The sequence below is a fragment of the Streptomyces sp. NPDC097595 genome, assembly GCF_044761525.1.
In the GTDB taxonomy this organism is placed as follows: Bacteria; Actinomycetota; Actinomycetes; order Streptomycetales; family Streptomycetaceae; genus Streptomyces; species Streptomyces drozdowiczii_A.
In genome coordinates, this window is the sequence record NZ_JBIWCN010000016.1 from 112,972 (window position 1) to 170,642 (window position 57,671).

Here is a 57,671-nt window from a genome sequence, read left to right on the forward strand (position 1 = left end):
CTGACCAGCAGCCGGGGAAGTGGTATCAGGGTTACGTCAAATCCCGACGCTTCCCCACCCCCCGTCCGATATGCCGGAAATTCGCCAGGTACTTTCGAACCATGGCTGCCGCGGCGGCAGCCGCCTGTTCCGGAAGACAATGGGGCCATGGCGCGCGGCAAACTTCGGATCTACCTCGGTGCGGCACCCGGCGTCGGCAAGACGTACGCGATGCTCGCCGAGGCGCACCGGCGCGTCGAACGCGGCACCGACTGCGTCGTCGGCTTCGTGGAGCACCACGACCGCCCGCGCACCGAGACCCTGCTGCACGGCCTCGAAGTCGTCCCGCGCCGCGAGATCGAGCACCGTTCGGCCGTGTTCACGGAGATGGACATCGACGCCGTCCTGGAGCGCGCCCCGGCCGTCGCCCTGGTGGACGAGCTGGCCCACACCAATGTGCCCGGCTCCCGCAACGCCAAGCGCTGGCAGGACGTCGAGGAACTGCTCCAGGCCGGCATCGACGTCGTCTCGACCGTCAACATCCAGCACCTGGAATCCCTCGGCGACGTGGTCGAGTCGATAACCGGCGTCCGCCAGCGCGAGACCGTGCCCGACGAGGTCGTCCGCCGCGCCGACCAGCTCGAACTGGTCGACATGTCGCCCCAGGCCCTGCGCCGCCGCATGGCCCACGGCAACATCTACAAGCCCGACCGGATCGACGCCTCCCTCTCCAACTACTTCCGCCCCGGCAACCTCACCGCCCTGCGCGAGCTGGCCCTCCTCTGGGTCGCCGACCGGGTCGACGAATACCTCCAGCAGTACCGGGGCGAGCACAACATCCGCACCACCTGGCAGGCCCGCGAACGCATCGTCGTCGGCCTCACCGGGGGCCCCGAGGGCCGCACCCTCATCCGCCGCGCCGCCCGGATGGCCGCCAAGGGCTCCGGCAGCGAGATCCTGGCCGTCTACATCGCCCGCAGTGACGGGCTGACCTCGGCCTCGCCCAAGGAGCTGGCCGTCCAGCGCACCCTCGTGGAGGACCTGGGCGGCACCTTCCACCACGTCATCGGCGACGACATACCCTCGGCGCTCCTGGAGTTCGCCCGGGGCGTCAACGCCACCCAGATCGTCCTGGGCTCCAGCCGCCGCAAGACCTGGCAGTACATCTACGGACCCGGCGTCGGCGCCACCGTCGCCCGCGAGTCCGGCACCGACCTCGACGTCCACATCGTCACCCACGACGAGGTCGCCAAGGGCCGCGGCCTGCCCATCGCCCGGGGCGCCCGCCTCGGCCGGGCCCGCATCATCTGGGGCTGGGCGGTCGGCGTCGGCGGCCCGGTCCTCCTCGCGGTGCTCCTCAAGGCCCTGGAATCCGGCCCCGGGCTCGCCAACGACGTCCTGCTCTTCCTCTTCATGACCGTCGCCGCCGCCCTGATCGGCGGACTGCTGCCCGCCCTCGCCGCGGCCGCCGCCGGCTCCCTGCTCCTGAACTACTGGTTCACCCCGCCCACCCACACGCTCACCGTCCAGGACCCGGAGAACTTCGTCGCCATCGTGATCTTCTTCGCGGTGGCCGTCGCGGTGGCCTCCGTGGTGGACCTCGCGGCCCGCCGCACCCACCAGGCCGCCCGGTTGCGCGCGGAGTCCGAGATCCTGTCGTTCCTGGCCGGCAGCGTGCTGCGCGGCGAGACCACGCTCGCCGCGCTCCTGGACCGGGTCCGGGAGACCTTCGGCATGGGGTCCGTCGCCCTGCTGGAACGCCGCAGCGACGTCGACCCCTGGACCTGCGCCGGAAGCGTCGGCCCGGCCCCGGCCGCCCGGCCCGAGGACGCCGACGTGGACATGCCCGTCGGGGACCACATGGCCCTGGCCCTCACCGGCCGGGTGCTGCCCGCCGAGGACCGCCGGGTGCTCGGCGCGTTCGCCGCCCAGGCCGCCGTCGTCCTGGACCGCCAGCGCCTGGTGGACGAGGCCGAGGAGGCCCGCAGACTCGCCGAGGGCAACCGCATCAGGACCGCGCTCCTGGCTGCCGTCAGCCACGACCTGCGCACCCCGCTCGCCGCGATCAAGGCCGCCGTCTCCTCCCTGCGCTCGGACGACGTCGCCTGGTCCGAGGACGACGAGGCGGAGCTCCTGGAGGGCATCGAGGCCGGCGCCGACCGCCTCGACCACCTCGTCGGCAACCTCCTGGACATGTCCCGCCTCCAGACCGGCACCGTCACCCCGCTCATCCGCGAGATCGACCTGGACGAGGTGGTCCCCATGGCGCTGGGCGGCGTCCCCGAGGACAGCGTCGACCTGGACATACCCGAGACGCTGCCCATGGTCGCCGTCGACCCCGGGCTCCTGGAGCGGGCCGTCGCCAACATCGTGGAGAACGCCGTGAAGTACAGCCCCGACGGCGACCGCGTCACCGTGGCGGCCAGCGCGCTCGGGGCCCGCGTCGAACTCCGGGTGACCGACCGCGGCCGGGGCGTCCCGGACGAGGGCAAGGAGCGCATCTTCGAGCCCTTCCAGCGGTACGGGGACGCCCCGCGCGGCGCCGGGGTCGGCCTCGGCCTCGCGGTGGCCCGGGGCTTCGCCGAGTCCATGGGCGGCACGCTGGACGCCGAGGACACCCCCGGCGGCGGCCTCACCATGGTGCTGACCCTCAAGGCGGCCCCCGGCCACGCCCCCGCCGCCCCCGGCCTTCCCGCGCGGATCACCTCGTGAACCGCCCGGACCGCCCGGACCTCCACGCACCGACGTACGCCCAGCAGAAAGGCAGGACCCCGATGACCCGGGTGCTTGTGGTCGACGACGAGCCGCAGATCGTACGCGCCCTCGTGATCAACCTGAAGGCGCGCAAGTACGAGGTGGACGCCGCGCCCGACGGGGCCACCGCCCTCCAGCTCGCCGCCACCCGCCACCCGGACGTCGTCGTGCTCGACCTCGGGCTGCCCGACATGGACGGCGTCGACGTGATCCGGGGCCTGCGCGGCTGGACCCGGGTCCCGATCCTGGTCCTCTCGGCCCGCCACACCTCCGACGAGAAGGTCGAGGCGCTGGACGCGGGGGCCGACGACTACGTGACCAAGCCCTTCGGCATGGACGAGCTGCTGGCCCGGCTGCGGGCCGCGGTGCGCCGGGCCGAGCCGGTCGGCCAGGACGGGGGCGACCAGGTCGTCATCGTGGAGACCGAGGGCTTCACCGTCGACCTCGCCGCGAAGAAGGTCCACCGCGACGGCCGCGACGTACGGCTCACCCCCACCGAGTGGCACCTCCTGGAGGTCCTGGTCCGCAACGGCGGCCGGCTCGTCAGCCAGCGCCAGCTGCTCCAGGAGGTCTGGGGGCCCTCGTACGGCACCGAGACCAACTACCTGCGCGTCTACATGGCCCAGCTCAGGCGGAAGCTGGAGGCGGACCCCTCCCACCCCCGCCACTTCGTCACCGAACCCGGCATGGGTTACCGCTTCGAGCGCGCCTGAAACCGGCGGACGGGCGCGCGCGTGTCCTCCGTACGGGTGAGACGGCGGCCACCCGCCATGACCTCGCGGGACCGGTACCCTTCGGGTATGAGCGCTGTTCCTCGATCCGAGAAGCCCCACAAGGGCGACCGGCCTTCCGGTCGCTTCCGGCGCATGCTCGACCGGCTTTCCAGCTCCCAGGAGGACCTGGAGTGCGAGGAGCTGGAGGAGGACGCGCAGGCATCGGGGTGCACCCGGATCTCCGAATGCACCGACCGCCAGATCGTGAAGGTCACTGGTACCTTGCGGACGGTCACCCTGCGGCCGCGCGCCGGAGTGCCCGCCCTGGAGGCGGAGCTCTTCGACGGCACCGCACCGCTCGACGTGGTCTGGCTCGGCCGCCGCTCCATCCAGGGCATAGAACCGGGCCGCAAGCTCATCGTCTCCGGCCGGATCGCCATGAGCCACGGCCGCCGGGTGCTGTTCAACCCCACATACGAACTCCGACCGCTCGGCAAGGAGTAGCCGGTGACGTCTCTCGACAAGCCGACGTCCGACACGGACCGCACCACCGACCAGCAGGAGGCCGACAGCAGGGCGGTCACCGAGGCCGCGCTCTTCGAAGCCTTCGGCGGCGTGAGGGGCATGGTGGAGACGGTCCTGCCCGGGCTGCTCTTCGTCACGATCTTCACCATCAACAAGAACCTCACCTACTCGGCCATCGCGGCCCTGGCGGTGTCGCTGGCGCTCGTGGTCGTCCGGCTGATCCGCAAGGACACCGTCAAGCACGCCTTCAGCGGCGTCTTCGGTGTGGCCTTCGGCGTGGTCTTCGCCAAGATGACGGGCAACGCCAAGGACTTCTACCTCCCGGGCATGCTCTACACGCTGGGCCTCGCCCTGGCCTACCTGGTCACCGCGGTCGCCGGCCTGCCGCTGATCGGCCTGATCCTGGGCCCGGTCTTCAAGGAGAACCTCTCCTGGCGCACCCGTAACCCCGGCCGCAAGAAGGCGTACACCAAGGCCAGCTACGCCTGGGGGCTGATCCTGCTCGCCAAGTGCGCGATCCTCTTCCCGCTGTACTGGTGGGCCGACACCACCCAGTTCGGCTGGGTGCTGGTCGCGCTGAAGATCCCGCCGTTCCTGCTGGCGGTCTATCTGACCTGGGTCTTCCTCGCCAAGGCGCCCCCGCCGATCGACGTCTTCGCCGAGATGGAGGCGGAGGAGGAGGCCGAGAAGGCCCGCAAGGCGGCCGCCGCCGAAGCGGCCAGGGGCCAGGAGTTCTGAGACGTACGAGAGGGGGCCCCGTCACCAGCCGGTGACGGGGCCCCCTCTCGTACGTCTTACGCCTCCGAGTCGCCCCGGCGGACCGACAGCAGGTCCTCCAGCTGCTCCTCGCGCGCCTGCGCGGCCACGAACAGCAGCTCGTCACCGGCCTCCAGGCTCTCCTCCGGGCTCGGGGTCAGCACCCGCTGACCCCGGATGATCGTCACCAGTGAGGTGTCCTCCGGCCAGGCGACCTCCCCGACCTGCGTCCCCGCCAGCGCCGACTCCGGCGGCAGGGTCAGCTCCACCAGGTTCGCGTCGCCGTGGCTGAAGCGCAGCAGCCGGACCAGATCGCCGACGCTCACCGCCTCCTCGACCAGCGCCGACATCAGACGCGGCGTGGACACCGCCACATCGACGCCCCACGACTCGTTGAACAGCCACTCGTTCTTCGGGTTGTTCACCCGGGCGACGACCCTCGGCACGCCGTACTCCGTCTTGGCCAGCAGCGAGACCACGAGGTTCACCTTGTCGTCGCCCGTCGCCGCGATCACGACGTTGCAGCGCTGGAGCGCCGCCTCGTCCAGCGACGTGATCTCACAGGCGTCCGCGAGAAGCCACTCGGCCATCGGCACCCGCTCCACCGAGATGGCGGTCGGCGCCTTGTCCACGAGCAGCACCTCGTGCCCGTTCTCCAGCAGCTCGCCCGCGATGGAACGCCCCACCGCACCGGCCCCGGCAATCGCGACACGCATCAGTGACCGCCCTCCTCGGGGCCCTCGGCGAAGGCCGCCTCGACCTTCGCGATCTCGTCCGTACGCATCATCACGTGGACGAGGTCGCCCTCCTGGAGCACCGTCTGCGACGACGGCAGAATCGCTTCGCCCAACCGGGTGAGGAACGCGACGCGCACGCCCGTCTCCTCCTGGAGCGTGCTGATCTTGTGGCCGATCCAGGACGGCGTGGTGTGCACCTCCGCGAGCTGCACCCCGCCGCTCGGGTCGCGCCAGAGCGGCTCCGCGCCCGACGGCAGCAGCCGGCGCAGCATCTGGTCCGCCGTCCAGCGCACCGTCGCGACCGTCGGGATGCCCAGCCGCTGGTACACCTCGGCGCGCCGGGGGTCGTAGATCCGGGCCGCGACGTTCTCGATGCCGAACATCTCGCGCGCCACCCGGGCCGCGATGATGTTGGAGTTGTCGCCGGAGCTCACCGCCGCGAACGCGCCGGCCTCCTCGATCCCCGATTCGCGCAGCGTGTCCTGGTCGAACCCGACCCCGGTGACGCGACGGCCGCCGAACCCGGAGCCGAGGCGCCGGAACGCCGTGGGGTCCTGGTCGATGACGGCGACCGTGTGCCCCTGCTGCTCCAGGGTCTGCGCGAGAGCGGCTCCCACTCGCCCGCAGCCCATGATGACGATGTGCACCTTGCGCCTACCTCGCAGTCCTGGTCGTCCGGCTGACCTGCGAAAACACCCTGCTCACACTCTTTCCTCGGCTGGCCGGGCAAACAACGGGGCAACGGTGTGTCCCGTCGCCCGGTGACGAGCTTATGCGGCGCGGGTCGCGTCGCCTCATCCGAGTGTGCGCATCGCGGCGCGCGTGTGGCAAAGACGACGTGCCCGGGGCGCCTTCCGGCGGCGTGGCGCAAGGATTGCGTTAAGGATTCCGTGGCGTTTCCGGCCGAGTGCAGGAGATTGGCGGGCCACGCCGGTGCAGCGGGGGCGGGCCCCATACGGAACCCTTACGATCCTCTGCGTGTCCAAACTGACCGACGTGCCCAAACGGATCCTGATCGGACGGGCCCTGCGCAGCGACAAGCTGGGGGAGACGCTCCTCCCCAAGCGCATCGCGCTTCCCGTCTTCGCATCCGACCCGCTGTCCTCGGTGGCGTACGCACCCGGAGAAGTCCTCCTCGTGCTGTCCATCGCGGGTGTGTCGGCGTACCACTTCAGTCCCTGGATCGCCGTCGCGGTCGTGGTCCTGATGTTCACGGTCGTCGCCTCCTACCGGCAGAACGTCCACGCCTACCCGAGCGGCGGCGGCGACTACGAGGTCGCCACCACCAACCTCGGCCCCAAGGCCGGGCTCACCGTCGCCAGCGCGCTGCTGGTCGACTACGTGCTGACCGTGGCCGTGTCGATCGCCTCCGGCGTGGAGAACCTGGGCTCCGCGATCCCCTTCGTGGTCGAGCACAAGACGGCGTGCGCGGTCGCCGCCATCGTCGTGCTGACCCTGATGAACCTGCGCGGCGTCAAGGAGTCCGGGAAGCTCTTCGCCATCCCCACGTACCTCTTCGTGGCCGGCGTCTTCATCATGATCATCTGGGGCGCCTTCCGCGGGCTCGTCCTCGGCGACACCATGCACGCCCCGACCTCCGCGTACACGATCAAGCCCGAGCACCAGGGGCTCGCCGGTTTCGCGCTCGTCTTCCTGCTGCTGCGCGCCTTCTCCTCCGGTTGTGCGGCGCTCACCGGTGTCGAGGCGATCAGTAACGGCGTGCCCGCGTTCCGCAAGCCGAAGAGCAAGAACGCCGCGACCACCCTCGCGATGATGGGCCTGCTCGCCGTCACCATGTTCTGCGGCATCATCGGCCTCGCCATGGCCACCGACGTCAAGATGGCGGAGAACCCGGCGAAGGACCTGATCAGCAACGGCCGCCCGGTCGGCGCGGGCTTCACCCAGGACCCGGTCATCTCGCAGGTCGCGGCCGCGGTCTTCGGCGACGGCACGTTCTTCTTCGTGATCCTCGCCGCCGCCACCGCCCTCGTCCTCTTCCTGGCCGCGAACACCGCGTACAACGGCTTCCCGCTGCTCGGCTCGATCCTGGCCCAGGACCGCTATCTGCCCCGCCAGCTGCACACCCGCGGCGACCGGCTCGCCTTCTCCAACGGCATCGTGCTGCTGGCCGGAGCCGCGATCCTGCTGGTCGTGATCTACGGGGCCGACTCGACCCGGCTCATCCAGCTGTACATCGTCGGCGTGTTCGTCTCCTTCACGCTCAGCCAGACCGGCATGGTCCGGCACTGGAACCGCCATCTGGCCGTCGAGAAGGACCAGGCCAAGCGCCGCCACATGATCCGCTCCCGGGCGATCAACACCTTCGGCGCCTTCTTCACGGGCCTGGTGCTCGTCGTCGTCCTCGCCACGAAGTTCACCCACGGGGCCTGGGTGGCGCTCCTCGGCATGGTCATCTTCTTCGGCACGATGACCGCGATCCGCAAGCACTACGACCGGGTCGCCGAGGAGATCTCCGCCGACGAGACCGCCCCGGACGAGTCGATCCGCCCCTCCCGGGTCCACTCGATCGTCCTGGTCTCCAAGCTCCACCGCCCCACTCTGCGCGCCCTCGCCTACGCCAAACTGATCCGCACGGACCACCTGGAGGCCCTGTCGATCAGCGTGGACCCGGCCGAGACCAAGGCCCTCAGGGAGGACTGGGAGCGGCGCGGCATCAACGTACCGCTGAAGATCCTCGACTCCCCGTACCGCGAGGTGACGCGCCCGGTCATCGAGTACGTCAAGGGCCTGCGCCGCGAGAGCCCGCGCGACGTCGTGAGCGTCTACATCCCGGAGTACGTCGTCGGGCACTGGTACGAGCACCTGCTGCACAACCAGAGCGCCCTGAGGCTCAAGGGCCGGCTGCTCTTCACACCCGGTGTGATGGTCACCTCGGTCCCGTACCAGCTGGAGTCCTCCGAGGCGGCGAAGAAGCGCGCCCGCAGGCGGGCCGACTGGAGTGCTCCGGGCTCGGTGCGCCGGGGACCGGTGGAGCGCAAGCAGAAGGAGCCGACGCCCAAGGGCTGAGGCGGCGACCGCCGCGCGTGGTCGGCGGCCGGGCGACACCCACGTAGACTCGTAGGTTGTTGTCCGGCCGCCGGCCGTTTCCCTTCCCTCCCTGGAGCCCACCCCTCATGCAGAACGAATCCACGTCGCCGCAGACCGGGGAGACGCAGCCGGAGTCGCTGGTCGGGCGGGAGTACGAGGTCGAGGTCGGCCCGGTCGCGCACGGCGGCCACTGCATCGCACGCACCGACGAGGGCCGGGTGCTGTTCGTACGCCACACCCTGCCGGGCGAGAAGGTCGTCGCGCGGATCACCGACGGCGCCGAGGACTCGCGCTTCCTGCGGGCGGACGCGGTGGAGATCATCGAGGCGTCCAAGGACCGGGTGCCGGCCCCCTGCCCGTTCGCCGGCCCCGGCAAGTGCGGCGGCTGCGACTGGCAGCACGCCAAGCCGGGCGCCCAGCGCCGCCTCAAGGGCGAGGTCATCGCCGAACAGCTCCAGCGCCTCGCGGGCCTCACCCCGGAGGAGGCCGGCTGGGACGGCACGGTCATGCCGGCCGAGGGCGACAAGCTCCCGGCGGGCGAGGTGCCGGCCTGGCGGACCCGGGTCCAGTACGCGATCGACGAGGACGGCCGCGTCGGCCTGCGCAAGCACCGCTCGCACGACATCGAGATCATCGACCACTGCATGATCGCCGCGCCCGGGGTCTCCGAGCTGGGCGTCGAGCAGCAGGACTGGCCCCAGATGGCCACGGTGGAGGCCATCGCCGCCACCGGCTCCCACGACCGCCAGGTCATCCTGACGCCCCGCCCGGGCGGCCGGCTGCCCCTGGTCGAGCTGGACAAGCCGGTCTCCGTCCTCCGCGTGGACGAGCGCGACGGCGGCGTGCACCGGGTCCACGGCCGCGGCTTCGTCCGCGAGCGCGCCGACGACCGCACGTACCGCGTCGGCTCCGGCGGCTTCTGGCAGGTCCACCCGCAGGCCGCGAACACCCTGGTCCGCGCGGTCATGCAGGGCCTGCTGCCCCGGAAGAACGACACGGCCCTCGACCTCTACTGCGGTGTCGGCCTCTTCGCCGGCGCCATCGGCCAGCGCATCGGCGAGAAGGGCGCGGTCCTGGGCATCGAGTCCGGCAAGCGCGCGGTCGAGGACGCCCGCCACAACCTGGCGGACCTGGACCGCGTCCGCATCGAACACGGCAAGGTCGACCAGGTCCTGCCCCGCACGGGCATCACCGAATGCGACCTCATCGTCCTGGACCCGCCCCGCGCGGGCGCCGGCCGCGCCACGGTGAAGCAACTGGTCGCCCTGGGCGCCCGCCGCATCGCGTACGTGGCCTGCGACCCGGCGGCGCTGGCCCGGGACCTGGGGTACTTCCGGGACGGGGGGTACCGGGTGCGGACACTGCGGGCGTTCGATCTGTTCCCGATGACGCATCATGTGGAGTGCGTGGCGATTCTGGAGCCCGCTGAGCGGGCGTCCTGAGCAGAGGATCCCGCCGGGCGCAGCCGAGCCGGGTCAGGAGGAGTCCTGACCCGGCTCGGAGCCCTTGGTTACGGCCCTACAGGTCCTTGACCCGGACGTCCCGGTAGGAGATGACGTCCGTCGTGCTGTGCACCTGCAGTCCGATGTAGCCGGCCGCCCAGCGCCGGCCGTCGGTGCCGGGGTCGTCCCCGCGTGCCGGGTAGAAGTCCTGGCCGCCGATGTTGTCGAACTCGTTGATCAGCACGCCGTTGCGGAAGACCGAGAAGTGCTGGTCCACCACCCGGATCTCGTAGTCGTTCCAGGTACCCTTCTGGGTGACCTGGGCGCCGGCGAGGCCGACCCGGTCGAAGCCGTAGACCGACCCCGACTTGTACATGTCGCCGCTCGGGCTGTCGAACGCCTGGATCTCGTGCCCGTACTTGATCGCCGCCCACTCCGGGCGCGGTTCCTCGGGGTGGTCGTGGATCTGGGGGAAGCGCACGAAGATGCCGCCGTTGGCGTTGGCCGTGCCCGGGGCGTCGTCCCGCCACTGGAGCTTGAGCGAGAAGTCGCCGTACGTGCGCTCGGGGAACCAGAGCATGCCCAGGCCGTCCTTGGTGGTCCCGCTGGTGATCGAGCCGTCGGCGTTACGCGTGAACGAACCGCCGCCCACCTGCTCCCACTTGGCGAAGGTGGCCGGGTCCTCGCCGAGGATCGTGCGGTAGCCGTCCGTCTGGCCCGGCGTGCCGATGCCGGACTCGCGGGCGGCCTGCTTGATCGCCTTCACCTCGCGCTGGTCGACGACGCCCTCGGCCTTCAGTGCGGCCGTGACCTCGCCCACGTGCTTGACGAAGAGCGCCTGGGACGTCCACTCCTTCTCGTCCTCGATCAACTCGTTGATCCGGCAACGGCTGTTGGTCACCCGGTTCGGCACACCGGTGTCGACCGTGCCGACGATCACGGTGAGCCGCTCGTCGTACTCCGGGCAGCCCGGCGCCGGTACCCCGCCGCCGGAGACCACGGAGAAGCTGACGCTCAGCGGCGCCGAGGTGTTGCCCGCCTTGTCCGTCGCCCGGTAGGCGACGGTGTGCCGCCCGGCCCGGTCCACCACCACGGGCGCGGTGTAGGCCAGATACGGCCCCGCGTCCAGGGAGTACTCCACCCCGGCCACGCCGGAACCGCCCTCGTCGGTCGCGCTCACGCCGACCTCCGCGTGGCCGACGTAGGCCCCGGCGGAGTTCTTCGTGCCCTTGACGGTGGCGCCGGTCACCGGCGGCGTGGTGTCCTGCGGCGGGGCGGCCACGACGGTGAACCGCACGTTCTTCTCGGCGGCGGCGTTGCCCGCCTTGTCGGTGGCCCGGTAGCGCACGGTCTGCTCGCCGACCTGATGCACCATCACCGGCCCGTTGTACGGCTGCCAGGCGCCGCCCGAACCGACCGCGTACTCGATGGTGTTGACGCCGGAACCGGTGTCGGAGGCGGTGACGGTCACCGTCGCCATGTCGATGTAGTCGCCGCTCCCGTCCTTCTCCCCGCTGACCGTCGCCGAGGTCTCCGGCGCGGTCGTGTCGTCGGTCGGCGGGGCGGCCACCGTGAAGGTCTCGTTCTTCTCGGCGGCGGCGTTGCCGGCCTTGTCGAACGCCCGGTAGCGCACCGTCTGTTCGCCGACCTGGTCCACCACGACCGGTGCCGTGTACGGCTGCCAGGCGCCGTCGGCGCCCACCGCGTACTCGATCCGGTCCACGCCGGAGCCGTCGTCGGTGGCGGTGACCGTGACGGTCGCCGAACCGACGTACTGGCCCTCGGCGTTCTGGGTGCCGGTCACCTTCGCCGAGGTCTCCGGCGCGGTGGTGTCGTCACCGCCGCCGCCCTCCGTCACCGTCAGCACGCCCGTCATGGAGCTGTGGCCCGGGATCGTGCAGTGGTAGAAGTAGCGGCCGGGGGAGAGGGTGACCTCGGCGGTGTGCTTGCCGCCCTGGTCGTCACCGGGGTTGGCCAGGATGTTCAGCTGGACGTCGGTGTTGTACTCCGGGTCGCTGGTACTGAAGGTCAGCGTGTGCGGCATTCCGGTGGTGTTGCCGGTGGCCTCGCTGTTCTCGAAGACGATCGTCGCCGCTCCGGCGACCGCTGTCTCCGGGAAGCTGGCGTATTTGGTGATGTCGTCGCCGGCCGTCCAGGTGAGCACCTGTGCGGCGGCGGCCTGTGGGGTCCGGTCCTCACGTGTTCCGGCCGCCGACGTGGTCGTCTGCAGTCCGAGTACCAGCAGCAGGCCCGCCAGCAGGGCGGCCCACACTCTTCGTTTGCCTGTCACTGCGTCCCCCTTGCCAGCAGGCCGGCGGCCGGGGTCGGCCCCCCGCCCTTGTAGGTGACCTTCCACAGCGCCGACTTGGCGTCCGAGGTGAAGAAGCCGCGCCCGTAGTCGAGGACGTACAGCGCGCCGTCCGGGCCGAACTTCCAGTCCATCAGGTTCTTGATGCCGTCGTTGCCGACCGGCACGATCTTCTTCAGTGACTCCGAGTGCACCGGGATCCCGCCGTCGCCTTGCGTCTTCGGGTCCATCAGCACCGCGTTGCGCGGCTGGTCGGCGTCGTAGAAGTCGCCGACGAACCACTTGCCGTCCCAGTACTCGGGCCACTTCACCGCGCTGCTGTTCGCGGCGTCGTAGCGGTAGACCGGGCCGTCCATCGCGGCCTGGCCGCCGCCCTTGAGCCACGGCAGCCGGTAGGTCGCCTCCGACTCCTTGTACGACGGAACGCCGTTCGCGTCGCGCGGGTAGTCGGGGCCGCCGCCCTGCGGGGAGTACCAGATGTTGTTGCCGGTGACCGGAGGCAGGTTGACCAGCCCGTCGTTGTTCGGCGACTCGTTCTTCGGGTGGTCGCAGTCGTACCAGCCCAGCGGCTTGGTCGGGTCGGGCAGATTGCGGTCACGGTAGGGCTGCTTGTTGCCCATGCAGTACGGCCAGCCGCGGTTGCTCGCCTTGGTGATCACGGCGAAGGTGTCGTACTTGGCCGGGCCCCAGGTCGTCGACGGGGCACCGGCGTCCGGGCCGACCCAGCCGGCGTAGAGGGTGTCGGTGGCCTTGTCGACCGAGATGCGGGCCGGGTTGCGCACGCCCATCACGTAGATCTCGCCGCGTGTCTTGCCGCCTCCCTCGGCGGTCTCCTTGCCGGTGAACAGGTTGCCCTCGGGGAGGGTGTAGGTGCCGTCCTGTTCCGGGTGGATGCGCAGGATCTTGCCGTTGAGGTTGTTCGTGTTGCCGGCGGTGCGGCGCGCGTCGGCGAAGGAGACGCCCTTGAAGTTGGGCTGCGGGTTGTTGCCCGAGTAACCGTCGCTGAAGCCGCTGGAGTTGTTGTCACCGGTGGCGATGTACAGGTTGCCCTTGGAGTCCCAGGCCAGCCCGCCGCCCGCGTGGCAGCAGCTGTGGATCTGCACCGGCCACTTCAACAGCACCTTCTCACTGGCCATGTCCAGCTTGCCGGTGGTGTTGTTGTAGGTGAACCGCGAGACCCGTCGCTCGGCCATGTGCGTGTCGCGGTTGATCTGCGCGTGCGGTGTGTAGTGCAGGTACACCCAGCCGTTCTCGGTGAAGCGCGGGTCCAGCTCGATGCCGAGCAGGCCCTCCTCGACCTTGGTCAGCTCCTCGCCGCCGCCCTTGTTGCCGAAGACGGTCAGCTCGCCGGCCAGGGTGACCTTCTTGTTCTTCGGGTCGTAGACGTGGATCTGGCCCTTGCCCTTGCCGACGTCCGGGTCGTTCCAGTCGGTGATCACCGGCTGGGAGGCGTCGGCGCCGCCGCGGCCGATGTAGAAGACCCGGCCGTCGGGTGCGGTGACGAGGCCGTGCGGCTCGCCGATCTGGTCGTTCTGCCCCGGCTGGTTGGGCTGGGTGAGCCGCTCCGCCTGGTAGTTGGCGGTGATGGTGGCTGTGCAATCGGCCTGCGCGAGGCGCGTGGTCCACATCAGGGCGCCGCGCAGATGGGTGCGGAAGTCGGTCTCGTCGTAGGAAGAGGCCGTGCCGCCCATGGCGGTGTAGAAGGACCGGCCGCCGTCGTAGTCACGGCACCAGCTGACCGGGTGGTCGGTGCCGTTGGCGCCGGTGCCCGGCTTGTACGTCGACTCGCGGACGCGGGCGACGGTGTGCACCTCGCCGGAGGGGTTCTTCGCCCAGTTGAGCCACTGGTCGGGGCGCTTCCACTCCAGCGGCAGGTCCTTGGTGGCCGGGTTGCGCCGGTCGCCGACCTCCACGGTGGCCCGCTGCACCGCGGGCGCGGCGCCGGCGGCGGGGCGGGCACCGACCAGGCCGGTGAACCAGTCGGAGTACGGCTCGGCGCGAGCCGCGTCATGGAGGCCGACGAAGCCGCCGCCGGCCTCCATGTATGCCTCCAGGCCCGACTCCTGATCGGCGTTCAGAATGTCGCCGCCGCCGGTCAGGAAGACGATGGCGTTGTACTTGCCCAGCTTCCGCGCGTTGGTGAAGACCGAGGCGTTGCCGGTGGCCTCGGTGGTGAACCGCTCCGCGGCCGGGCCGGTCTGCCCGATGTGCTCGATCGCCGCGATGCCGGCGTTCACGACGGGCGACTCTTCGCCGGCCGCGGCGGAGCCGTAGAAAACCAGGACGCGCACGTCGGAGCCGCCGGGTGGCGACTTGATGGACATCGTTGTCAGGGATGGTTCCGGCGCCGGGCGCGCGCTGGCGGACGTACCCGACAGCAGGCCGGCGGTGACGAAGCCCGCGGTCAGGGCCGCGGTCCAGATCCGTCTGTGCCGGGCCTTGGTGCTCGATCCTCTGTGGTGCACGGGCATGTGATGCGATGTCAACCGCATGTGGTGACCCCACCCTCCTCGGTCGGAGCGACAGCGCTGAGGAAGCTAGACCTCTTTTCACGGTTCGCCAAGAGGTATCACCGGGATCGACCGAACTTTGTCCTGAGTGTGGATAAACGAACGGGCAGCCGGTACCGTCCCACAGGCCCTGAGCCCATACCTCTGCGGGGAGTTCGGCATGGACAGACGCGCTTTCAACCGACGTGTGCTGCTGGGCGGCGCCGTGGCCGCGACATCGTTGTCGGTCGGTCCCGAGCTGGCCGGTGCCGCACCGACCGCCGCCGTCGCGGCCGGCACGGCGCCGGCCGGCGGGCAGGTGCGCCACCTCAAGATGTACGCCGAGAAGCTGCCCGACGGGCAGATGGGCTACGGCCTGGAGAAGGGCAAGGCGAGCATCCCCGGCCCGCTGATCGAGCTGATCGAGGGCGACACGCTGCACATCGAGTTCGAGAACACCATGGACGTCACCGCGAGCCTCCATGTCCACGGCCTCGACTACGAGATCTCCAGCGACGGCACCAGGATGAACCACAGCGAGGTCGAGCCCGGCGCCACCCGCACGTACACCTGGCGCACCCACACCCCCGGCCGCCGCGCGGACGGCACGTGGCGGGCGGGCAGCGCCGGCTACTGGCACTACCACGACCACGTCGTCGGCACGGAACACGGCACCGGTGGCATCCGCAAGGGTCTGTACGGGCCGGTGGTCGTGCGCCGAAAGGGCGACGTCCTGCCGGACGCCACGCACACGATCGTCTTCAACGACATGCTCATCAACAACCTGCCGCAAGGCCCGAACTTCGAGGCGACCGTGGGTGACCGCGTCGAGATCGTCATGATCACGCATGGCGAGTACTACCACACCTTCCACATGCACGGACACCGCTGGGCGGACAACCGCACCGGCATGCTCACCGGCCCCGACGACCCCAGCCAGGTCATCGACAACAAGATCTGCGGCCCCGCCGACTCCTTCGGCTTCCAGATCATCGCCGGCGAGGGCGTCGGCGCCGGGGCGTGGATGTACCACTGCCACGTCCAGAGCCACTCCGACATGGGCATGGTCGGCCTGTTCCTGGTGAAGAAGCCGGACGGCACGATCCCGGGCTACGAGGAGCACGACCACGGCACTCATGGCACGATGCCCGCTCCCAAGGCCCATTGACCTCAAGGAGTCGCGCCCTGCGGGCAAAAGGGAACCGCCGGGGAGCCGTCGCTCCCCGGCGGTGATGTCACTTCGGTGGGATCAGTACTTGGTGTACTTCATCCAGTCGTAGCGGGCGGTCAGCGGCGTGCCCGGGTAGCTGAACGGGCCGAGCCAGCTGTCGACCCCGGTGCCGGGCCACAGGTTGGTCATGATGCGCATCGGGTGGGTGGGGAGGGCGCCGCGCGAGCCGTCCTCCTGGTGGACGAGTTTGCCGTCCACGAACCAGTTGATGGTTCCCTGGTTCCACCACTCGATGGCGTAGTCGTGGTACCCAGCGGAGGCGTCGAACCCGAGGTTGATGACGGTCTCGTGGCCGCCGACGCCGTTGGTGAAGTAGTTGGTCTGCATCTGGTTGGTGTTCTTGCCGAGGATCTCGACGTCGATCTCGTCCCAGGGCTGACCGTCGCTCGGGCCGGTGTACGTGAAGAACCCGGTCACCGTGCCTTCGCGCTTGACCGCCTGGAGGCGGGTCTCGAAACGGCCGTACGAGTACACGTCGTTGGTGCGGTACTCACCGGACGCGTAGGGCTTGCCCGAGCAGCCGGAGGGGCAGCTCGCGGTGTCGAGGTTCTGCCCCATGACACCGCCGCTGAACCAGGTGTGATCGGCGCGCCAGCCGGCGTTGAACATCCCGCCGTTGGACCAGCCGTCGGACTTGCTCCAGAGGCCGGTGTTGTAGGAGTCGAAGTTGTCGGTGAAGCTGCCGCCGGCGGCGTACGCCGGGGTGGAGACCGGGTTGAGGATCAGTGCGAGGGCGGCGGCCGGCGCGAGTAGCCAGCGGTACTTGCGGAACCGTCGTGAAGCCGTGCGGGATTGCATGACTGCCTCCTTGGGGGGACGCGAATGCGGCAGGCGGGAGAGGTTCGGCGTCCGCCGGTGACACAACCGTGCGGGGACAGGACGCCTTTGGTGCGGGGACGTGCACCGCTCGACCACGATCTTCCGTGCACCACCGGTGGGGGGAACCGAGAGTCGCGGTGTGGTACAGGCCCGAGGGCGCATGGGTGGTGCGCCGTGAACGGGAGAAACCGGGAACGCATCCCAGGGACTGGGAACGCTTCCAAAAAGTAGCAGCGCCGTAGCGGACCGACAAGGGGTCGGAGCGCCTCGGTGAATCACGAAGGAAACCTTCCGTTCACGCCGTAGGGCCGTCGACGATGCGCCGCCGGGGCCGCCAAGTGCCCGCGCTCGTATGCGCGGTCTCTCATCTTGGCTGGTCGGATGGGGTGGGGCGACGAGCCGCTGAACGGCTATTGACATGCCTGTAACGCTGGCCTCAGCATGTGCCCACGAAAGCGCTGGGCTTCACCCAAATCTGGAAGCGCTCCCAAAAATCGTGTCCGAGCCGGCGAATCAGCTTGCACAAAGGAGACTTCACCTCATGAGCAGAGTGCGACGGTTGCTCGTCTCGGTTGCCTGCGCGGCGCTCGCCGCCGGCACGCTGGGCGGCGGTGGCGAGGCAGCTGCCTCGCCCGGCCCCGCGGCGGCCGACCATACGCTGCCCCGCAACACCCGCTTCTACGTCGACCCCGATGCCGGGGCCGCTCAGCAGGCGGTCGCCGACCTCAAGGCCGGCAAGGTCGACGACGCCGTGCGGATGGCCAAGTTGGCCTCCTGGCCGCAGGCGATCTGGCTCGACTACGGCTCACCGACCGAGATCAAGAAGGTCGTTGAGAAGAAGATGCGGGCGGCCAGGTTCACCGGCACCGTTCCGGTGTTCGTCCTGTACAACGTCACCGGCCGCGACTGCAGTTTCTACTCGGCCGGCGGCGCGGACAGCCCCGAGGAGTACCGCGCCTGGGTCCAGGGTGTGGCCGACGGCATCGGCACCGGCCGCGCCGCGGTCATCGTCGAGCCGGACGGGCTGGCCCTGCTGCCCAAGGAGTGCCCCGAGGGCGACGCGGACGGCACCCGGACCGAGGCGCGGTACGCCAACATCCGTACCGCGGTCGGCCTCATGAAGTCCAAGCCCAAGACGTCCGTGTACCTCGACGGCGGCAGCAGCAACTGGCAGCCGGTCGGCGAACTCGCCGGCCGGCTGATCAAGGCCGGCCTGTCCGATACCCAGGGCTTCGCCCTGAACGTCTCCAACTACCAGCCCACCGACCAGCTCAACCGATACGCCACCTGGGTCTCCAAGTGCGTCTGGTACACCACCGAGGGCCCGCAGGAGGCACGCGGGAAGACGGACACCTGCGCCAGTCAGTACTACTCGCCGTCCGCCCCCAACGACGGGCAGCCCGGCAACGCGGTGGACTTCTACGACCCGTCCACCTGGAAGTGGACCGACGCGTGGTTCGACCGGACGGTGGGCCGGCCCCCGCTCAAGGACCTCTCGCACTACGTCCTGGACAACAGCCGCAACGGCCTCGGCGCCTGGATCCCCCCGGCGGGCAAGTACACCGACGCCGAGCCCTGGTGCAACGCCCCCGGGCGCGGCATCGGCGTACGGCCCACCGCCGACACCGGACAGCCCCTGGCCGACGCGTACTTGTACGTGAAGACCATCGGCGAATCGGACGGCACCTGCCACCGCGGCACCGCCGGCCCCGCTGACCCGGAGTACGGAAGCGAGGACCCGGCGGCCGGTGCCTGGTGGCCGGACTTCGCGCACACCCTGGCCAGGAACGCGAAGCCCGCCCTCACCTTCAACACCGGCCGATAACAGGAGGCGCTCGCCCGTCCGATGCCGGACGGGCGAGCGCGTGTGTGGTCGTTCAGAAGTCCTCACCGATGAGTGCGCGGGACATGTAGAGGGCGTCCGGCCCGTAGCCGGCCGGCAGGGCGACATCCGGGTGCGGACGGTATCCGTGCCCGGACCAGAATCCGGCCGTACCACTCACGGCGATCAGCGATATCCGCTCGAACCGCAGCGCTCCGGCCGCGTCCGTCAGGTGGCGCAGCATACGTGTGGCCCAGCCACGGTTGCGGAACTCGGCCCCGATGACGAGGTCATGCAGGTGCAGGTTCGACGAGCTGAAGACCTCGGTCTCCTGGACGTCCGGACCGGGGAACCGGAACCGTGGATACGGAAGCGCCAGGAGGTATCCGCCGACCCGTTCCCCGGTGTCCAGGACGAACGAGGTCGCCGGAGACGCGGCGGCACGGGACCGGAGAACGCCGCGGTCCTCGGACAGGCCGCGTTCCGCGTACGCATGTGTCTCCAGTTCCGCGATGGCGTCCCAGTCACCGGCCTCGATCGGCCGCAGTCGCTCCGCACGCACGGCCACGTGGGGCAGTGGTTCGTAGCCGTTGAAACCGCGTGTGGTGTAGCTGACCGCGTAGGCGCCGGCGGACCGGATCCACACGGGATCCCCCGAGGAGAGGTCTCGCGGCACCGGCACCGAAGTGTCGCCGAGTGTGTCGTCGCTGTCGCAGGTCGGTCCGGCGACGATCGCAGGGACCTGCGGGCTGCCACTACGCGTGGGAAAGGCGAGCGGGTACCGGAGTTGGTCGCCCTCGTACAGCCCGTTGAACCGGCCGCAGCTCAGGAAGAGCCACCTTTGGTGACGCATGGTCAGTCGCGCGACGTGGGCGCGGATCGTGCCGTGGTCCGCGACGAGGTACCGCCCGGGCTCGATGAGGAAGTCGAGTTCGTTTCGTGCCGCTTCCCGCAGCCGGTCGATGCCGGACCGGATGGCTCGGAATATCTCCGCGGTGGGTGGTTTCAGTGCCGTGCCGTCGGCGCTGAGGTAGCCGTGAGCGGGCAGCCCGCCACCGAGGTTGATGTGGTCGAGGTGAATGCCTCGGGTGGCGAGCTTCGACAGGGTGGTCGCGAGTTCGCCGAGTGCCGCCTCCCACCCGTGCACGGTCATCTGCTGGGATCCGACATGCACGGACAGCCCCGCCGGGACGAGCCCGAGCCCGCGTGCTTCCGCCAGTACGTCGACCGCGTCGTGGGTACCGCATTTGCTGGTGAGTCCCCACAGCGCACCGTGGCCGCTGGTGGCCACGCGGCAGAACACTCGCGCACCGGGGGCGTGCTGGGCGATCGCACGCACGTCCTCGACGCAGTCGGTGGCGAACGTGGTGACACCCAGCCGGAAGGCCGTCGCGATCTCCGTGTCGGACTTGACCGTGTTGCCGTAGTGCACGTCGCGCGGCGCCACTCCCGTACGCAGCGCCTGACGGATCTCGCCGGGGCTGGCCGCATCGAAGCCGGCGCCCCGGTCGGCCAGGCAGGTGAGAACGTCGGGCAGCGGGCATGCCTTCAACGCGAACCGGACCGAGACTCCCGGGAGTTCGGAGCGTAAAGCGTCGTACTGGGACTCTATGCCGGTCAGGTCGTAGACGATCCGATCCCGGTCGCTGTCCTGTAGAGCGGCCAGTAGGTGCGCGGGCTCAGCCATGACGGACATCCGTCACGCGGCTTGCGTCTATCAGCGGTCCCCATGCCTCGATGAGCTGGACGTAGTCGTCGATGTCCCGGCGGGCTTCGGTGAGCAGACTCTCCCTGCGCTCCACGATCCGGTCCGCCACCGCCGCGAACTTGCCCCCGATCCTGCGGTATGCGCGTTCCATCCGGTCCAGTGCGGCTTCGTTCGGCTCTCTGTCCTGCCATGCGCTCTCACGGACGAGGGCGGCGATCGAAGCCGGAGCGGAGTTCGTCATGCGCCGGTAGATGAAATGGAAGTAGTGCATGGACAGAATGAATTTCACGAAGCGCATCTGATAGGAGAGGAAGCCGACGGCGGTTTTCCTATCCTTCGTATGGAAGTTGACGATGTGTCGATTGTGGAGCACGCCTGGCAGCCCGGCCTTGTGGGCGACGTGGATCAGGAAGTAGTCGCTGCCGATGGTGTCCATGGCCGGAGGCAGCGGAATCCTCTCGTGGAGGCCGTGGAAGCTGATGTTGTGCATGTCCACCCGCATCGGGTCGACCACCGTGAGGACGGACCCGTCGCCGGCGTACGGCTCCGAGCCCATGAAGGACTCCCTGACCAGGGCCTCCCTCTCCTGCTCCGAACTGTCGTCGGCGGCCCAGAGGCCGACGAGGTCGCCGTAGGCTTCGTGGTCGCGGATTTCGCCGAGGTCCACCGACATCTCACCCACGAAGGACGCGCCGACCATGGCCACCGTGGCGTCCCGCAGCGAGGGGTCCAGCCGGTCTTCGGTGGTCACCGCCATGTGGGCCGGTTTGCCGAGCGCCAGGAGTTCCGCGTGGATCGGGAACACCTTGTCGCCGTCGTGGGTCTGGAAACAGCTGTCCGAGTCACGGCGGTGCACCGACTCGCATCCCAGCGCGACGGCGACCAGGAACGCGCGGTTGGTGCAGGCGCCGTACGAGAGGCCCCGGGGGAGCATGAGATCGGCGATGAGGCCGGGCCTGGCGACACCGGAACACCGGATGACCCGCTGCAAGAAGTCCCACTGGGCCGCCTCGTCCAGGTGCCGGACGCGTTCCGCCCCACGCAGCACCCGCGCATGTGCGGCGAAGTCGGCGGATGAATCCAGCACCACGAGGTGCACCTCGACATCGAAGTGCTCCTCGGCGTAAGCGGCCTCCGCGAGCACCTCGGTGAGCGTGGCGGCGCACTCCCGGTTCGTCGGGACAGTCAGGCAGATGCGCCGCGCACCCGCACCTCCCCGGTGATTCCACTTCACGACTTCTCCAAAAGGGTTGGGACGACTGATGGGGCTCACGGCGCGCTACCGGACCGGGGGCGCGTCGGCCGGCTCACCAGTCGTGGATGGTGCCGTCCTGGAGCCGGTTGACCGGCAGGTACGCCGCCTCGTACGGGTGCGCCGCTGCCAGTTCCTCGTCCAGCTCCACGCCGAGACCGGACTCCTGGCCGGGGTGCAGATGGCCGTCGATGAAGGTGTAGGCGTGCGGGAAGACCTCCGCGGTGAGCGGGGTATGGCCCGAGTACTCCTGGATTCCGAAGTTGTGCACTGCCAGGCCCAGGTGGATGGCAGCTGCCATGCCCACCGGTGAGATGTCCTCGGGGCCGTGGATCGCGCTCTTGATCTGGTGCTGGGCGGCGAAGTCGAACAGCTTGCGCAGCGGGGTGACCCCGCCGAAGTGGGTGACCGCGCTGCGCACGTAGTCGATCAGCTGCTCGGTGATCAGCGTCTGGTAGTCGTACACCGTGTTGAAGACCTCGCCGATCGCCAGCGGGGTCGTCGAGTGCCGGCGTACGAGCCTCAGACCCTCCTGGTTCTCCGCGGGCGTGCAGTCCTCCAGCCAGAAGGGCCGGTAGGGCTCCAGGTCCTTGGCGAGGCGGGCGGCCTGGATCGGAGTGAGCCGGTGGTGGGCGTCGTGCAGGAGCGGCAGCTCGGGCCCGAACTCCGCCCTGACCGCCTCGAACACGGTCGGTACGTGCCGCAGGTAGGCGTCGGTGTCCCAGTCCTCCACCATCGGGCGCGCCTGCTGGTGGAGGACCTGGACGCCGTCGCTGCTCGTGTTCCGCACGCCGTAGACGGCTTCGAGGCCCGGAACACCGGACTGGATGCGCACGGCCGGATAGCCCTGGGCCAGGCGGGCGCGGACCGAATCGAGGAGCTCCGGCAGGTCGCGGCCATGGGCGTGGCCGTAAGTGCGCACCCGGTCCCGGGCCGCGCCGCCGAGGAGTTGGTACAACGGGAGGCCCGCCACCTTGGCCTTGATGTCCCACAGGGCGGTGTCCACAGCGGCGATCGCGGCCATCGTCACCGGCCCCCGTCGCCAGTAGGCGCCGCGGTAGAGGTACTGCCACGTGTCCTCGACGCGATGCGGATCGCGGCCGGTCAGCAGCGGGGTCACGTGGTCGTTGAGGTAGCTGACGACGGCGAGCTCCCGCCCGTTGAGGGTGGCGTCCCCCAGGCCGGTGACTCCCTCGTCGGTCGTCAGCTTGAGGGTGACGAAGTTGCGACCGGGGCTGGTGACGACGACCTTCGCGTCGACGATCTTCATGTGATGTTCCCTTCGGGACCGGATCGGGCTGCTCACCGGGCCCTGCTCATGCCTGCTCAGGCCGACCCGCGGCGCGTCAGGGTGGTGGCGGTGATGACGGCGCCCTGGGTCCGTGTGCCGGAGCCCTGCTCGCGGAGCTTGCGCAGCAGCAGTCGGGCCATGGTGCGGCCCATGCCCTCGATGTCCTGCCGGACCGTGGTGAGCGGCGGATCGGTGACCGTGGACACGGAGGTGAGGTCGTCGAAACCGACCACGGCCACGTCGTGCGGCACGGCGCGGCCCCGTGTGTGCAGGGTGCGCAGCGCACCCTTGGCCATGAGGTCGCTGGCGACGAAGACCGCGTCCAGGCCGGGGTGGCGGTCGAGGAGTCGGGCCATCGCCCGCTCGCCGCTCTCGTCGGTGAAGTCGCCCTGCGCGACGAGCGAGGGATCGGCGTCGAACAGCACGTCCCGGTAGCCGTCCAGCCGGTCGATCCCCGCCGCCAGGCCGATGGGGCCGGCGATGTGCGCGATCTGCCGGCGGCCCTGGGAGACGAGGTAGCGTACGGCCTCCCTCGCCCCGCCGCGGTTGTCGGCATCGACGTACGCCAGGGCGGCCTCCCGGGGGACGGGTTCCCCGTGGGGTCTGCCGCCGTAGACGGTCGGCAGGCCGAGGCGTCTGACGATGTCGGGCAGCGGGTCGTCACGGTGTACGGAGAAGGCCAGCGCACCGTCGATGTGGCCGCCGGACAGGTACCGGTCGATCCGCTCGCGGTCGCCGGCCCCTTCGGCGAGGAGGAGCACCAGCTGGAGGTCGTGTGCGACCAACTCCTTGCTGATGCCGCGGATCTGGAGCCCGAAGTAGGGATCGGAGAAGACGCGGCCCTCGGGTTCGGCGATCATCACCGCGATGTTTCCGGTTCGCCTGGTGACCAGCGTGCGAGCGGCTCGGTTGGGGACGTACCCCAGCTCTTCGATGGCCCCTGCGACTCGGGCCATGACCTGTGCACGTACACCGGTTCCGCCGTTGATGACGCGGGACACCGTGGAGCGGGAAACGCCTGCGTGGGCGGCGACCGCCTCCAGGGTCGGGCGGACAGCCACGGACGGTTCGGGCACGACGCACTCCTTGTGGGAAGGGGAGGGGCGGCCGGGCGGCGGTGGGCACCACGCCGTCGCCGGGTTGAGGGGGGCGTGCCGAGGCGGGGTTCGACGCCCCCCTCAGCCGCCGAACCCCGCACGATCGGGCGTCGGCCCCTCTGGACAGGAACTGACGCCGTGCTCCACCAGCTCTCGTTTGGTAGCGCTCCCAAATAATGTGCAGGCGGCTCGGCGGTGTCAAGCGGAGAGTGCGGCACGGGGCGGGGAGCGATCCGCCGTGTCCGCGGAGCCCACCGCGCGATTTATGAGGCCAAAGCCTACCTATTCACCCACTTCGTGTCCGGGCCGCCGACGGGAAGGGTCATTGACGCGGCCCCTTGACAAAGGTGGACGTCGCCCCCATCTTTCTGGAAGCGCTCCCAGTTTGCCGCCCCGCAGTCACTCGTACACGCGGCGGCTCCTTCCCTCATCTCACCGCTGTTGGAGAAGCACCCCATGAGCATCGATCTCCAGCCTGCCGATTCCGGCCGGCCCGAGCCCCAACCCCTGCCCGGCCTCACGATTCCGGGTCTGCCGACGGACTTCCTGTGGGGCGCCGCGACGTCGGCGTACCAGATCGAAGGGGCGGTCGACGTCGACGGGCGTACGCCGTCGATCTGGGACACCTTCAGCCGCACCCCGGGTGCGATCGAGGGCGACGACCACGGTGATGTGGCGTGCGATCACTACCACCGGATGCCGGACGACGTACAACTGCTCGCCGATCTCGGTCTGGACGCCTACCGCTTCTCGCTGTCCTGGCCGCGGGTCCAGCCCGGTGGGCGCGGGCCGGCGAACGCCAAGGGCCTCGACTTCTACGACCGCCTCGTGGACGGGCTGCTCGCGAAGGGCATCACCCCCTGGGCGACGCTCTACCACTGGGACCTGCCGCAGGAGTTGGAGGACGCCGGGGGCTGGCCCGAGCGCGACACCGCCTACCGCTTCGCCGACTACGCGGAGCTCGTGGCCGGTCGGCTCGGCGACCGGGTGCGCCACTGGATCACCCTCAACGAGCCCTTCTGCTCGGCGATCCTCGGCTACCACCTCGGCCTCCACGCCCCGGGCCGCAAGGACTTCCGGGCCGCCATCCGCGCCGTGCACCATCTGCATCTGGGCCACGGGCTGGCCGTCGAGCGGATCCGGGCGGTGGTGCCCGCGCCCGCGCAGGTCGGGATCACCTTCAACCCCGCCCAGATCTACCCCGCGTCCGACAAGCCCGCCGACCTCGAAGCCGCCCGTCAGGCGGACGGGATGGGCGCGCGCATCTACCTCGACCCGGTCCTGCGCGGGGAGTATCCGCAGGACGTGGTCGAGGACCTGACCCGGCTCGGGGCCGACCTGCCAGTGGAGGCGGGGGACCTGGAGGTCATCAGCCGGCCCGTGGACTTCGTCGGGATCAACTACTACGTCAGTGACGTCGTGGCGGCGGGCAGCGAGCCGGGGGAGACCGTCAGGGTCCCCCAGCCCGACCGGCCCGTCACCGCGATGCCGTGGGAGATCCACCCGCAGGGCATGGCCGACCTGCTCACCCGTATCAGCCGCGACTATCCCGGCACGCCGGTGTACATCACCGAGAACGGCGCGGCCTTCGACGACTCGGTGTACGACTCCGGTGCCGGTGGCCGCATCGAGGACATCGACCGCACCGTGTACCTGGCCGACCATCTTGCCGCGGTGGGACGGGCCCGCGAGGCCGGCGCGGACGTGCGGGGCTTCTTCGCCTGGTCCCTGATGGACAACTTCGAGTGGGCCTACGGCTACGGCAAGCGCTTCGGCATCGTCCACGTCGACTACGAGACCCAGGTGCGCACCCCGAAGCAGAGCGCCGAGTGGCTGCGCGACGCCGCGAACGTGGCCCGCGGACGCCAGGGGTCCTGAGGTCCCCGCATCACTTTTGAACTCATTCGCATCACCTCGCTCCACGGGCCAGAGGCCCGCCTCACATCGAGTGGGAGCGCTTCCACACCATCCGTGACGAAGTCTTAGGAGGCTTCCCATGTCCACTGCACGAGCCGCGAGAAGAATCCTCATCCGCCTGGGCGCCATGGCTGCGGCCGGCACACTGCTGGCCGCCTGCGGATCGGGCTCGACCGGTGCCCAGGACAGCAACGGCAAGGTCACCCTGACCGTCGACCTGTTCGGCACGTTCGGCTTCAAGGAGGCCGGGCTCTACAAGGAGTACGAGAAGAGCCACCCGAACATCACGATCAAGCAGACCGACACCCAGGAAGAGAAGAACTACTGGAAGGCGCTGCAGACCCGCCTCGCCGGCGGCGGCGGCCTCGCCGACGTCCAGGGCATCGAGATCGGCCGCATCGCCTCCGTGGCCCAGCGTCAAAGCGACAAGTTCGAGGACCTCAACCAGTACGGGGCCGGCAAGCTGAAGGCGAACTTCACCGACTCCAAGTGGGGCGCCGCGACCACCAAGAGCGGCCAGGTCATGGGCCTGGGAACGGACAACGGCCCCGGCGCCATCTGCTACCGCACCGACCTGCTCAAGAAGGCCGGACTTCCCACCGACCGCGAGGAACTCGCCAAGAAGTGGTCCACCTGGGACGGCTACCTGGACCTCGGCAAGCAGTACATGAAGAACGCGCCCGCCAAGACCGCCTGGATCGACAGCATCCGCAGCATCTACACCAACGTGGCCGGCCAGTACAAGGAGCGCTACTACGACTCCTCCGGCAAGCTCATCTACCAGGACAGTCCGGCCGTCAAGGAAGCCTGGGACCTGTCCGTCAAGGCCGACCGCGCCGGCGTGAGCGCCGAGCTGGCCCAGTGGACGCCGCCCTGGAACCAGGCGTTCGCCGCGGGTTCCTTCGCCACCCTGCCGTGCCCGGCCTGGATGCTCGGCTACATCAAGGGCCAGGCGGGCGATGCGGGCAAGGGCAAGTGGGACATCGCCAAGATGCCCGGTGTCCCGGGCAACTGGGGCGGCTCGTACCTGTCCATCCCCAAGGCCGCCAAGCACAAGAAGGAGGCCTACGAGCTCATCGAGTGGCTGACCGCCCCCGAGCAGCAGGCCAAGCTCTTCACCGAGATCGGCAACTTCCCCTCCAGCGTGCCGGCCATCGCGAAGGTGGCGGACACCAAGGACCCCTACTTCTCGGGTGCCCCCATCGGAAAGATCTTCGGTGACGCGGCCAAGCAGGCACCGGTCCAGGTGCTCGGCGTGAACGACCAGGACATCCAGGAGCAGATCACCGCCGGGCTGTTCGAGATCGAGAAGAAGGGCACCTCTCCCGACACGGCCTGGAAGCACGCCGAAAAGGGCATCGAGAACGCCATCGGCTGATCACGCCGCGGGGGCGGGCCGGGTCCTTCGCCGCGCCCGGCCCGCCCCCGCGCTCGCAGCCCGCGCTTCACCGGCCACACCACCGGCCCCGCGCTTTACCGGCCACACCACCGGCCCCGCACGCAAGCGGCCGCCGTCCCCCCCCCCCCCCCCCCGCGCACCAGCCCACCCGCCGAGGCCCCGGCCTCCCCGCACACCCGAAGGGCCGCCCTGTGACCGTCACCGCCCCCGCGCCTCCGGCCGCGCCGGCGCGCAGTGCCCAGCTCCCACCAGGACGCCGGGCCTGGCGCACCCTCTCGCCCTACACGTACATCGCGCCGTTCTTCGTGCTGTTCGGAGCCTTCGGCCTCTTCCCGCTGATCTACACCGCGTTCATCTCGCTGTACCGGATCGAGCTGCAGACCCCCGGCGACATGGAATGGCGGCTTCGGCAACTACACCGCCATCTTCACCGACCCGTTCTTCTGGGGCGCCCTGCGCAACACCTTCACCCTCGGCGTGCTGTCCACCGTCCCGCAGCTGCTGATCGCCCTGGGACTCGCACACCTGCTCAACTACAAGCTCCGCGGGCGCACGTTCTTCCGCACCATGATGCTGATGCCGTACGCCACCTCGGTGGCCGCCGCGACCCTTGTGTTCGCCCAGCTCTTCGGCCACGACTTCGGCCTGATCAACTACGTCATCGGGCTCATCGGTGTCGGTCCGGTGGACTGGCAGACCGGGACCCTCGCCTCCCAGGTCGCCATCTCCTGCATCGTCGTCTGGCGGTGGACCGGCTACAACGCACTGATCTTCCTGGCCGGCATGCAGTCCATCCCCGGCGATCTGTACGAGGCCGCCGAAATGGACGGCGCCTCCCGCTGGCGGCAGTTCCTGCACGTGACCCTGCCGGGCCTGCGCCCCACCATCGTCTTCTCCGTGATCATGTCGACCATCGGCGCCACACAGCTCTTCGGCGAGCCGCTGCTGTTCGAGGGCAACGCGGGCGGCGGCATCACACACCAGTACCAGACACTCGGCCTGTACATGTACGAGCAGGGCTGGTCCTTCTTCCACCTGGGCCGGGCCGCCGCCATCGCCTGGGTCATGTTCCTGCTCATCCTGGTGCTCGTCGGGCTCAACGCCCTCCTCGCGCGCCGACGCATGGCCAAGGAGGCCGGCCGGTGACCATCCTCGCCGATCCGAACACCACGCACGCCGGGCAGCCGTCCGCCGTCACCAAGTCCCGCCCCCGAGGCCCGAGGCGCCGCGCGGGACGCACCATGCACGGCAGCCGCCTCACCTACACGTTCCTCATCTTCGCCGTGCTGGTCTCCGCCTTCCCCTTCTACTACACGATCGTGGCGGCCAGCCGCTCCAACGCGGACATCGCGAAGGTCCCACCGACGCTGATACCCGGGCCGAACCTGCTGCACAACTTCCAACAGGCCCTGGAACAGGCCGACATCGGGAAGGCCCTGGTCAACTCCCTGATCGTGTCCGGCTCCATCACCGTCGGCACCGTGCTCTGCTCCACCCTCGCCGGGTTCGCCTTCGCCAAACTGCGCTTCAAGGGCAGCAACGCGCTGCTCGCGTTCACCGTCGGCACCATGATGATCCCGCCGCAGCTCGGCGTGATCCCCCTGTTCATGGTCATCGCGAAGCTGGAGTGGGCCAATCAGTTGCAGGCGGTGATCCTGCCCAGCCTGGTCTCCGCCTTCGGGGTGTTCTTCATGCGGCAGTACATCGCCCAGTCACTGCCCGACGAACTCATCGAGGCCGCCCGGGTCGACGGCGCCTCCACGGCCCGGATCTTCTGGACGATCGTCGTCCCCATCGCGCGCCCCGCCATGGCGGTCCTCGGCCTGGTCACCTTCATGACGGCCTGGAACGACTTCTTCTGGCCGATCATCGCGCTCTCCTCCCAGGAGCCCACCGTGCAGGTCGCCCTGCGCCAGCTCGGCGGCGGCTACGTCCAGGACCAGTCCGTCGTCATGGCGGGCACGCTCCTGGGCACACTGCCCGTCCTGGTCGTCTTCGGCCTGCTCGGCAGGCAGATCGTCGGCGGCATCATGCAGGGCGCCGTCAAGGGATGAACGGTCCCGCGGCGATCCGTACCACGCGCGATCCCGCCCCGAGCCCGTCTCCCGGCGCTCGTCCATGAACGGTGGTGTGCGGCCCGCCTCCGGGCAGGCAACCGGTATCCACTCCCCGCCCGGCCGCCTCCCGGTGGCCGACGGTTGCCGGCCGCGCACCACTCATCCCGTACTGGCGCGCTCGACGAGATGGGTGGGCAGGATCAGCGGACTGGCGGTACGGCCCGCGATCAACTCGACGAGCATCCGGGCCATCTCGCGCCCCAGACCCCGGACGGGCTGATGGATCGTGGTGAGCGCGGGTTCGGCGAGCTGTGCGACGGCGAGGTCGTCGAACCCCACCACCGCCACATCCGCGGGCACGGAGCGGCCGGCGCCGCGCAACGTGCGCAACGCGCCGGCCGCCATGTTGTCGTTGGCCGCGAACACCCCGTCCAGATCCGGATGCGCCTCCAGCAGACGAGCCATCGCGGCGGCTCCGGCGGCCTCGGTGAAGTCCCCCTCCTCGGGCGGGCGGGGCTGCAGACCGGAGAGCATCATCGCTTCCCGGTAGCCGCGATGCCGGGAGGCGCCGACCTCGGTATCCAGAGGGCCGCAGATCGTGACCACGCGCGTCCGCCCGCGCGTGAGCAGGTGCTCGGTCGCGTCCCGGGCGCCGCCGACGTTGTCGATGTCCACGTACCAGCGCGGCTCGAAGTCCACCGGCCGCCCACCGAAGACGACCGGGATCCGGCTCTCCTTGGCGATCCGGGCCAGGGGGTCGTCCTCGTGCAACGCCATCAGCATCACGCCGTCCACGACACGGGAGCGCACGAGCTGTTCCACCCGCTCCCGCCCGCGTGCGCTGGCGGCGACGCACAGCATCATGTGCAGGTCGGCATCTTCCAGCGCACTGGCCACCCCGGCGACGACCTGCGCGAAGAACGGATCCGTCAGGACCTCCGGGTCATTCTGTGAGATGACCAGCGCGGCCGCACCCGCCTGCCGCGTGGCCAGGGCACGCGCCTTCGGATTGGGTACGTAGCCGAGCTTCCGGATCGCCCGCTCGACGGACTCGCGCTTGGCCCGGCTGACATGGGGTGCGTTGTTGATCACCCGGGAAGCCACCGATCGCGACACACCGGCCAGCGCGGCCACCTCGTCGAGCGTGGCGTGCCGATGCGGCAGTTCCTCAGTCATGAACGCGGGCCTTCTCTCGCGACAGTTATGGAAGCCCTTCCATTGTCACCTGTGAGCGTGGCTCATGGATACGGCGGGAGACTCCCCGCCGCTGCCGCTCTCAGGGACCCTATTTTTGGGAGCGCTCTCATAGCAACGCCTGCCGCGCGGATCGGCCTGTGCTCAGTCCTTGTAGTCCGGCGCGATCCGTTCCACCAGGCGCAGCAGGGCGGCCCAGGCCAGGTCGTACGCGTCGTGGTCCTCGAAGTCGGAGGAGGCGTCACCCTCGCCGGTGAGCTGCTGGGCGGTGTACTCGGCCACCTGGTCGGAGGGCAGGACGAGTTCGGCGCCGCCGGCCTGGGCGGTGACCTGGATCTCGCACGCCTTCTCCAGGTAGAACATGCGCAGGAACGCCTGCTTGGCGCTGTCGCCGACGGTCAGCAGCCCGTGGTTGCGCAGGATGAGCGCGGGGTGGGTGCCGAGGTCGGCCACGAGGCGTTCCTGTTCGGCGAGGTTGAGGGCGACGCCCTCGTAGTCGTGGTAACCGACGCGGTTGTGGAACTCCATCGACATCTGGTTCACGGGCAGCAGGCCCGACTTCTGCGCGGCCACGGCGCAGCCCGCCCTGGTGTGCGTGTGCAGCACGACGTGGGCGTCCGTACGGGCCTTGTGGATCGCGCTGTGGATCACGAAGCCCGCCGGGTTGACCGGGTGCGGGCTCGGCTCCACCGCGTTGCCGTTCAGGTCGATCTTGACCAGGTTGGACGCGGTGATCTCCTCGAAGAGGAGGCCGTACGGGTTGATCAGGAAGTGGTGGTCCGGGCCCGGCAGCCGTTGCGAGATGTGCGTGAAGATCAGGTCGGTCATACGGAAGTGGGCCACCAGGCGGTAGACGGCCGCGAGTTCACGGCGCAGCCGCGTCTCCTCGGCCGATATGTCCGTGTCCTGGGCGATGGCGGGGGTGTCGAGGATGTCCGTCACGCGGGGTCTCCTTGCGTGCTGTCGGCGGGAGGGGTGGTCGCGGCCGGCCGCGGCGTCACGACGGGGGTGCGCGGGCGCCCCGTGGTCCACCAGGCGATGACGTTCTCGGCCGGCTTGGTGACGTAGGCGCGCAGCGAGGCGTCCGTGAGGAAGGCGAAGTGCGGGGAGAGGAGCAGGCGCGGGTGGTTGCGCAGCCGGTCGTCGGCGGCGGGCGGTTCGACGGGGAACACGTCGAGTGCGGCGCCGGAGAGCCGCCCGCTGTCGAGGGCGTCCAGGACCGCGTCGGGGTCGATGAGGTCGCCCCGGGAGACGTTCACCAGGAGGGAGCCGGGCCGCATCCGGCCGAGCAGTCCGGCGTCGACCATGCCCCGGGTCCGCGGCGTGGACGGGACGTGCAGCGACAGGACGTCGGCGGTCCCGAGCAGGGTGTCGAGGTCCCGGCGCTCGACCCCCTCCGGCCAGTCGGCGGCGTGCGGGTCGTGAGCGACGATCCGGCCGAAGAGCGGGGCGGCGAGCCGGGCGAGGACCCGGGCGATGCGGCCGAGGCCGACGAGGCCGAGGGTCATCTCGCTCAGCCGCTTCGGCACTTCGGTGAGGTCGGTGCTCCAGCCGCCGGCCCGGACCACGGCGTCCGCCTGCGGCAGGCGCCGCGCGAGGGCGAGCATCTGGGCGAGCGCGTGGACGGCGACGTCCTCGGTGGCCGAGTCGGGCAGGTTGGCCACCCACAGGCCCCGGCGCGCGGCCTCGGCGGTGTCGATCATGTCGTGACCGGCGGACATGGTCGCCAGCATCCGTACGCACGGCAGGCGGTCGAGGAGGGCACCGTCCACGTGGGCGTAGCCGACCACGAGCGCCACGGCGTCGTGCGCGGCGGCGACGATCGCCTCCGGGTCCGTGCTGTCGACGACGCGGACCTCGAAGCCCGCTGCGGTGAGCAGCTCCACGCCGGGTGAGGGGTCGAGCTCCCCGGTGTCGGTGATCACGGCTACAGGGCGTGTCACGTCAGCCTCCGTCGATGATTCGATCGTCTAATCACCGAGAAACTTACGTTTCGGCTGTGCTGGTTGTCTACCTCGGACGAGATGATTGTGGAGAAGGGTGGTTCCGGGTGGAGGTGGGTCCGGGGTCGGACTGCCTGCCGGGGCGGGCTCAGAATGGGCGGACACCGCTGAACGAGGAGGGGCGCTACGTGGAGCTCGACCAGACCGATCTGGCGATCGTGCGGGAGTTGCAGGGCGACGGACGGCTCACCTACGAGACGCTGGCGCAGCGGGTGGGGCTCTCGCGGCCGGCCGCCCGGATGCGGGTGCAGCGGCTGCAGGAGTCCGGCGCCGTCCGCGTGGTGGCGATCGTGCACCCGGCCGTGCGCGCCCTCACCGCCTCGGCGCACCTCGCCATCGACACGCACGGTCCGGCGGCCGAGGTGGCGCGGCGGGTCGCCGCACTCCCGCAGGCGCCCTTCGTGACGCTGACCAGTGGGCGCCGGGCCATCATGGCCGAGCTGCGCACGGCGGGCTTCGGCGAGCTGGAGCGCACGATCGAGGACATCCGTGCGTTCGCCGGCGTGCGTGCGGTGGACCCGCTGGTGGCGACGCGGCACGTCAAGGACCCCTACCTGCTCACCGAGGAGCCGACCGTCGGTGTGCTCGACGGGACGGACGAGCGCATCCTCGCGGAGCTGGAGGAGGACGGCCGGCTCCCCTTCGCGGAACTGGCCGGGCGGGTCGGCCTGTCGGCGGGAGCGACCCGCTCCCGGACGCTGCGGCTGCTCGACGGCGGGGTGGCCAAGGTGGTCGCGCTGGTGCGGCCCGACATGCTCGGCATGGGCTACCTGTGCGGGTTCAGCCTGCGTGTGGCGGGCCGGGCGGCGGGGGTCGCCGAGACCGTCGCGGGGTTCGCGCGGGTGGCCTTCCTTTCGACGTGTCTGGGCCGGGCGGAAGCGGTCGGCACGATCACCGCGGAGTCCTTGGACGCCGTACGCGCCACGCTTGAGGAGATCCGCGGCCTGGATGCCGTGCGCGAGGTGGAGAGCTGGCTCCACCTGGAGCTCGTCAAGGAGCGCTACGACCTCCGCCCGCACACCGCCTGAAGGCCGCATCGGCCGCCCTGGCGGGCGCGCGCAGTCGATACGTAACCGAAGACGTGATTCGACTTTACAAAACTTCTTCCTCGAAGCCTCTGGTCAATCAGTCGTTCGCTCTTTATCGTTCTGCGAGCCGAATCGTCTGTCGGCGAGCCACCCGTACCCCCGGTCGAAAGCAGTCCTGCCATGCCCCGTCCCCCCGAGTCCCCCGAGCGCACACTCCTCGTCACCGGCGCCGCCGTAGCCGTCCCGGGCACCTCGGTCCGCGCCGAGGCGCTGGCCGTGCGCGGCGACCGCGTGGTGCACGTCGGCACCGCCGAGGACGCCCGTGCCGCACTCGGCGGACGGGCCGACGAGGAGCTGTCCCTCGACGGCGGCCTGGTCCACCCCGGCTTCGTCGACGCCCACTGCCACCCCGTCATGTACGGCCAGGCGCTCGCCTGGGTCGACCTGCGCCCCGAGCGCGTCCCGGACATCGACACCATGGTCGAGGTGCTGAGCGAGGCCGCCCGGGACCTGCCCTCCGGCGTCCCGGTCCGCGGCTTCGGCTACGAGCACCGCCGCCTCGCCGAGGGCCGCCACCCCAGCTGCCACGACCTGGACCGCGTCGCCGGGGACCGCGAGGTCTACGTCATGAACGCCTCCGGTCACGGCGGCGTCGTCAACTCCCACACGCTGCGCACCTGCCGCATCGACGCGGGCACGCCGTCCCCCGAGGGCGGCAGCATCGGCCACTTCGAGGACGGGGAGCCCGACGGGCAGCTGTGGGACGCCGCCTGCGACCTGCTGACCGGGCCGGCCGGCGTCAAGATCGGCAACCACGGCCCGAACTTCCACCTCTCCGAGCCCGACGACATCATGGCCGACCACCTGCTGCGCGCCCAGGAGGTGTTCCTCGCCGCGGGCGTCACCACGATCGGCGACGCCCAGGTCTCGCGCCGCGAGATGGAGACCTATCTGCGCGCCCACGCCGACGGCTCGCTGCGCATGCGGGTCTCCGCCTACCTGACCTCGGCGCTCCTGGACACCGCCCTCGAACTCGGCGCGGTGCGCGGCTTCGGCGACGACCGCTTCCGTATCCAGGGCGTCAAGTTCTACGCCGACGGCACGCTCGGCGGCTGGACGGCCTACTTCCCCGAGGGCTACGCCGCCGACTGCTGCCACCACGGCCAGCTCTACCACTCCGTCGAGGAGTACGCCGAGATCGTCCGCCGCGCCCACGCGGCCGGCCTCCAGACGGCGACCCACGCGCAGTCCCCGTACGCCATCGGCATGGTGCTCGACGCGATCGAGAAGGCCCAGGCGGACCGCCCGCGCGAGGACATGCGCCACCGCATCGAGCACTCCGGACTGCCGACCGACGAGCAGATCGACCGCATGGGCGAACTCGGCGTCGTCCCGGTCATGCAGCCCCAGCACCACCTGCGCACCGGCGACGGCACCCTCACCGCCATCGGCGAGATGGGCCACCGCTACAACCCGGCGGGCCGCTGCCCCGAAGCCGGCGTGCCGGTCGTCTTCTCCTCCGACGCCCCCGTCGCCCCGCCCGCCCCGCTGGAGGCCGTCGCCGCCGCCGCGACCCGCCGTACCGTGCTCGGCACCGTCCTGGGCGACGAGTCGCTGCGCCTGCCCGTCGAGGCCGGTCTGCACGCTCACACCGGTGCGGCCGCCGCTGCCCTGCACCGCGAGGACACGGTCGGCGCGCTCGCCCCCGGCATGCTCGCCGACTTCGTGGTCCTGGACGCCGACCCGCTGACCGTGGCCGCCGACGAGCTGACCGGTATCCGGGTCCTGGAGACCTGGATCGGCGGCAGCCGCGCCTGGGCCGCTTCCGGCCGCTGACCCGGCGGGCGCACCGCTTCCCGGCGGCCGGACGTTCCCGTCCGTGGCCCGGCCGCCGGGCCCGTACACCACCTTCCGCACCCTGTCTGGACCGCACCGTCCCCGTCTGCACTCACCTGCCGGAGGTCCCCTTGCCGGACCGCACCACCACCGCCCGCCGACCGCAGAGCCCGTACCGGACGGCCCTCGCCGCCCTGTCCGGAACCTCCATCGAGTGGTACGACTTCTACGCCTTCGCCACCGCGGCGGCGATCGTCTTCAACGACGTCTTCTTCCCGGCCGACATGCCGACGGCCCTGAAGACCATCTCGTCCTTCGCCACCTTCGCCGTGGGCTTCCTGCTGCGCCCGCTCGGCGGCATCGTGTTCGGGCACATCGGTGACCGCGTCGGCCGTAAGAAGACGCTGGTCATCACCCTGATGATGATGGGCATCGCCTCGGTCGCGATCGGTCTGCTGCCCACGTACGAGCAGGTCGGCGCCCTGTCCCCGATCCTGCTGATCGTGCTCCGCCTGGTGCAGGGCATCGCGATCGGCGGCGAGTGGGGCGGCGCGGTCCTCATCGCCGTGGAGAACGCCCCCAAGGGCAAGGCCACGTTCTTCGGCTCCTTCGCCCAGCTCGGCTCCTCGGTCGGCGCGCTCCTGTCCACCGGCATGTTCAGCCTCATGAGCCTGTTCGGCGACGCCGCCTTCGACAGCTGGGGCTGGCGCGTGCCCTTCCTCGCGTCCGCGGTCCTGGTCGTCATCGGCCTGGTCGTACGCACCAAGCTGGAGGACTCCCCGGTGATGGAGGACATCCACGCCGGACAGGAGAAGGAGGAGCGCAAGGGGGCTTCGCAGCTGCCCGTCGCCGAGGTGCTGCGCAACGACTGGAAGACGGTCCTGGTGGGCGTCTTCTCGCTGGCCACCGCGACCGGCGGCTACTACGTCGTGACGAGCTACCTGCTCTCGTACGGCACCGACGACCAGCACCTGTCCGAGTCGATGCTGCTCAACGGCCTCACGCTCGCCGCGTTCCTGGAGCTGATCGTCACCCCGTTCCTTTCGCTGCTCGGCGACAAGGTCGGCGCGCACAAGGTCGTCGTCTGCGGGCTCGCCGGCGTGGTGCTCCTGTCGATACCGCAGTTCATGGTCGTGGGCACCGGAAACGTCGTCCTGATCTACCTGGCGATGCTCGCCATGCGCCTCGTGATGTCCGCTCTGTACGGGCCGATGGCGGCGATCCTCGCGGACGGCTTCGCCCCGCACGTGCGGTACACCGGCATCTCGCTGGCGTACCAGATCTGCAACCTGGTCTTCGCGGGCTTCGCGCCGGTCACCGCGGTGTGGCTGTCCTCGCTCGCGGGCGGCGCGTACTGGCCGCCGGCGGTCGCCCTGATGGTGATCTCGCTGATCGGCATCTGGTGCACCCTGCGGTTGCGCACGTACCGCGCGCGTCTCGTGGCGGGCACCACCGCCGACGCGACGACGGACCGGGTGGGCGCCGGCGTCTGACGACCGGACGCACAAAGGCCCGGCCACTTCGGTGGCCGGGCCTTCCGGCTTCGGCTGCGCTTTGCTACCTGATACCAGGGCGGTATCATCCCTGTATGGCGATGACACTCCGGCTCCCCGACGACCTCGACGCGAAGCTCACCGAGCGCGCCCGCAGGGAAGGCCGCAGCAAGCAGGAGCTTGCCATAGAGGCCATCCGGGAAGCCCAGGAGCGGTCCGAGCTGAAGGTGGACGACGTTCTGGCCGAGCTCATGGTCAGCGACGCGGAGATCCTGGACTACCTGAAATGACCGAGGTGCGGTACGTCCGGATCGATGAGGTCCTGGCCATCGCCCAGGCCGTCAACGGCACCGAGCACAGTGTGCGTGACATGGGGCTCCTGGTTTCCGCGATCGAGCGGCCCCGGACCCACGTGTTCGGGGCCGAGCTGTATCCCACGCTGCACGAGAAGGCTGCGGCACTGCTGCATTCTCTCGCCCGGAATCACGCGCTGATCGACGGCAACAAGCGCACCGCCTGGCTTGCCATGCGTGTCTTCCTGCGGTTCAACGGCGGCGCCGCCGTCGTTCCGCCGCCCGTCTCGGTGGCCGGCCCGTTTGTCGAGGACGTTGCGCAGGACCATCTCGACGCGTCGGTTGTCGCCAAGCGGCTGACAGAGTGGTTCCCCCTCTCCTGAACCGCGCCCGGGCTCACCGACGCAACGCCTCCGCGATGACCTGCACCAGATGGCGGCTCTCCAGGCCCGCCAGGTCCTGGACCTGCGTGCGGCAGGAGTAGCCGTCCGCGAGGATGCGGCGGTCCGGGGCGGCGGTTGCCCTGGCGAGGATGCCGTCCTGGGCGATCTTCGCGGAGACCTCGTAGTGGCCCTTCTCCATACCGAAGTTTCCGGCCAGGCCGCAGCAGCCCGAGGAGATGTCGATGTCACAGCCCATCGACCGGAGCAGCGAGCGGTCCGCCTCGTAGCCCATCACCGCGTAGTGGTGGCAGTGGGGCTGGACCAGGAGGTGTTCCGCTGCCTTCGGGGGCGTCCAGTCGATCGAGGTCAGGAATTCGGCGACCGTCCTGACCGCGCCCGCGAGTTCCGCCGCGCCGGGGTCGTCCGGCAGGAGCTCCACCAGGTCCGAGCGGAGTGTCGCCGTGCAGCTCGGCTCGATGCCGATCACCGTGCGGCCGGCCCGGACGTGGGGGAGCAGCAGGTCCACCGTGGCGCGGAGCTTCGCCCTGGCGGCGGTCAGCTGGCCCGTGGAGATCAGGGTCAGCCCGCAGCAGGCGCCCGGGGCGGCGATCTCCACGTCGCAGCCGGCCGCCGTCAGGACTTCCAAGGCGTCGCGCGGGATGTCCGGGGCGAGCGCGTCCGAGAAGGAGTCGACCCAGAGCAGCACCTTCGGGCCGTCCGCCCGCGCGACAGCGGCCTTCCGTGCCCCGCTCCACCGGAACGGCTTCGCCGGCAGGGGCGGCAGTGAGCGGCGGGAGTCCGCGCCCATCAGGGTCATCATCGTCCGCCGCAGCACCGGCACCCGCCCGGCCAGGTTGACCAGCGGGGCCACCGGCGCGAGCAGGCGCAGCCACTGCGGGAGCCGGCCCAGGGTGTAGTGGCTCAACGGGCGGCGGCGGCCCTTGTACGTCTGGTGCAGGGCCTCCGACTTGAACGTGGCCATGTCGATCCCGGTCGGGCAGTCGTTGGCGCACGCCTTGCAGCTCAGGCACAGGTCCAGGGCCTCATGGACCTCCGGGGAGCTCCAGCCCTCCGTGACGAAGCCGCCGTTCAGCATCTCCTGGAGCGCCCTCGCCCGGCCCCGCGTGGAGTCCTTCTCGGCGCGGGTGGCCGTGTACGAGGGGCACATGAAGCCGCCCTGGCCGCGCAGGTCCGCCCGGCACTTGCCCACCCCGACGCACCGGTGCACGGCGTCCGTGACGTCCCCGCCGTCGTGCGCGAACGCGAAACCGTCGCTCGCCCGCAGCCGCCGCGCCCCGGGCCGCCGGAGGTCCGCGTCCAGCGGCGCGGGGCGGACGACGACACCGGGGTTCATGACGTCGTCCGGGTCCAGCAGGGCCTTGAACGCCTCCATCGCGCGCAGCGCCTCGGAGCCGTACATCGTCGGCAGCAGCTCGGAGCGGGCGCGGCCGTCGCCGTGCTCGCCCGAGAGCGATCCGCCGTGCTCGGCGGCGAGGGCGGCGGCGCGTTCCAGGAAGTCGCGCATCGGCGCGCCCCCGGCGTCGAGCGGGAAGTCGATGCGGGCGTGGACGCACCCGTCGCCGAAGTGACCGTAGGCCAGCCCGGACAGCCCTTTCTCGGCCATCAGCGCCTGGAGCCCGCGCAGATAGTCGCCGAGCCGTTCCGGCGGGACGGCGGAGTCCTCCCAGCCGGGCCACGCCTGCTTGCCGTCTGCGGTGCGTCCGGCCAGGCCGGCCCCGTCGGCGCGGATCTCCCAGAGCCGGGTCGCCTCGGGGCCCGCCGGCAGGACCACGCTGTCGGCGGCGTGCGAGGCCGCGACGAGCGCCCGCGCCGCCTCGACCGCCTCGGCGGAGGTCGCCCCGCCGACCTCGGCGATCAGCCAGCCGCCGCCCGCGGGCAGCGCGGGCACGGCCGCGTCGCCGTGCGCCCGGCGCACCACGTCCACGAGCTGCGCGTCCAGGCCCTCCAGCGCGAGCGGGCGGAACGGCAGCAGGTGCGGCACGTCGTCGGCGGCCGTCGCCATGTCCGCGTAACCGAGGACGGCGAGCGCCGGAGCGGGTGCCTGCGGGACGAGCCGGACCGTGGCTTCCAGGAGGACGCCGCAGCTGCCCTCCGTGCCGGTCAGCGCGGCCGCGAGGTTGCGCCCGTTCTCCGGCAGCAGGTGCTCCAGCGAGTAGCCGGAGATCTGCCGCCCGAACCGTCCGAACTCTGTACGCAGCACCGCCAGATGCTCTGCGACGAACGCGTCCAGCCCCGGCACCGCCGCGAGCGCCACCGGTCCCGAGCCCGCCGTGATCACCTCGCCGCCGCCCGTCAGCCAGGTCATCGACACCACGTTGTCGGCCGTACGCCCGTACGAGAGGCCGTGCGGCCCGCACGCGTTGTTGCCGATCATCCCGCCGATCGTGCAGCGGTTGGCCGTCGAGGGGTCGGGCCCGAACCGCAAGCCGTGCGGCAGGGCCTCCTTCTGAAGATCGCTCAGGACCGTGCCCGGCTCGACCACGGCCGTCGAGGTGTCGGGGTCGACGGACAGCACGCGGTTCATCGTGCGGGAGAAGTCGATCACCAGCCCCGGCCCCACCGCGTTCCCGGCACACGAAGTCCCGCCGCCCCTGACGGTGACCGGCACCCCGTGTGCACGCGCGATCCCGACCGCGGCGATCACGTCCTCCTTCTTGCGCGGCATGAGCACCGCTCCCGGGACGATCCGGTAGTTCGACGCGTCGGTCGAGTAGACCGCCCGGGTCGTCGCCGAAGCGTCGACGAGATCGCCCAGCTTCCCACGCAGGGCGTCGAGAAACGCCTCGGTGAGGGGGATCGGGGCGTCTGCCATGGTCGCGTCCATCGGGTGCTGCTCCTGGGGGCGTCGGTTCTGGTGGTGCGGGCACGGTGCCGCCGTGCCACAGGCGTAAGCGCGGTTACGTCATCCTCATCGCAGCACCGGCTTCCGGGGGATGTCACGCGCCGCGTCGCGCAGCCATCCCGCGTCCAGCCCCGCCGCCCTCGCGACCTCGGCGAGGCGGGCCGGGGTCATCCCGGGCTGGTGGGAGGTCAGGGACCAGCGGCGTCCCGGGCGGCCGAAGGTGGCCGGGCGGTGACCAGCCTTGTAATGCCTGAGTAACGGCGGATTTCTAGGGTGCGCACACCCCGTATGTACCGTCACTCGGAGGAGTGCTCGATGCCCCTGCTCCAACCGTCCAGGCGCAGACACGCCGTGTGGACGGTGGCCTCGCTCGCCGCGGCTGCCCTGCTCACCACCCCGCTGCCCGCCCTCGCGGCGGACTCCCCGGCCCCCTCTGCCACCGCCTCGGCGAAGATCGACTCCGCGCTCACGAGCGCGGTGCGTGACGGCAAGGACGCCACCTTCTTCGTGGTCCTGAAGGACCAGGCCGACCTGGCCGGTGCGAAGAAGCAGAAGACGCACGCGAAGAAGGCCAAGGCCGCGTACAGCGAGCTCCGTGCGCACGCCAAGTCCAGCCAGAAGTCGCTCAACACCTTCCTCGACAAGAAGAAGGTCGGCCACCAGGACTTCTGGATCACCAACACCGTCAAGGTCACCGGTGACCAGGACCTCGTCGCCGAGCTGGCCAAGCGCTCGGACGTGGCGTCGGTCGTCAAGCAGCACTCCTTCAAGCTCGACGACATCGAGACCTCCGACAAGAAGGTCACCGCCTCGCGCGCCGCCGCGCTGGGCACCGACTCGTCGGCCGACGGCACCGACGCCCCGGCGTGGGGTGTCTCCGACATCAAGGCCGACCAGGTCTGGGACCAGTACGAGGACCGCGGCGAGGGCATCGTCGTCGCCAACGTCGACTCGGGTGTGCAGTACGACCACCCGGACCTCGTCGCGAACTACCGCGGCAACAACGGCGACGGCACCTTCACGCACGACTACAACTTCTACGACGCGAGCGGGCAGTGCCCCACGACCGCGCCGTGCGACAACAACGGCCACGGCACCCACACGATGGGCACCATGGTCGCCAAGAACGGCCTCGGTGTCGCGCCGAACGCCAAGTGGATCGCCGCCAAGGGCTGCGCCTCCGACGTCTGCTACGACGACGAGCTGCTCGCCGCCGGCCAGTGGATCCTCGCGCCGACCGACCACAACGGTCAGAACCCGCGCCCGGACCTGGCCCCGAACATCGTGAACAACTCCTGGGGCAACCAGGACACCAGCACCCCGTTCTACCAGGACATCCTGGCGGCCTGGGACGCGGCGGGCATCTTCGAGGCGTTCGCGGCCGGCAACGACGGCGACGGCGTCACCTGCTCCACGACCCACCCGCCGGGCGCGCAGGCCGATTCCTACGGTGTCGGCGCCTACGACTCGACCGGCAAGATCGCCAGCTTCTCCGGCTTCGGTCCCTCGCCGACGGACGGCAGCGAAAAGCCGAACATCTCGGCCCCGGGCGTCCAGATCCCGTCCACCTGGCCGGGGAACTCGTACAACACCATCAACGGTACGTCGATGGCGACCCCGCACGTCGCGGGCGCGGTCGCGCTCCTGTGGTCGGCGGCCCCCTCGCTGATCGGCAACATCGAGGAGACCCGCAACCTCCTCAACGAGGGCGCGCGTGACGTCGACGACACCCACTGCGGTGGCACCGCCGGCATGAACTACGTGTGGGGCAACGGCAAGCTCGACATCCTCGCGTCCGTGGAGAAGGCCCCGCACACCGCGGCCATCGTCAGCGGCAAGGCCACCGACAAGGCCACCGGCAAGGCCCTCCCGAACATCACCGTGCAGTCCACCGACGCGGCCGGCGCGGTCCGTACGGTCACCACCGGCACGGACGGCACCTACCGCCTCCCGCTGGCCGCCGGCACGTACTCCTTCGCGTTCAGCGGCTACGGCTACGCGAGCGGCTCGGCCACGAATGTCGCCCTGGCCGAGAGCCAGGCGTTCACCCAGGACATCGCGCTGACCGCGGTGCCCGCCCACATGGTGTCCGGCATCGTCCGTGACGTCACCGGCAAGCCGCTGCCCGGCGCCACGGTCGAGCTGAACGGCACGCCGCTGCCCGCCGCCACCACCAACGCCAAGGGCAAGTACACCTTCAAGAAGGTCGCCGAGGGCTCCTACGGCCTCGCCGTGAAGCCCGCCGCCCCGGTCCTGTGCAACGGCGTCTACACCGGTTCCGCTGCCGTCGGCGCCGCCGACCTCACGAAGAACGTGCAGGTCCCGAACCGCACGGACAACTCCGGCAACGTCTGCACCCCGGCCGACTACTCCTGGATCGCGGGCTCCAAGAAGGTCGCCCTGACGGGTGACGAGGACTCCGCCACCGTCTCGCTGCCGTTCTCGGTGAAGCACTACGGCGTCTCGTACTCCTCGGCCTCGATCACCACCGACGGTCTGATCAACTTCCTGTCCTCGCGCGTCGGTGACTACAACAACACCGCCGTGCCGACCGTCGGCGTGAACGGTGTGAAGGGCATCGTCGCCCCGCTGTGGGACGACCTGACGCTCGACAAGAAGTCCTCCGTGCAGACCGCCACCACCGGCACCAAGGGCAGCCGCAAGTTCGCCATCGTGTGGAACAACGCGGCCTACGCCAACGGCACTTCGGGCCGCGCCACCTTCGAGGCCGTCTTCGACGAGGCCACCGGCGCCGTGACCCTCCAGTACCAGTCCGTCGCGGACCAGGGTGCCGGCGCCACCGTCGGCATCGCCGACCAGTCCGGCACCGACGCCTTCCAGTACTCCTTCAACCAGTCCGTGATCGCCGACGGCACCGCCGTCAGCTTCACGCAGGGAGCGAAGTAATGAGAGCCCAGCACTCCCGGCGGGCGCTTCAGCTCGCCGCCGGCCTCGTCGCGGCGGGCCTCTGCCTGACCGTCGCCCCGCAGGCCCTGGCCGCCGACAGCGGCAGCGACGCGCCGATGAAGCTGACCAGCGCCGAAGCGAAGAAGCTGGCCGCCAACGTCACCCTCGACCCGTACGTCAAGGCCGAGGACACCACCGGCACGCAGAAGGACGCCTCGGACACCGCCGCCTCTGCCGCGAAGTCGGGCGTCGCCGCGAAGACGGACGCCGCGAAGACGGATGCCACCGCCGTCGACCCGACCACCAAGGTCACCATGACCGCGAAGTCCACGCTGGAAGGCGTGCGCGGTCTGGGCGCCACGGTGCCGGTCGGCAAGAACGGCGACTACTACTCCGTCAACGCCATGGGCAACGTCCAGCTCCACGCTGCCGACGGCAGCGAGACCTGGGCCCGCACCAGCAGCTCGTTCTACACGGACTGGCAGGCCAAGCCGCTCCAGGTCTGGCGCGTCGAGCCGTACCCGCCCCAGATCCTCATGGGTTACAACGCGGTCTCGCCGTTCTCGCCGAACTCGGAGTCCGGATACTCCGCCGGTGACTTGACCGGCGACGGTGTCCCTGACCTGGTGTTCTCGGCTCTGGTCGGCGCCAATCCGTACCCGCGGGCCTTCACCTCCCCGGGCTCGGACCTGTCGTCCGGCACCTTCGTGACGGTCCTCGACGGCAAGACCGGGGCCACGGTCTGGTCGAAGCTGTACAACCACGCCTCCATGGTCAAGATCGTCAACGGCACCCTGCTGGTCGCCGACGCGCCCCGGATGAGCGGCGACGCCAAGGTCCCGGCCGCCGCGACCGCCACACTGACCGGCATCCGCTTCACGTCGGGCGCGGACGGGAAGCTGACCCCGGCGCAGACCTGGTCCTTCGACACCAAGGAAGCCCGGTACACCAACTGGGGCGACATCCAGGACCTCGGCAAGGGCAAGGTCGCCGTCTCCTGGAACCTCGCCAAGGCCCAGGGCGTCGAAGGGCGCGGCCACACCGCCGTGCTCGACACCACCGACGGCTCGGTCACCTGGCGGACCGACAGCGTGCTGTACAGCCGCATCATGCGTCTGGACGCCGGCCGCAAGCGCCTCGTGGCCGTCGAGCAGGCCGACGTCAACGACGCGGTGCACTACGAGATCGCCGCGTACGACCTGAAGACCGGTCACCGCGCCACCCTGAGCGGCCGCGACAATGTGGTGCCCACCGCGCTGACGGTCGGCGACCTCGCGGGCAAGGCGGGCGACGAGTACGCGGTGGCGGAGTCCTCGTTCGACGAGAACCTCTTCGTCAACGCCAGCACCATCCGTGTCGTCAACGGTGACAACGCGGACAAGGTCCTCTGGTCGAGCACGACCAAGCGGGATGCCGAGAACGGCCACGACGCGCCCAGCACCTGGGGCCTCGGGGTGATCGACGGCAAGCTGGTCGCCTCCGCCCAGAACGACCGGAAGATGGACGAGCCGGAGAACCGGGGCAGCCTGCGCTACGCGTCGCTGACGGTCTTCTCCGGCAAGGGCGCGGTCGCGTGGCAGTCCAAGGGCGTCGCGGCCTCCCCGATGTTCCAGGACCTCTACAGTGACGCTGCGGGCTCCCACGTCCGGGTGATCGACCAGGGCCAGAACATCCGCACCTTCAAGCTGGGCAACGGCAAGGCGGAGAAGGTCACGCCGCTCCAGGGCGACATCGCCTACGCCCAGAGCGCCGACCTGAACAAGGACGGCAAGAACGACCTGATCATGGGCGGTTCGTCCAACGGCCTGTGGGCCTACTCGGGCCCGTCCGTGGTGAACGGCGGCAAGCCGGAGAAGCTGTGGCAGGCCACCCTTCCCGGTGCGGTCCACGACATCGAGATCGGGGACGTCAACGGTGACGGCAAGCCCGAGATCGTGGTCGCGGCCGACACCGCGACGGTCGTCCTCAACGGGAAGACGGGCAAGACGCTCGCCACGATCGACGGTGGCGGCCAGTTCGTCCACACGGCCAAGCTGTCCGACCTCGACGGCGACGGCGAGCTGGACATCCTCGTCCCGACGGACGCGATGCGCGCCTACTACGGCGACGGCCACGCCATCTGGACGTACAGCGCCCCCAAGGCCGCGGGCGACGTGCGCTTCGCGGACCCGTCGGTGAACGACGGCAAGGTGTACGCCTCGTACGCCAGCCTCAACGCGTGGGACCTGGCCAAGCCGGTGACCAACGCGGTCGCGCTGAACGCCAAGAACGGCAAGCCCCGCTGGTCCGCCGCACCCGAGGTCCCCGACGCCGCCGTCGGTGGCGTCCGCACCCTGATCCCGAACGAGGGTGTCTTCGCCTCCAAGGAGATCCCGTACGCCAACGGCCACGCGGTGGTCTATCTGTGGGCGGTCACCGCCCCGATCAAGCTGGACGACATCTCCTCCCAGCTCAGCCCGCAGAACTACTTCGAGATCCGCGACGGCCGCACCGGCGAGGTGCTGCACTCCGGAATCTCGGGCGGCCTGTGGACGCACAACAGCTACTTCGCCAAGGACGGGGTGCTGTACGAGGGCGGCACGGCGTCGTTCCGGCGCTACCTGGCGAACGGTGACGACAAGACGCAGGGTGTCACGCCGCAGTCGTATGGTGGCGGCTTCATGACCGGCCCCGGCGGGCGCGACCTCCTGGTCGCCGGCGTCGAGTCGGGCCTGTACCTCTGGGACCCGAGCATCCTCGACTCCGAGGACACCTGGGCGCCGTCGGTCGCCAGCATCGGCCTCATGGGCGCCCGCAACTACTTCGCGGGTGACCTCGACGGTGACGGCGTCGACGAGGTGCTGTCGCTCAACAGCGACGACTCCGGCCGGGACCGCGAGGCCGGCCAGTTCGGCGGCGGGTACTTCCTGACCGACAACGGCATCCACCAGGTCACGGCGTACAAGCTCTCCTGACCTGAACCGCCTTCCACGGGCCCCCGGGACGCACCTCGTCCCGGGGGCCCTCGGCATGCGTCACCACACCACGCGGAAGCCGATGTTGCCGGCCGAGCTGTCCACCGTGTTCGAGGTGCGGGCCGCGACGCGGTAGCGGTTGCAGTACGAGTCGTGGCACAGGTACGAGCCGCCGCGCATCGTGCGACGGTCGTCGGTGCCCGGCTGCCAGGTGTCGGCCGACCACTCCCACACGTTCCCGGCGGTGTTGTACAGCCCGAACCCGTTGGGCGCGTACGTGTGGACGGGCGCCGTGCCCGCGTAGCCGTCCTCCTCCGTGTTCCGGGTGGGGAAGGAGCCCTGCCAGATGTTGCAGCGGTGCTCGCCGCCCGGGGTGAGCTCGTCGCCCCACGGATAGCGGGCCTGGTCGAGCCCGCCCCGGGCGGCGTACTCCCACTCGGCCTCCGTGGGGAGCCGCCCCCCGGCCCACTGGCAGTAGGCGAGCGCGTCGCGCCAGGTGACGTGGACGACCGGGTGGTCGCCCCGGTCGCGTATGTCGCTGCCCGGCCCTTCGGGAACGTCCCAGCGGGCGCCGCTCACCCCGCACCACCACGGCGTCTGCTCCGGGCGCGGCGAGACCTTGCGCAGGTGGCCCGGGAGGAACTTCGCGAAGACGTAGCTCCAGCCGAACTCCTCCGCCTCCGTGCGGTAGCCGGTGGCCTCCACGAACGCGGCGAACCGATCGTTGGTGACGGTGTACGCGTCGATCGTGAACGGCCCGACGCCCACCTCGCGCACCGGGCCCTCCGCATCGCCCGCGTTCACGTCGGGGTCCTCGCTGCCCATGCGGAACGTGGAGCCGGGCAGCTCGACGCGGTCCGCGTACGCCGTCTCCGGGGCGCGAGGGGCGACCGGCCCGATGCTCAGGACCGGCTCGGCTGCGGGGGCTCCGTCCCTGGAGGGGGTGCAGCAGCTCTTGGGGGCGTCGGGGTGGTCACTCATCGTTGCCTTCTTCGTCGGGGAACCGAGGCACCGGAGATCGTAACCATGGCCGGAAAACGCCCCTGCGGCCGTGCCGCCCCCGGCGAACAGGCGACATGTCGCATGCTCGCCACCCGTACCTCCTAGGCCTCACCGCGACGCCGACCCGAGGATGTCCGGCAACGGGCCGCGCGGCTGCCTCAGCGGTCGCCCGGCCCGTCCCCGTGCTCCCGCTCGTCCGTCGCCCGGCAGCCGATGCCGTGGCCGCACCTCGCCTGGAGGCCACGATGCGCACCGGTCACGTCGGACGCGGCGGAGGGGCGGCGCGCGCCACCGCGCTCCTCGCCTCGGCGTTCGTCCTCGCCCTCCTCGGGCCCGTGCTCCCCGGGCAGGCGGCCGGGGCGGCGCCCGTCGCCGTCCGTACGGCCCCCGCCCCGCACGGAAACGCCCACCGCGACACCGTCACCCTGGTCACCGGGGACACGGTCGCCGTCACCACCGACAGTGAGGGGCGCGTCTCGGTCGATGCCAAGGCCACGGGGGCGGCCACCACCTTCCGTACCGAGCAAGGGCCTTCGGGGGACACCTACGTCATCCCGGACAGCGCGGGGGAGGGGCTGGCCTCCGGGCGGCTCGACCGGGAGCTGTTCAACGTGACCCGGCTCGCCGCCGACGCGCAGGGGGGCGCGCAGGACACCGTCCCGTTCATCGTGGATTACGCGGGCACCCCGGCCCGGTCCACCCTCGCGGCGCGCGCCGGGGACGTCCCGGGCGTCACGCACCGGACGCCGCTCACCTCGCTCGGCGCGGCGGCCGTGGACGTCGAGAAGGATTCGCTGCACGCGTTCTACCGCGCCGTGCTGGACGGGCCGCAGGCCGTGGTCCGCCCGGACCGCAGGGTGCGGGCGGCCCTGGACGTCAGCGTGCCGCAGATCGGCGCACCCGAGGTGTGGAAGAGCGGCTACGACGGCAGCGGGGTCGAGGTCGCGGTGCTGGACACCGGGATCGACTTCGGGCACCCCGACTTCGACGGCCGGGTCCTGGCCTCGGAGAGCTTCATACCCGGCCAGGAGGTCCAGGACGGGCGCGGGCACGGCACCCATGTGGCGAGCACGGTCGCGGGCAGCGGGGCCGCGTCCGGCGGGAAGTACATGGGCGTCGCGCCGGGCGCCGGGCTCCTGATCGGGAAGGTGCTCGACAACACGGGCAACGGTGACGAGTCCACGGTCATCGCCGGCATGGAGTGGGCCGTAGCCCAGGGCGCCGACATCGTGTCCATGAGCCTCGGGGCGCCCACCGAGGAGGGCAGCGACCTGCTGAGCGAGGCCGTCGACGCGCTCAGCGAGTCCTCCGGGGCGCTGTTCGTGATCGCGGCCGGCAACACCGGTCCCGGCCGGTCCACCCTCGCCAGTCCCGGCACCGCGCGGACCGCGCTCACCGTCGGCGCCGTCGACAGCCAGGACCACCTCGCCGCCTTCTCGGGGCGCGGGCCGACCGCCTCCGGCGCGCTGAAGCCGGAGATCACCGCGCCGGGCGTCGGGATCGTCGCGGCCCGGGCGGCGGGCACGCACATCGGCAAGGACGTCGGCGAGTACTACACCGCCCTGGACGGCACCTCCATGGCCACCCCGCACGTGGCCGGTGCGGCGGCCCTCCTCAAGCAGCAGCACCCGGGGTGGGGGGCGGCCCGGCTCAAGGACGCGCTGGTCTCCGCCGCGAAGACGGGCCCCGACGACGAGGTCTACGAACAGGGCGCCGGCCGCGTCGCCGTGGACCGCGCCTCCGCCCAGTCGGTCACCGCGACCGGGACCGCCGACTTCGGGGACCTGCGCGACGAGCAGCGGACGGTGACCCGGGACGTCGTCTACACCAACGACGGCGACCACGCGGTCACCCTGAGCCTTGGCCTCGACCTGGGGCGCGGGGCGACCGTCCCCGAGGGCGGCGCCACCCTCTCCGCCGACACCGTCACCGTCCCCGCCCACGACAGCGCGGCCATCACCCTCACCGTCGACCCGACCCGTACCGGCACCGGCCGCTACGACGGCTACCTGACCGCCACGGGCGACGGCACCCACCTGACCACCGCAGTCGGCTGGACCGAACCACCCCCGAAGCACACCGTGCACTTCACCTTCACCGGCCGCGACGGCAAGGCGGGCGGGCAGACGAACCTTCAGATACTCGACATGACCAGCGGTGACGCCGAGCTGCAAAGCCTCACATTCATGGCGGACGGCAACTGGGAGACCCAGCTGCCGGAGGGCGACTACGCCCTTCAGGCCCTCGTCACCACCTACGACACCAACCGCATCCCGCTGGCCGTGGACACCTTCGCCGAACCGGAGTTCACCGTCGACGGCGACGCCGCCGTACGCATCGACGCCCGGCAGGCCCACGAGCTGACAGCCGGGGTGGACGGCGAGCGCGATCCGCTGGAGCGCGCCGCGCTCGGCGTCACCGCCCGCCGCACCCTGGACGACGGTGCCACAGCCGCGATCGGCGTTGCGAGCGGCGTCAGCGACCGCACCACCCGGTACGGGGCCATCGCCTCGCACACCACCGCCGAGCACGGCACCTTCGACCTCACCGCCGAACACCGCCTGCGCGACCCGCTGGTCCGGGGCACCTGGAAGGCGGGTCGGACGACCCAACGCATCGACCTCCTCACCCCGGACCTCGGGAAGCGGTTCACCGGCGACCGCAAGCTGACGGCCGTCGACGTGGGCACCGGCACCGAGGCCGACTACGCGGGTCGGGACCTGACCGGCAAGCTCGCCGTCGTCCGCACCAACGGCTGGCTCGTGCCCACCCTCGCCACCGCCGCCCAGCACCACGCCGCCGCCGTCCTCGCGATCCGCCCCACCGAGGGCACCACCCTCGTCCAGGACGACGGCAACAGCACCGTTCCGGCCGTTGCCGTCAGCCGCGAACAGGGCGCGGAACTCCTCGCCGCCCTCGCGAAGGGGCCGGTCACGGTCACCCTCGACGGCCGCGCCGACAGCCGCTTCACGTACACCGCCCCGTTCCACGCGACCGGCGCCATCCCCGCGCGTACCGCCCTCACCGTCCGCACGGACCGGTTCGCCCGGCTCGTCAGCACCTTCCACGCGGACGGCACCCCCCGGATCGCCGACGACGTCCTGACGGTCTGGCACTCCTGGGAGAAGGCCGCGTTCCGGATCGGCGCCCGGCACCTCGCCCCCGGCACCCGCACCGACTACGTGTACGCGGACGGCACCCAGTACGCACAGACGGTCCGGGCCTCCGACCTGTCCGACACCTACCTGGAGGAGTACCCGGCGGCCTACCGCCCGCGCGAGACCGTGAAACGCGCATGGGGCGCCGCGCCCATGCACCCCACCCTGCCGCGCCGCATCAGCTGCGCCCTGTGCCGGTCCGACCTCGGAGCCAGCTTCCTGCTGGCGCCCTACGGCGACGGCGACCCCGCCCACTACGGCATGGGCGCCTCCACGAGCACCTTCACCTACCGGCGCAACGGCCAACAGGTCCCCGCCGCCCAGCTGTTCGTGCCCGAGGACGCCGAGTACCGCATCGACCAGAGCGTCGTCCGCCGCACGAACGCCCTGGAGTCCCTGGGCACCCGTACCGACACCACGTACACCTTCCGCTCGGCGGCCCCGAAGCCCGGCGCCACCGCCCCCGGCTGCACCGAGGTCTACGGCCCGGACCACCCGTGCGCCGTCCTGCCGGTGATCCTGCTCGGCTACGACCTGGGGGTCGACGGCGACAACACCGCCCGCGCAGGCCGGGCCCTCCCAGTGCGCATCGGCACCCTGCGCCCGGACGGCTACCGGGGGCCGCGCGTCACCGGGATGCGCGTCGAGGTCTCGTACGACGACGGCGCGACCTGGGCCGACTCCGTACGGCCGCATGTGCGCGGCGACGGATCGGCCACCGCCGTCCTGCACCACCCGCGCACCGGCGCGGAGCACGTCACGCTCCGGGTCACCGCCTGGGACGACGCCGGCAGCCGCACCCAGCAGACCGTGGTCCGGGCGTACGCGCTGCGCCGCTGACCCGTAGACCCCACCCCTACCAGGAAGGGTTCACTCTCCATGACACCGAGACACGGCAGACCGCGACGCGCCTGGGGACTCCTGCTCGCCGTGGGCCTCGCGGCGACGGGGCTCCCCGCCGCCGCGACCGCCCAGGCCGCCCCCGCGAGCGACACCGCCCGGCCGTCCGTCGAGCGCGCCCTGACCGACGACCTGGCGGACGGCGGGAGTTCCACCTTCTGGGTCTACCTCCGTGATGAGGCCGACCTCAAGGGCGCCGCGAAGATCACGGACCGGGCCCGGCAGGGGCGCGAGGTGAGCAGCCGCCTCCGGGAGACGGCCGCCACCAGCCAGTCCGCCCTGATCGATGTGTTGCGGGACGCGGGCGCCTCGTACACGCCCTTCTGGATCGCCAACACCGTCGAGGTGAAGGGCGACGCGAAGCTGCTCAAGCGGATCACCGCCCTGCCGGAGGTGGACCGGGTCACCGGCGACCGGACGTACGCGCTGCCGGAGATGAAGGCGGCGCAGGACGAGCCGACCGTGGACGACGTCGAGTGGGGCGTCGACCGGATCGGCGCGCCCCAGGTGTGGAAGGACTACCAGGCCACCGGTGAGGGCATCGTCGTCGGCAGCATCGACTCCGGCGTCCAGTACGACCACCCGGCCCTGGTGAAGCAGTACCGGGGGAACAACGGCGACGGCACCTTCACCCACGACTACAACTGGTACGACCCCACGGTCAGTTGCGGCATCGTCGTCTCCACGCCCTGCGACAACGTCGGGCACGGCACCCACACCGTGGGCACGATGGTCGGCGACGGTGGCACCGGCAACCACGTAGGCGTCGCGCCCGGCGCCGAGTGGATGGCCGCGAAGGGCTGTTCTTCCAGCACCTGCGCCCAGCGGAGCCTGCTCGCCGCCGGCCAGTTCATGCTGGCGCCCACCGACTCCCACGGAAAGAACCCCCGACCCGAACTGCGCCCGCACGTCGTGAACAACTCGTGGGGCAGCGCTGCGGCAGGCTCCGACCCGTGGTTCGAGCAGACCGTGCAGGCGTGGGTGGCGGCCGGGATCTTCCCGGTCTTCTCCAACGGAAACGAAGGCCCGGACTGCGGCACAGACGGCAACCCGGGTAATCTCAAGGAGAGTTACGGTGTCGGCGCCTTCGACGCAGAAGGCAACATCGCCTCCTTCTCCAGTCGTGGCCCCTCGGAGTTCGGCGACGACCTGATCAAGCCGGACGTCTCGGCGCCGGGCGTCGCCATCCGCTCCACCTACCCCGGTGGCAAGTACGCCGTGGGCAGCGGTACGTCGATGGCCGCACCCCATGTGGCGGGCGCCATCGCCCTGTTGTGGTCGGCGGCCCCGGCGGTCGCGCGGGACATCGACGCGACCCGGCGGCTCCTGGACGAGACCGCCGTCGATGTCCCGGACGTCTCCTGCGGCGGCACCGCCGAGGACAACAACGTGTACGGGCAGGGCCGGCTGGACATCCACGCGGCCGCCGAAAAGGCCCCGCGCGGCACGACCGGCACCCTGAGCGGCACGGTCACCGACGCGACCACGGGTGAGCCCGTCGAGGGCGTCATCGTGCAACTCGCCACCGCAGACGGCCCGGTGGGCCTCCCGGAGACCACCGACGCCGAGGGCCGCTACACGACGCTCGCCACCGTCGGCGCCTACACCGTGACGACGTCCTCCCCGGCCTACACCGCCACGAAGACGAAGGTGACGCTCGCCGAGGCCGCCCCGGCCACCGCCGACATCCGCCTCCCGGCCCTGCCCGGCAAGGTCCTCTCCGTCACCCCGGACGACGCCGACTTCGGCGCCGTACCCATCGGCACCACCGGCGGCCCCGTCGCCGTCACCCTCACCAGCCTCGGCAGCAAGCCGGTCACCGTCATCCACGTCACCGACCACGACGGCGCGTTCGTGGCCGACCCGGGCACCTGCGGCAAGGCGCCCTTCCGGCTGAAGCGCAAGGAGCACTGCACGCTCGACCTCACCTTCCGGCCCACCGAGAAGACCGCCCAGGACGGGAAGATCACGCTCCTGGACGACGCGAAGGGGCTCGTGCACACCGTGCGCGTGCACGGCAGCGGCACGGCGATCCCCGCCCGCAGCGGCGCGGTGGGCACGTCGGCCATGCAGCGGGACCTGCACGCCGCGGTCATCGACCCCCAGGGTCGCTACGCCTACTTCGGCACCGACAACCCCGCCGACCCGCTGCCCGGATTCATCACCAAGGTCGACCTGAAGACCTTCAAGACGGTCGGCACCCTCACGGTGGGCCTCGGCCAGAAGGTCATGCAGGACGCGGTCATCGATCCGGCGGGGAAGTACGCCTACTTCGCCGTCGCCGCCTACCCGAGCCGTGTCGTCCGTGTCGACCTGGAGACCTTCACCTGGGACAAGATCCTGGTCCTCGGCGCGGACGATGGCAACATCCGTTCGGCCCTCATGGATCCGGCGGGCGGGTACGCCTACTTCGGGACGGGCACCAACCCCGGCCGCCTGGTCAAGGTCGACCTGGCCACCTTCACCCGTGTCGGAGCCGTCACGTTGGGAGCCGGGGACGACTTCCTCGACGCCGGAGTCATCGACTCCCAGGGTGAGTTCGCCTACTTCGGTACGGTGACCAGCCCCCAGGGCCGCGTCGTCAAGATCGACCTCGCGGCCATGAAGGAGGTCGGCTCGCTCCCCCTCCCCTCCGGTGAGGGCCCGCTGCGGTCGGCGGTCATCGCACCCGACGACAGCTACGCGTACTTCGGCACGGGCGAGGGCGCCGGCGGCGGGAAGATCGTCCGGATCGACCTGAAGAGCTTCACCCGGGACGGGGCCCTCGCCCCGTCCGGCGGCGGGGCGTTCTTCACGGCTGTGATGGACCCCGGCGGCCGGTTCGCGGCCTTTGGCACGCTGTCGACGCCGGGCAGGGTCGTCACGATCGACCTGGAACGCTTCGAGTCCACCGGTTACGTATCGCTCGACGAGAACGACGGCCCGCTGATCTCCGGGGTGATCGACCCCCAGGGCGCCTACGCGTACTTCGGTACGAAGACAGCGTCGCCCCGGGTCGTCAAGGTCAGGGTCGGCGCCCGCTTCGAGCTCACCGCCACGGCGGGCCCGGGCAAGCTGCTGCGCACCGCGTCCCTCACCTGGAACGGGGCGACGACGGCCGAGGTCCGGGTGGTCCGGGACGGCAAGGTCGTCGCGACCGTGCCGAACACCGGGCGCTTCACCGATCTGATCATCGGCCGCCCCCGGCCCTCGCACACGTACCAGCTGTGCGACACGGGCACGGACCGCTGCTCAGTCGAGGCGAAGGTGGCCTTCGGCGGGTAGCGCGCCCGGGGCCTCCGCCGGTCCGTTCCCCACCGGCGGAGGCCCTACGGCGTGTCCAGGAACGCCGAGATCGCCCCGTACAGCGCGTCCGGCCGCTCCAGATGCAGGTCGTGGCCCGTGCCGGGGACGCTCACCGCGTGCGTGCCGGGGCGGCGGCGCAGCATCTCGGCCACCTCGTCGGCCGGGATGAAGCTCTTGCGGCCGAGGACGAGCAGGGTGGGGCACGTGACCCGGTCCCACTCCTCGTGGAAGGAGCGCCGGGCGTTCTCCGCGATGGACCCGGTCATCACGTCCCGGTCGAAGCGCGGCCACCAGCCGCCGTCGCGCTCCACGAGCCCCGCCGCCCAGCCCGCCCCGGCCGGGCCCCCGCCGAAGAACGCGGCAGCCGCCTCGCGGTCGGCGAACGGCAGCGGCCACGAGTCGAGCCACCGGCCGATGTGCTTGTCCAGGTCCGGGTTCGGCCCACCGCACCCCGCCTCCACCAGCACCAGCGCGCCCGCCAGGCCCGGATGGGCGGCGGCCGTCAGCATCGCGGTGTGGCCGCCCAGCGACTGCCCCACCAGGACGGGGCGCTCAAGGCCCAGGTGCCGTACGACGGCGACGACGTCCGCCACGTACGCGGCGCGGGAGACGTCGTCCGGGCGGCGCTCGCTCGCGCCGTGCCCGCGCTGATCGACCGCGACGACCCGGTGCCGGGGCGCCAGCCGCTCCGCGAGGGCGTCCCACTCGCCCGCGTGGCCGGCGAGGCCGTGGAGCAGGACGACCGGCCGGCCGGACCCGCCCCCGTCCCGGCAGACGAGCCGGACCCCTTCACGTACGACGGTGTGCTCGGTCGACGGCATGGTGCCCCCCAGGCGTTCGGCTGCTTCCGGTGATCATGCCCCGTGTTCTCAGAGCCGGCGGAGAAGTACGGCGAGCGTTTCGGTCTCCCGCGCCGTCAGCTTGTCGGTGAAGTGGCGGCGTACGGCGGCCTCCAGGCCGGGGTGTACGGCGGCGACGGTGCGGTGGCCCGCTTCGGTGAGGGTGACGACGGTGGCACCGCCGGACCGTTCGCGGGCGATGAGGTCGCGCTTGCTCATGCGGGTGAGCTGGTGCGAGATGCGGGTGCGGTCCCAGCCGAGGGACGCGGCCAGCTCGCTCTGGCGCAGCGCACCGTCCGCCTTGCTCAGGCTGACCAGGATCGTCAGGTCCGGCTCGGACAGGCCCGCCGCGTCGGCGGTGTCGGCGATCACGCGCGCCCTGACCACCTCGTGGGCCCGCTTGAAGGCGGACCAGAGGTCCACGGGGCCCGAGACCGGGCCGCCCGGTGTTGACATATCAACGCACCTGTTCCTAGTGTTGAGATATCAACGCTAGCAGGGGTCGGCTTCCGCCGCCCCCGGCACCTCCCACGCAAGGATCTCCATGCGCACTCGCACCCTCGGAAACGGCGGCCCGCAGGTCGCCCCGGTCGCCCTGGGCTGCGCCGGCATGTCCGACCACACCGGACCCGCCGACGAGGCCGACGCCGTCGCCACGGTCCACGCCGCGCTCGATGCCGGTGTCACCCTCATCGACACCGCCGACTTCTACGGCATGGGCCACAACGAGGACCTCATCGGCCGGGCGCTGCGCGGCGGCAGGCGGGACGAGGCGGTGCTCAGCGTGAAGTTCGGCGGACTGCGCGATCCGGACGGGGCCTTCGTCGGCATCGAGGGCCGGCCCGCCCACGTCAAGAACGCGCTCGCCTACTCGCTGCGCCGCCTCGGCACCGATCACATCGACATCTACCGCCCCTCCCGCCTCGACCCGGCCACCCCGGTCGAGGAGACCGTCGGCGCCATCGCGGAGATGATCGAGGCCGGTCACGTACGCCACGTCGGGCTGTCCGAGGTGGGGGCGGAGACCATCCGCCGCGCCCACGCCGTGCACCCCGTCCACGACGTGCAGATCGAGTACTCCCTCTTCAGCCGGGGCCCCGAGACCAACGGCATCCTGGACACCTGCCGCGAGCTGGGGATCGGCGTCACCGCCTACGGGGTGCTCGCCCACGGCCTGCTCACCGGCGCCTACCGGCAGCCCGCCGGGGGCGACCGCCGCGCCGGGTGGCTGCCCCGCTTCCACCCCGACAACCTGCCCGCCAACCTCGCCCTGGCCGACCGGCTGCGCCCGCTCGCCGACGCGCACGGCATCACCGTCGCGCAGCTCGCCACCGCGTGGGTCATCGCCCGCGGCGGCGACACCAGCAGCGTGGTCGCCGTCGTGGGCGCCCGCCGCCCGCACCGCGTGTCCGAGGCCCTGGCGGCGGCCGAAGTCACCCTGAACGAGGCCGACATGGCCGCTATCGACGCGGCCGTCCCGGCCGGTGCGGTGGCGGGGACGCGGTATGCGGCGCCCCTGATGGCCCTGCTGGACAGCGAGTCCTGACGTCGGGCCGGGGCGCGGTCCGGCGGGCGGCGCCCCGATAATCCGTGGCATGAATGACCGCATACAACTGCCGGCCGGGCTCGTCCTGCGCCGCTGGGAGGCCTCCGACGCCCCCGCCGTACGGGACGCCTTCGCCGAGCCGGGCATGGAACGGCAGGCCGACGCGCCCCTCGTCACGGTGTCCGACGCCGAGCAGTGGGTGCGGCGGAGGCAGGACCAGTGGGGCCGGGGGGCCGCCTTCGGCTTCGCCGTCGCGGACGCGTCCGGCACCGCGCTCGGCGGTGTGGCCGTGAGCGGCCTGGACGCCCGGCACGCCACCGGCTGGGTCTCCTACTGGACCGGTTCCGCCGCACGCGGCAGGGGAGTGGCCACCCTCGGCTGCCGCGCCCTCGCCGACTGGTGCTTCGCCGAACTGGAGCTCTTCCGGCTGGAGTTGGGGCACCGTACCAACAACCCCGCCTCCTGCCGGGTGGCGCTCGCCTCCGGGTTCGCGGCAGAAGGGCTGCAACGCCAGAAACTGGCGTACGACGGCGTCCGCTACGACGTCGAGACCCACGCCAGGCTCGCGACCGACCCGGCCCCCTGAGGGTCCCCGGTGCGGGCACTACCCTCGCCGCCATGGTCGAACGCGAATCCCTCTCCG

40 protein-coding genes and 1 pseudogene (2 of these 41 only partly in view) are annotated in these 57,671 nt (G+C 70.9%); 25 read left to right on the forward strand and 16 right to left on the reverse strand.

Annotated features, from left to right (window positions below; translation table 11 throughout):
- The 5 genes from ACIQZN_RS24025 to ACIQZN_RS24045 all read left to right on the forward strand — a co-directional run.
- Window positions 1–4, forward strand: the 3' end of a protein-coding gene (locus tag ACIQZN_RS24025) for an ABC transporter ATP-binding protein (protein WP_403997414.1). The gene continues 731 nt to the left of window position 1, outside the view; 4 of the gene's 735 nt are visible here — the last part of the coding sequence; the start codon falls outside the window, past its left edge; its stop codon occupies window positions 2–4.
- A 143-nt stretch (window positions 5–147) separates the two neighbouring features.
- Window positions 148–2,691 carry an ATP-binding protein gene (locus ACIQZN_RS24030; RefSeq protein WP_403997417.1) on the forward strand — a complete coding sequence of 848 codons (2,544 nt, stop codon included), beginning with the start codon at window positions 148–150 and terminating at the stop codon, window positions 2,689–2,691.
- Window positions 2,692–2,753: 62 nt separating this feature from the next.
- Window positions 2,754–3,446, forward strand: a complete 693-nt coding sequence (locus ACIQZN_RS24035) for a response regulator (protein ID WP_073967462.1) — start codon at window positions 2,754–2,756, stop codon at window positions 3,444–3,446.
- An 87-nt stretch (window positions 3,447–3,533) separates the two neighbouring features.
- Window positions 3,534–3,950, forward strand: a complete 417-nt coding sequence (locus ACIQZN_RS24040; RefSeq protein ID WP_403997420.1) for an OB-fold nucleic acid binding domain-containing protein — start codon at window positions 3,534–3,536, stop codon at window positions 3,948–3,950.
- Window positions 3,951–3,953: 3 nt separating this feature from the next.
- A complete protein-coding gene (locus tag ACIQZN_RS24045) occupies window positions 3,954–4,709 on the forward strand; it encodes a DUF3159 domain-containing protein (RefSeq protein ID WP_365684464.1) in 756 nt (251 codons plus the stop codon).
- A 56-nt stretch (window positions 4,710–4,765) separates the two neighbouring features.
- Here ACIQZN_RS24045 and ACIQZN_RS24050 read toward each other — a convergent pair whose 3' ends face one another.
- Entirely contained in the window at window positions 4,766–5,443 is a 678-nt protein-coding gene (locus ACIQZN_RS24050; protein WP_018105403.1) for a TrkA family potassium uptake protein, read from the reverse strand.
- Window positions 5,443–6,111 carry a TrkA family potassium uptake protein gene (locus ACIQZN_RS24055; RefSeq protein ID WP_018105404.1) on the reverse strand — a complete coding sequence of 223 codons (669 nt, stop codon included), beginning with the start codon at window positions 6,109–6,111 and terminating at the stop codon, window positions 5,443–5,445. Before ACIQZN_RS24055 ends, ACIQZN_RS24050 begins: the two co-directional genes overlap by 1 nt.
- A gap of 331 nt (window positions 6,112–6,442) precedes the next feature.
- On the opposite strand from ACIQZN_RS24055, the gene ACIQZN_RS24060 reads away from it, so the two are divergent.
- Window positions 6,443–8,491, forward strand: coding sequence for an APC family permease (locus ACIQZN_RS24060; protein WP_403997425.1), 2,049 nt, complete (start codon window positions 6,443–6,445; stop codon window positions 8,489–8,491).
- 107 nt (window positions 8,492–8,598) lie between these two features.
- Complete coding sequence (locus ACIQZN_RS24065; protein WP_403997428.1) at window positions 8,599–9,954, forward strand: class I SAM-dependent RNA methyltransferase; 1,356 nt, start codon at window positions 8,599–8,601, stop codon at window positions 9,952–9,954.
- Between the two features lie 76 nt (window positions 9,955–10,030).
- On the opposite strand, the gene ACIQZN_RS24070 is transcribed toward ACIQZN_RS24065, so the two are convergent.
- Together ACIQZN_RS24070 and ACIQZN_RS24075 are read right to left on the reverse strand one after the other, a co-directional pair.
- Complete coding sequence (locus ACIQZN_RS24070; protein WP_403997615.1) at window positions 10,031–12,226, reverse strand: OmpL47-type beta-barrel domain-containing protein; 2,196 nt, start codon at window positions 12,224–12,226, stop codon at window positions 10,031–10,033.
- Window positions 12,227–12,240: 14 nt separating this feature from the next.
- Complete coding sequence (locus tag ACIQZN_RS24075) at window positions 12,241–14,733, reverse strand: ThuA domain-containing protein (protein ID WP_403997431.1); 2,493 nt, start codon at window positions 14,731–14,733, stop codon at window positions 12,241–12,243.
- Window positions 14,734–14,932: 199 nt separating this feature from the next.
- Between ACIQZN_RS24075 and ACIQZN_RS24080 the strand changes: the two genes are divergently transcribed.
- A complete protein-coding gene (locus ACIQZN_RS24080) occupies window positions 14,933–15,919 on the forward strand; it encodes a multicopper oxidase domain-containing protein (protein ID WP_403997434.1) in 987 nt (328 codons plus the stop codon).
- Between the two features lie 81 nt (window positions 15,920–16,000).
- On the opposite strand, the gene ACIQZN_RS24085 is transcribed toward ACIQZN_RS24080, so the two are convergent.
- On the reverse strand, window positions 16,001–16,780 hold the full coding sequence (locus tag ACIQZN_RS24085; RefSeq protein WP_403997437.1) for a glycoside hydrolase family 16 protein: 780 nt from the start codon (window positions 16,778–16,780) through the stop codon (window positions 16,001–16,003).
- Between the two features lie 562 nt (window positions 16,781–17,342).
- Between ACIQZN_RS24085 and ACIQZN_RS24090 the strand changes: the two genes are divergently transcribed.
- A complete protein-coding gene (locus tag ACIQZN_RS24090; RefSeq protein ID WP_403997440.1) occupies window positions 17,343–18,626 on the forward strand; it encodes a glycoside hydrolase family 6 protein in 1,284 nt (427 codons plus the stop codon).
- A gap of 52 nt (window positions 18,627–18,678) precedes the next feature.
- On the opposite strand, the gene ACIQZN_RS24095 is transcribed toward ACIQZN_RS24090, so the two are convergent.
- The 4 genes from ACIQZN_RS24095 to ACIQZN_RS24110 form a co-directional block, all read right to left on the reverse strand.
- Entirely contained in the window at window positions 18,679–20,319 is a 1,641-nt protein-coding gene (locus ACIQZN_RS24095; protein ID WP_403997443.1) for a GNAT family N-acetyltransferase, read from the reverse strand.
- Entirely contained in the window at window positions 20,303–21,565 is a 1,263-nt protein-coding gene (locus ACIQZN_RS24100; protein WP_403997446.1) for a DUF6271 family protein, read from the reverse strand. Before ACIQZN_RS24100 ends, ACIQZN_RS24095 begins: the two co-directional genes overlap by 17 nt.
- A 73-nt stretch (window positions 21,566–21,638) precedes the next feature.
- Window positions 21,639–22,853, reverse strand: a complete 1,215-nt coding sequence (manD, locus tag ACIQZN_RS24105; protein WP_403997449.1) for a D-mannonate dehydratase ManD — start codon at window positions 22,851–22,853, stop codon at window positions 21,639–21,641.
- 56 nt (window positions 22,854–22,909) lie between these two features.
- Window positions 22,910–23,950, reverse strand: coding sequence for a LacI family DNA-binding transcriptional regulator (locus ACIQZN_RS24110; protein WP_403997452.1), 1,041 nt, complete (start codon window positions 23,948–23,950; stop codon window positions 22,910–22,912).
- A gap of 477 nt (window positions 23,951–24,427) precedes the next feature.
- Here ACIQZN_RS24110 and ACIQZN_RS24115 point away from each other — a divergent pair, with 477 nt between their 5' ends.
- The 4 genes and pseudogenes from ACIQZN_RS24115 to ACIQZN_RS24130 all read left to right on the forward strand — a co-directional run bounded on the left by ACIQZN_RS24115 (window position 24,428) and on the right by ACIQZN_RS24130 (window position 29,341).
- On the forward strand, window positions 24,428–25,849 hold the full coding sequence (locus ACIQZN_RS24115; protein ID WP_403997455.1) for a GH1 family beta-glucosidase: 1,422 nt from the start codon (window positions 24,428–24,430) through the stop codon (window positions 25,847–25,849).
- Between the two features lie 118 nt (window positions 25,850–25,967).
- Window positions 25,968–27,266 carry an extracellular solute-binding protein gene (locus ACIQZN_RS24120; protein WP_403997458.1) on the forward strand — a complete coding sequence of 433 codons (1,299 nt, stop codon included), beginning with the start codon at window positions 25,968–25,970 and terminating at the stop codon, window positions 27,264–27,266.
- A 212-nt stretch (window positions 27,267–27,478) separates the two neighbouring features.
- Window positions 27,479–28,433, forward strand: a pseudogene (locus tag ACIQZN_RS24125) (carbohydrate ABC transporter permease).
- Window positions 28,430–29,341: a carbohydrate ABC transporter permease gene (locus tag ACIQZN_RS24130; protein WP_403997461.1), complete on the forward strand. Its 912-nt coding sequence runs from the start codon at window positions 28,430–28,432 to the stop codon at window positions 29,339–29,341. The pseudogene ACIQZN_RS24125 and the gene ACIQZN_RS24130 overlap by 4 nt, the downstream one beginning before the upstream one ends.
- A gap of 162 nt (window positions 29,342–29,503) precedes the next feature.
- Here the strand turns inward: ACIQZN_RS24130 and ACIQZN_RS24135 are convergent, their stop codons facing one another.
- The 3 genes from ACIQZN_RS24135 to ACIQZN_RS24145 form a co-directional block, all read right to left on the reverse strand.
- Entirely contained in the window at window positions 29,504–30,520 is a 1,017-nt protein-coding gene (locus ACIQZN_RS24135) for a LacI family DNA-binding transcriptional regulator (protein WP_403997464.1), read from the reverse strand.
- A 162-nt stretch (window positions 30,521–30,682) separates the two neighbouring features.
- The gene (locus ACIQZN_RS24140) at window positions 30,683–31,480 is read right to left on the reverse strand and encodes a class II aldolase/adducin family protein (protein WP_403997467.1); all 798 of its coding nucleotides are present in this window, start codon (window positions 31,478–31,480) and stop codon (window positions 30,683–30,685) included.
- A complete protein-coding gene (locus ACIQZN_RS24145) occupies window positions 31,477–32,481 on the reverse strand; it encodes a C-terminal binding protein (RefSeq protein ID WP_403997470.1) in 1,005 nt (334 codons plus the stop codon). The genes ACIQZN_RS24140 and ACIQZN_RS24145 overlap by 4 nt, the downstream gene beginning before the upstream one ends.
- Window positions 32,482–32,669: 188 nt before the next feature.
- On the opposite strand from ACIQZN_RS24145, the gene ACIQZN_RS24150 reads away from it, so the two are divergent.
- From ACIQZN_RS24150 to ACIQZN_RS24170, 5 genes are all read left to right on the forward strand, one after another.
- Complete coding sequence (locus ACIQZN_RS24150; RefSeq protein WP_403997473.1) at window positions 32,670–33,569, forward strand: Lrp/AsnC family transcriptional regulator; 900 nt, start codon at window positions 32,670–32,672, stop codon at window positions 33,567–33,569.
- A gap of 180 nt (window positions 33,570–33,749) precedes the next feature.
- A complete protein-coding gene (locus ACIQZN_RS24155; RefSeq protein WP_403997476.1) occupies window positions 33,750–35,405 on the forward strand; it encodes an amidohydrolase in 1,656 nt (551 codons plus the stop codon).
- A gap of 131 nt (window positions 35,406–35,536) precedes the next feature.
- Complete coding sequence (locus ACIQZN_RS24160; protein WP_403997479.1) at window positions 35,537–36,898, forward strand: MFS transporter; 1,362 nt, start codon at window positions 35,537–35,539, stop codon at window positions 36,896–36,898.
- A gap of 95 nt (window positions 36,899–36,993) precedes the next feature.
- On the forward strand, window positions 36,994–37,188 hold the full coding sequence (locus ACIQZN_RS24165; protein ID WP_403997482.1) for a ribbon-helix-helix protein, CopG family: 195 nt from the start codon (window positions 36,994–36,996) through the stop codon (window positions 37,186–37,188).
- Window positions 37,185–37,574, forward strand: coding sequence for a type II toxin-antitoxin system death-on-curing family toxin (locus ACIQZN_RS24170; protein WP_403997485.1), 390 nt, complete (start codon window positions 37,185–37,187; stop codon window positions 37,572–37,574). Before ACIQZN_RS24165 ends, ACIQZN_RS24170 begins: the two co-directional genes overlap by 4 nt.
- A 13-nt stretch (window positions 37,575–37,587) precedes the next feature.
- Here the strand turns inward: ACIQZN_RS24170 and ACIQZN_RS24175 are convergent, their stop codons facing one another.
- Window positions 37,588–40,419, reverse strand: a complete 2,832-nt coding sequence (locus ACIQZN_RS24175) for an FAD-binding and (Fe-S)-binding domain-containing protein (protein ID WP_403997488.1) — start codon at window positions 40,417–40,419, stop codon at window positions 37,588–37,590.
- Window positions 40,420–40,752: 333 nt separating this feature from the next.
- Here ACIQZN_RS24175 and ACIQZN_RS24180 point away from each other — a divergent pair, with 333 nt between their 5' ends.
- Together ACIQZN_RS24180 and ACIQZN_RS24185 are read left to right on the forward strand one after the other, a co-directional pair.
- Window positions 40,753–43,344 carry a S8 family serine peptidase gene (locus ACIQZN_RS24180; RefSeq protein WP_403997491.1) on the forward strand — a complete coding sequence of 864 codons (2,592 nt, stop codon included), beginning with the start codon at window positions 40,753–40,755 and terminating at the stop codon, window positions 43,342–43,344.
- The gene (locus ACIQZN_RS24185; protein WP_403997494.1) at window positions 43,344–46,298 is read left to right on the forward strand and encodes an FG-GAP repeat domain-containing protein; all 2,955 of its coding nucleotides are present in this window, start codon (window positions 43,344–43,346) and stop codon (window positions 46,296–46,298) included. Before ACIQZN_RS24180 ends, ACIQZN_RS24185 begins: the two co-directional genes overlap by 1 nt.
- Window positions 46,299–46,358: 60 nt before the next feature.
- Here ACIQZN_RS24185 and ACIQZN_RS24190 read toward each other — a convergent pair whose 3' ends face one another.
- Window positions 46,359–47,279, reverse strand: a complete 921-nt coding sequence (locus tag ACIQZN_RS24190) for a formylglycine-generating enzyme family protein (RefSeq protein ID WP_403997497.1) — start codon at window positions 47,277–47,279, stop codon at window positions 46,359–46,361.
- 266 nt (window positions 47,280–47,545) lie between these two features.
- Between ACIQZN_RS24190 and ACIQZN_RS24195 the strand changes: the two genes are divergently transcribed.
- Together ACIQZN_RS24195 and ACIQZN_RS24200 are read left to right on the forward strand one after the other, a co-directional pair.
- Window positions 47,546–51,298 (forward strand): S8 family serine peptidase, encoded by a 3,753-nt coding sequence (locus ACIQZN_RS24195; protein ID WP_403997500.1) that lies wholly within the window; start codon window positions 47,546–47,548, stop codon window positions 51,296–51,298.
- Between the two features lie 39 nt (window positions 51,299–51,337).
- Entirely contained in the window at window positions 51,338–54,622 is a 3,285-nt protein-coding gene (locus tag ACIQZN_RS24200) for a S8 family serine peptidase (protein WP_403997503.1), read from the forward strand.
- A 44-nt stretch (window positions 54,623–54,666) separates the two neighbouring features.
- On the opposite strand, the gene ACIQZN_RS24205 is transcribed toward ACIQZN_RS24200, so the two are convergent.
- Complete coding sequence (locus ACIQZN_RS24205; protein WP_403997506.1) at window positions 54,667–55,464, reverse strand: alpha/beta fold hydrolase; 798 nt, start codon at window positions 55,462–55,464, stop codon at window positions 54,667–54,669.
- A gap of 48 nt (window positions 55,465–55,512) precedes the next feature.
- Complete coding sequence (locus tag ACIQZN_RS24210; protein WP_403997509.1) at window positions 55,513–55,938, reverse strand: MarR family winged helix-turn-helix transcriptional regulator; 426 nt, start codon at window positions 55,936–55,938, stop codon at window positions 55,513–55,515.
- Between the two features lie 88 nt (window positions 55,939–56,026).
- Between ACIQZN_RS24210 and ACIQZN_RS24215 the strand changes: the two genes are divergently transcribed.
- The 3 genes in view from ACIQZN_RS24215 to ACIQZN_RS24225 are tightly spaced (at most 49 nt apart) and all read left to right on the forward strand, a layout consistent with a single transcriptional unit that may run on beyond the window.
- On the forward strand, window positions 56,027–57,028 hold the full coding sequence (locus ACIQZN_RS24215) for an aldo/keto reductase (protein WP_403997512.1): 1,002 nt from the start codon (window positions 56,027–56,029) through the stop codon (window positions 57,026–57,028).
- Window positions 57,029–57,077: 49 nt separating this feature from the next.
- Complete coding sequence (locus ACIQZN_RS24220) at window positions 57,078–57,614, forward strand: GNAT family N-acetyltransferase (RefSeq protein WP_403997516.1); 537 nt, start codon at window positions 57,078–57,080, stop codon at window positions 57,612–57,614.
- A 32-nt stretch (window positions 57,615–57,646) separates the two neighbouring features.
- On the forward strand, window positions 57,647–57,671 hold the beginning of the coding sequence (locus tag ACIQZN_RS24225) for a class I SAM-dependent DNA methyltransferase (RefSeq protein WP_403997519.1). The gene runs 617 nt beyond the window's last position; the window shows 25 of its 642 coding nt (coding positions 1–25); the start codon lies at window positions 57,647–57,649; its stop codon lies beyond the right edge, outside the window.

Bases quoted from the DNA above. Each gene is read 5' to 3' on its own strand.
- ACIQZN_RS24135 (WP_403997464.1), bottom strand. From the start codon at position 30,520: ATGACTGAGGAACTGCCGCATCGGCACGCCACGCTCGACGAGGTGGCC.
- ACIQZN_RS24120 (WP_403997458.1), top strand. From the start codon at position 25,968: ATGTCCACTGCACGAGCCGCGAGAAGAATCCTCATCCGCCTGGGCGCC.
- ACIQZN_RS24175 (WP_403997488.1), bottom strand. From the start codon at position 40,419: ATGGACGCGACCATGGCAGACGCCCCGATCCCCCTCACCGAGGCGTTT.
- ACIQZN_RS24210 (WP_403997509.1), bottom strand. From the start codon at position 55,938: ATGTCAACACCGGGCGGCCCGGTCTCGGGCCCCGTGGACCTCTGGTCC.
- ACIQZN_RS24075 (WP_403997431.1), bottom strand. From the start codon at position 14,733: ATGCCCGTGCACCACAGAGGATCGAGCACCAAGGCCCGGCACAGACGG.
- ACIQZN_RS24040 (WP_403997420.1), top strand. From the start codon at position 3,534: ATGAGCGCTGTTCCTCGATCCGAGAAGCCCCACAAGGGCGACCGGCCT.
- ACIQZN_RS24200 (WP_403997503.1), top strand. From the start codon at position 51,338: ATGACACCGAGACACGGCAGACCGCGACGCGCCTGGGGACTCCTGCTC.
- ACIQZN_RS24205 (WP_403997506.1), bottom strand. From the start codon at position 55,464: ATGCCGTCGACCGAGCACACCGTCGTACGTGAAGGGGTCCGGCTCGTC.
- ACIQZN_RS24220 (WP_403997516.1), top strand. From the start codon at position 57,078: ATGAATGACCGCATACAACTGCCGGCCGGGCTCGTCCTGCGCCGCTGG.
- ACIQZN_RS24080 (WP_403997434.1), top strand. From the start codon at position 14,933: ATGGACAGACGCGCTTTCAACCGACGTGTGCTGCTGGGCGGCGCCGTG.
- ACIQZN_RS24085 (WP_403997437.1), bottom strand. From the start codon at position 16,780: ATGCAATCCCGCACGGCTTCACGACGGTTCCGCAAGTACCGCTGGCTA.
- ACIQZN_RS24170 (WP_403997485.1), top strand. From the start codon at position 37,185: ATGACCGAGGTGCGGTACGTCCGGATCGATGAGGTCCTGGCCATCGCC.
- ACIQZN_RS24095 (WP_403997443.1), bottom strand. From the start codon at position 20,319: ATGTCCGTCATGGCTGAGCCCGCGCACCTACTGGCCGCTCTACAGGAC.
- ACIQZN_RS24090 (WP_403997440.1), top strand. From the start codon at position 17,343: ATGAGCAGAGTGCGACGGTTGCTCGTCTCGGTTGCCTGCGCGGCGCTC.
- ACIQZN_RS24030 (WP_403997417.1), top strand. From the start codon at position 148: ATGGCGCGCGGCAAACTTCGGATCTACCTCGGTGCGGCACCCGGCGTC.
- ACIQZN_RS24050 (WP_018105403.1), bottom strand. From the start codon at position 5,443: ATGCGTGTCGCGATTGCCGGGGCCGGTGCGGTGGGGCGTTCCATCGCG.
- ACIQZN_RS24180 (WP_403997491.1), top strand. From the start codon at position 40,753: ATGCCCCTGCTCCAACCGTCCAGGCGCAGACACGCCGTGTGGACGGTG.
- ACIQZN_RS24035 (WP_073967462.1), top strand. From the start codon at position 2,754: ATGACCCGGGTGCTTGTGGTCGACGACGAGCCGCAGATCGTACGCGCC.
- ACIQZN_RS24165 (WP_403997482.1), top strand. From the start codon at position 36,994: ATGGCGATGACACTCCGGCTCCCCGACGACCTCGACGCGAAGCTCACC.
- ACIQZN_RS24190 (WP_403997497.1), bottom strand. From the start codon at position 47,279: ATGAGTGACCACCCCGACGCCCCCAAGAGCTGCTGCACCCCCTCCAGG.
- ACIQZN_RS24155 (WP_403997476.1), top strand. From the start codon at position 33,750: ATGCCCCGTCCCCCCGAGTCCCCCGAGCGCACACTCCTCGTCACCGGC.
- ACIQZN_RS24065 (WP_403997428.1), top strand. From the start codon at position 8,599: ATGCAGAACGAATCCACGTCGCCGCAGACCGGGGAGACGCAGCCGGAG.
- ACIQZN_RS24215 (WP_403997512.1), top strand. From the start codon at position 56,027: ATGCGCACTCGCACCCTCGGAAACGGCGGCCCGCAGGTCGCCCCGGTC.
- manD (WP_403997449.1), bottom strand. From the start codon at position 22,853: ATGAAGATCGTCGACGCGAAGGTCGTCGTCACCAGCCCCGGTCGCAAC.
- ACIQZN_RS24195 (WP_403997500.1), top strand. From the start codon at position 47,546: ATGCGCACCGGTCACGTCGGACGCGGCGGAGGGGCGGCGCGCGCCACC.
- ACIQZN_RS24115 (WP_403997455.1), top strand. From the start codon at position 24,428: ATGAGCATCGATCTCCAGCCTGCCGATTCCGGCCGGCCCGAGCCCCAA.
- ACIQZN_RS24185 (WP_403997494.1), top strand. From the start codon at position 43,344: ATGAGAGCCCAGCACTCCCGGCGGGCGCTTCAGCTCGCCGCCGGCCTC.